Consider the following 57,671-nt stretch of genomic DNA (forward strand, 5'->3'; position numbering starts at 1 on the left):
CAACCACGGCAAGTTCGTCACCGCGTACCCGCACCTGCGCCCGGAACACCTGATCGATCGTCTCGTCGGACCACCACCCTTTCGAGGTGTATTCGTCCACCTTGACGCGAGGATGCAATCCCCTGTGTGCCTTGTTCATTCGCGTACTCGTTTCAGTTCTCGTAACGGCCGGAAATGTCGATCACGTCGCCTTGCTTCTCGAACGCCTGGGTAGCGGCGTTCCACTCGAACGGCTGGAATGCCAGGATTCCCAATGCATGGTCCGCGGTCATCGTGAATTTGATTCCGTCGATGAACATCGGCGGGTGGTAGTCCTGCGTTCGTGCGGCACTCATGATGCTGGCGCGTGAGAGTCCGTCGGATGACTCAGAGGCCCGAGTGAAGTTGTCCACCAACAGGTCACCGATGGCCCAGCCATTCACGGTGTAGCTGTTGGTCGGGGAATCGGCACCGTGAGCAGCCGCACCGGCCAGGTAGTCACGTACCGCCGCGTCGTCCTTGTAGAGGGCGTTGTTGGGATCCTTGAGCCACACCATCACCTGCTGCCCGTCGGCAGCATCACCGGCGGGCGCATACAGCGTCGCACCGTCGACGCAGTTCGACGGTTGAATCACGGTGTCGGGCTTCCATCCGACACGTCCGATCGCCTGGGTGATCGCGAGGCAATCGGTGGTGACACCGGCCACCACCAATACCTCGGCGCCACTGGCTTTGAGGGTCGATGCCGCCGTCTTGGGGTCGGTCAGCGCCTCTTCGGCTGCGATCTCGAAGTTCGTTCCTTCGATCGCGGACTTGAAGCCGTTGGCGATCCCTTGTCCGGACTCGGTCTGGTTCGTGGCCAAGGCAACCTTGGCGCCGCTCGGATACTTCTTCTTCAGGCTTTCGACCACTACCTCCATCTCGACGCCCGGATCCGGTAGATACTCCGTGGTCCACGGAAAGTCTTCGATCACCCGGAACTCGGGCATGCCTGCCTGCGCGAAGAGCAGTGGAACACAGGCAGTGGTCTGGTCGTCCGCGATGGCGTTCAACTGGCCTGCTCCGAACGTGCCCAGAACGTCGACCTTGTCCTTCTGAATGAACTCTCCGACATTGGCTTTGGCGCGCTCCGGGGAGAAGGCATCGTCCTTGACCACGACGTCGAGCTTGACGCCGCCGACGCCGCCGGCCGCGTTCTCGACCTCGAACCGTGCTCGCATTCCTTCGATCACGTTGCCGACCGCGTCGGCGAGCGGGCCGGACGTCGGCCCACTCCACCCCACCGTGAGTTTGTCGGTGATCGGCGCCGCGGCACCACTGGGATCGCTGCAGTCGTCGACCGATACTGCTCCGGCCGAGGTCGACGTGTTGCTCTCTGCGTCGGAGTTACCTCCGCAGGCCGAAAGGAGTAGTGCCGCAGCGGCGATGACTGCGGGAATCGTGGTCTGCCTTTTCATATCGTCCAGTTCCTTGCTGTGAGTTGAGAGAAACGAGAGTGGGCGAGGGAGACGGCGCTCAGGTGCGGGGTTCACCTTCGCGATACTTGGGATGATCTGCGGGAACCACCAGGACAAACCGTCGGAGAACGCTGTTGATCCGGCCGACGATTCCGTCCGGCATCAAGAACACGATCGCGATCAGCACCGCGCCGAACACCACTCCCGACACGGGGCCGTCGGTGACGCTTCCGGTGTAGTACGGCAGGAACACCACTGCCGTAGCCCCGACGATCGGGCCGAATTGCGTTGCGATTCCGCCCAACACCAGTCCGGTGATGAACTCGATCGACTTCATCAACGAAAAGGACTCGGGTGAGAGCGCGCCGATGTACATCGTGAACAGCGAACCTGCCAGACCGGTGATCGTGCCGGAAAGTCCGAAAGCGAGAATCTTGACCCGCGCGACGTTGATGCCGTTTGCACTCGCCGCAATCTCGTTGTCGCGCACCGCAACCATTGCCAGACCGAATCGACTCTTGACGAGATTGCGGATCAGGAGCATGACCACTGCCAGCGTCACTAACGAAACCCAGAAGATCCAGAGATAGGTGTCCGCGCGGGTCAAACCCGTCCATTTCGGCGGGACCAGAAGATTCGCACGAACGACCATGCCGGCCGCGCCACCGGTGAGATCCCCGGTCTTGCGGATCACTTCGGGAAACGCCACAGCGACGGCGAGGGTAACGAGGGCCAGATACAGCCCTTTGATCCGCAAGGAGGGAAGCCCGACGAGAAGTCCTAGTACGAAACACAATACGACTGCCATCGGGATTGTGGTCAACGGCGAGTATCCGCGATCGACGATCAGAACGCCGGTCGTGTACGCGCCGAGGCCGAAGAAGGCAGAATGGCCGATCGACAGAAGTCCGGTGTACCCGCTGACGATATTCAGTCCGGCGATGGCAATCGCGATGATGAAGACACTCGTGAACTGCCCTACGCGAAACGGCGCGCTCTGCGACACGAGGAGCAGGGCACAGACGGCAGCCACCAGCAGAACCAGTTGGAGTATCCGGTACGACGTCGATCCGGCAACCACCACGCGCGGCTGCCTGACTGCCTTTTCGGCGACCGCGGGTTCATTTCTCTCGGCAAGCGTCGTCATACCCGCTCCAGTTTCTTGGTACCGAACAGTCCATTGGGTCTGACGAAGAGGATCACCACGATGATCAGTAGCGCGGATGTCTGCTGCAGCGAACCGCCGATGACCGAAATGTAGCCGCTGAGCATCGATTCCAGAACACCGATCGTCAACCCACCCACAACTGCGCCGACAAGACTGTCCAGACCGCCGAACAGCGCTGCCGCAGATGCTGCGATGAAGATCGGGAACATGGTCGTGAGGCCGAGTTGTTGCGGCGAGAGCGGAGTGACCAGGACACCGGCCAGTGCGCCGATCGCTGCCGCAACACCCCAGCCGATTGCGAGTATCCGGCTGGTCGGAACTCCGGCGAGAGTGGCAGATTCGGCATTGTCCGCGACGGCACGCATGTGCAGACCGACTCTCGTCTTGCGAAAGAGCAAGGACATCAACACAAGTAGGACAACGAGCGCAACCAGTACGCCCAGTGCGTCGCCGTACACGCGCGCGCCGCCCACTGAGATGTAGTCGGTGGGACCGTTGGGAAACGGGCTCGGCATGATCTTCGTTTCGCTCCCCCACAGCATTCCGGCCAACGAGTTGAGCCCGGTGAACAATCCCAGTGCCACTATCAGCACTGCCATGTCACTTCTACGTTGAACCGGCCGGATGAGCAGACGCTCCATCAACGCCCCGAGCAGGAAGCCGAGAGCGAGAGCCGATCCGATCGCGGCCCAGATCGGCCAGGACATCGTTGTGAGCCACCACGCCACGAAGGTTGTGAACAGGGCCAACTCGCCCTGAGCGAAGTTGATCGTGCCGGTGGCACGGAACACCACCACGAGTGCCAGCGCGAGAATTGCGTAGATCGAGCCGTTGGTCAATCCGGAGATGAGTCGTTCGAGAAAGAGTGTCACCGTTTACTCCTGGTACCCGAGATAGGCGCTGCGCACGACGTCGTCCGAACGAAATTCCTCGGGCGTGCCGGCAGCGACGATGGTGCCTACGTCGAGCAGGAAGACCTTCGACGCGAGTTTCATCGCGAGATCGGCATTCTGTTCCACGATCAGCAGTGCAGTTCCGTCGCTCCGGTTGATCGCACCGAGCGTGTCGAACAATTCGGCGATGACGATGGGCGCCAGACCCAGGCTCGGTTCGTCGCACAAAAGCAGGGTGGGACGGCTCATCAATGCCCGCGCGACCGCGAGCATCTGCTGTTCACCGCCTGACAGCGAACCTGCCAACTGTGTGGACCTCCTCGCGAGCACCGGAAATGTCTCACACCACCGCTCGATGTCGGCCTCGATCTCCGCCTTGTCGTTGCGAAGCGCAGCGCCGACGAGCAGGTTGTCACGTACCGACAGTTGACCGAGAGTTCCACGGCCCTGTGGGACAAGGCTGACGCCGGCGGCCACGGCGCGTTCAGGTTTGGATCCGAGCGGCGAACCGTTGAAGGTGATCGTTCCCTGGTGCGGAATCAATCCGGCAAGCGCACGCATCATGGTGGTCTTGCCGGCACCGTTCGCGCCGAGAACGACAGCGACCCCGCCGGGTTCCACGTCGAGCGAAACCCCGTGCAGTACATTGCCTCGCCCGTAACCGGCATGCAGATCATCGACGCTCAGCAGGCTCATGCCGCTCGCCCCAGATAAGCATTGATCACGGCGTCGTTCTGCTGGATCTCCGCCGGAGTACCTTCAGCGATCTTGTGGCCGAAGTTCAGTGCGACAACGTGATCGGAGATACCCAGCACCAATCCCATGTGGTGTTCGACCAGAAGCGCTCCGAAGCCGAAGTCGTCGCGGAGCGAGACGATCAGTTCTCCCAGCTCCTTGACTTCGCTGTGTGTGAGCCCGCCGGCGGGCTCGTCGAGCAGAAGCAGCGAAGGCTCGGACATCAATGCTCGTGCCAGTTCGACGCGCTTGAGTGTTCCGAACGGAAGGCCTGCTGCCGGCGCGTTCGCGACGTCGACGAGTTCGAGGCGTTCGAGCAGGTACCAGGCCTTCTCTCGCAGTTCTCGGACTCGGGCGCGCGCTGGAGGCCAGCCGAGAACCCCGCTCGCCAGTCCGAAGCGGCCCCGAGACGATCCGCCGACCATGGTGTTGTCGAAGACGCTCATGCCGCTGAACAGTGCGAGATTCTGGAAGGTCCGAGCGATCCCTGCAGATGCCAATGCATAGGGCCGCAATCCCAAGAGGTCGGTTCCTTGCCAGGTGATGACACCGCGACTCGGTTCGTAAATCCTTGTGATGCAGTTGAACAGCGTGGTCTTACCAGCGCCGTTCGGCCCGATGAGTCCGCAGATCTGGCCGGCGTGGACGTCGAAGCCGACGTCGTCGAGAGCCGTGACTCCGCCGAATTCGATCGATACATCGGAGAGCGTGAGTACGACCGGGTCATTCGCGGGTTGTGCGGGTGGTGTGTTTCCAAGCATTGGTTTCACCTCCTCGTGACACTTCAATTAACAGTGTGATAGAGATTACTACAGTAAACAGAGGCACTCCGTCAACGTGCGGCCCCCGACCCGGAGCCGAGAAGGGACATCATCGTGAGGTCCAACAACATTCACGCAGTCGACAGCGGCGGGGGCCCAGACGTCAGGGACTACAGCCGGGTCGACGCTCTCGTCGCCAAGCAGGAAATCTACGAGGTTCTGGCTCGTTTCCTCCGAGCCGCCGATCGCGGCGACGTCGAGGACGCCAGGCGGTGTTATCTACCCGGCGCAACCGAAGACCACGGGGGTGTCTTCACCGGCACCGCCGACGACTACATCGACCACATCGCCGGGGCCATCACCCACCCACGGTCACTGACCACCCACGCAATGACCAACGTCTTGGTCGAACTCGACGGGGACACAGCACACGTCGAGTCCTACGTGCTTGCCTTCGCGCGAATCAAGCACTCGGACGGCATAGCCGACACACTCACCTCGGCGCGCCTGATCGACCGCTTCGGCTACGAGGACGGCAGGTGGGGAATCCGCCACCGCGCACTGCGGTGGGACTGGAACCACGACATGGCCACAGCCGAAGGCTGGATCTTCGGGATGCTCGCGCCTGAAACGTCTTTGAAGAAGAGCAAGAAATTTCCCGACGACCTCATCTACACACGGCAGACACAGGAGCACTCATGACAAGGTTTCGCGGAACGCCGATAGAGGGCGCGACTGTCCTCGTCACCGGCGCCAATCGAGGGCTCGGCTTGGCCTTCGTCCAACAGGCGAAGTCGATGGGTGCCGCCAAAATTTATGCAGGGGTGAGAAATCCCGACGAGGCGCCCGCCGAGCTGCGATCCACCGGAGCACACATCGTCGAACTCGACGTGACCGATCCAGGACTCGTCGATGCAGCGGCCCGGGCGTGCGGTGACACCACAGTGGTCGTCAACAATGCCGGACTGTTCACCGGGAATCGGTTGATCGAGGCCGACGACCAAGCGGCTGCGCGAGCCGAGATGGAGGTCAACTACTTCGGGCCTCTGACGATGATCCGCGCCTTCGCGCCGGTACTCGCCGCCCGCGGCGGAGGATCGATAGTCAACGTCCTGTCGGTGGCCGCAATCGCTCCGACCGCCTTCATGGGTGGCTATTCACCGGCCAAGGCGGCTGCTCTGTCGCTCGGCGGCATCGCTCGCGCCGAACTCGAACCGCACGGCATCACCGTCACGTCGTTGATCGTCGGCAGCGTCGACACCCGCATGGCGTCACATGTGCAGGGCCACAAGGAAAACCCTCTCGACATCGCGGCAACCGGACTCGCCGCCATGCAACGCGGCGAGTGGACGTGCGACACCGATTTCATGGCAATCGACGCGCGTGCGCGCCTGGCCCGCGATCCGATTCGGTACGAACGCGGACTGGGCAAGCTCCTCTTCGCCGGCGAACTGACCACCCGATCATGAGCGATCCGATTCGTGTTGCCCAGTGGGCGACCGGCGCCATCGGCAAGACGGCGCTACGCGGAATCATCGATCGTCCCGACCTCGAGTTGGTCGGCCTCTACGTGTACAGCGACGCCAAGGCGGGTCGAGACGCCGGTGACATCGCCAGACGAGCACCGACGGGGGTGATCGCTACACGCGACGTGGACGAGATCATCCGCTCGCGCCCACAGGTTCTCATCCACAGTCCGCGGTTGCAGATTCCGTACGAACGCCACGACGACGATCTGTGCCGTCTGCTTCGCGCCGGGATCAACGTGATCACGACGGCCGGGCAGCACTTCCCCCGCGCACACGGCACCGAACGCGAGCACATGTTCGCCCAAGCATGCAAGGAAGGCGATTCGACGCTCTTCGGGGTCGGCATGAGCCCAGGTGTCATCGGCGAGCGATTGGCGTTGGCGCTGACGGGAACATCGATCGAACTCGACCGAATTACGATCGACGAGGTGCTCGACGCTCGCGGCATGCCTGACCCCGACTTCGCGTTCACCGTCATGGGAATGGGTTCGCCCCCGGAGGAACTGGACGGATCCGGGCCGTTGCCCTCGCTGTACGCGTCGCTGTACCTCGAGACCATCGCGTTCATGTGCGAGCGCCTGGGCGTCACCTACGACGAGGTCGTGTCCGATCACAGGGTCGTTCCGGCACGTACGGATCTCGACGTCGCCGCCGGACGCATCGCCGCGGGAACCGTCGGAACCACCGAATGGCGCTGGCACGCAATGGTCGACGGAAAGCAGTTCCTCACCCTCGCCATCATCTGGACCATGGAACCTGATCGCGACGAATACGCGGGACGGGACCAATGGGAAGTCCACCTCTTCGGCAAACCCGAGATCGTGATGACCGTCAACCTGGTCGAACCACAAGATCCGAACAGTCGCACGACAGCCGGTCAGTTCATCACTGCAGGCCCGGCACTACGCGCCGTCGAGCATGTACTCGCTGCTCCCGCCGGCATTTTCGAACCCCCTGTCTTTGCCCCCTTCAGATTGGAGCATTCAGCATGACAACTCAGCCGACGGCCGTAGGTTCGACTGCCACCCGTGAACCTGCCACCCGTGAACCTGCCGTCCGTGAACCTGCCGTCCGTGAACCTTCCGTGAACGCGCTCCTGCCCGACGGTCGCCCCGTGCAGAATCTGGAAGACTTGCTACGCAGCCGGGCGATTGCCAGTCCGAAGAGCACCGCCGTCATCTCCGATGACGGGCGTACCAGTTTCCGCGAACTCGACATCGAAACAAATCGTGTCGCGAATGCACTTCTGCGCGATGGTGTTCGACCCGGCGACCGGGTGGCGTACATCGGGGCCAATGCACCGTCTTTCCTCTCCGTCCTGTACGGATCTTCGAAGATGGGCTCGATCCTGACGGCCGTCAACAATCGGCTGGCACCGGGCGAGGTCGACTACATCCTGAGCAACAGCGAGCCGACCGTCGTCGTACTCGGAGCAGGCGATGAGGGCCTCTCCGACGTCGCCGCGGCGGTCGGTAGCGTCCGGACCGTCGTCACGGTGGACGGTTCCGGAAACTCGATCTCGTGGAACGACTGGCTTTCCGGTGTCGGCGACGACGATCCGGGGTCGTCGCGCCGCCCCGACGACACAGCGCTGATCTTCTACTCGTCGGGAACCACCGGTCACCCGAAGGGAATCGAACTCACCGGCGCCAACCTCGGCCGTGCCCTCGCCACCATGTATCACCTGCTCGATCTCGACACCGACTCCGTGGCTATGTGCCCGGTTCCGTTCTTCCATGTGGCCGGACTGGGTCTCGCCCTGGTCACGACGCTCGGCGGTGGCGCTCTACTGCTCGAGACCATCGCCGGACCTCTCGAACTCGTCGCGCTGATGCAGGAGTACAAAGTCACGCATGCGGTCGCCGTTCCCGCGGTGATCAGCGTCCTGACCTCCCTTCCGGCTGTGCGCGAGGCAGATTGGAGTGCCCTGCAGTTCCTGGTCTACGGAGCCGCGCCGATGCCACTGCCCCTGTTGCAAGACGCGACCGAGGTCTTCGGGTGTAGTTTCCTGCAGGCATACGGTCTCACCGAGTCGACCGGCGGCGTCACCATGCTGACCCCGGAAGATCATCGGGCGACCGACGAGTCGACCGCGCATCGGTTGAAGTCCGTCGGGCAGCCGATGTTCGGAGTGCCCATCCGCATAGTCGATCCCGTGACGCTCGAAGACGTCCCGGTCGGTACCCGCGGAGAGGTCGTCATCGGCGGCGCTCACGTCATGAAGCGTTACTGGCGTAACGAAGCAGCCACTGCGGCCACCATGTTGGACGGCGACTGGCTTCGCACCGGAGACGGCGGATCGTTCGACGAGGACGGCTATCTCTACCTCCACGACCGCCTCAAGGACATGATCGTCTCCGGCGGTGAGAACGTCTATCCGGCCGAGGTGGAGAGTGTTCTCTCCGGGCACCCCGGCATCCGCGAGGTCGCGGTAGTCGGCGTTCACTCCGATCGGTGGGGTGAGACTCCCCTTGCCGTGGTCGTTCGAGCTGCTGATTCGGATGCAACCGAAGCGGAGATCATCGAGTGGTCACGCGAACGACTGGCTCACTTCAAGTGCCCCAGTGCGGTTCGGTTCATCGAGGAGCTGCCACGCAACGCTAGCGGGAAGCTGCTCAAGACTCGTTTGCGACAGGACTTCGCTTGAGTCCATGACACGAATTCGGGGCCGGTCGCTTCGAGCGATCGGCCCCGATTTCTGTCATTCGATGTGAAGCACGCTCAGCGTGGGTGAATCCGGAATTCCACGCCGCCGACACTCAGCCCGGGCTCGACGGCAGACGCGCCGCTCGACGCCGCCAGATCGATTGCAGTGAGCATCGACCGCTCCCCCGGAACGAACGACACGACGCGTGATCCCAGCCTGATCGAGAGTGGTTGCGCCGAGACCGGTTTCTTTCCGAACACTTCGGCCCACAGCGTCGCCGTCCTGGCCGGATCGGGCGAGGACACGTCGACGCCGAGGATGTCGTCGACCCAGGGATCGAGGGAAACCTCCTTCTCCGTCTCATCCCAGAACCACTCGTCGGCGTCGGGAATCTCGTCGAGTTCTACGAGCAGTCCGAGATCACCGGGATGAAGTTGGACGATCCGGTGACCGTAGGCCTCGAGATCTGCCACCGTCCGAACATCGGCCGCAGCTGCACGTTCCAGATAGGGCTCGATGTTCGAAACCTGGATCGAGAGTGCATAGCCGCCCTCCCCTCCGCCCTTGCGGATCCATCTCGCCAGCGAGACCGTCTCGTCGAGCGGTGCGACGATCTCGAGAAATGCCTGCGGCCCGACGGCCAAGGTCTCGTCGGCCAAACCGATGTCTTCGAGCAGTGGATCCGCGAATCCTGGCGCCAGATTCAACGCTTCACGTAATTGTTGACCGGTCTTGTCCAGGTCTCGTGCACCGATCACCACCTGCCGCAGGATCTCCCACGTGCCCCCGTCGTGCGTGCCCGTCACAGTCCGACCGCTTCGGCTGCGGTGTCGGCACTCTGCCAGCGTCGGAGTTCGGCACCCGGCGCCCACGTCGAGTGGGTGCCACTCGAAATCCGTTCGGGAAGGCGAAGTTTGCACAATGGTCCGTCTCCGACGCGGGCAGCGTCGAAGATCAGGCAGAAGGACGCGTCCTCGTTCATGTCGGTGGTCAACGTGATGAGATAGCCGTCGTCTTCAGCGGTACCACCCACGCGCGGCGCCATCGAGGTCTCGCTTCCATACACGCCGTCACCGAAGGAAAATCGTTCCTCGTTCCCCGTCAGCAGGTCGTGTTTGACCAAGCCGTCGAACAGGAACCACGACGGCTTACCAGAAGCCGCATAGGCGTATCGGTACTTCTCACCCGCGAAATTGCTGTTCATCATGCCGAATTCGGTGATCGAGTCACTGAGTTGCTCTTCACGCGTGGCTCCGGTGACCAGGTTCAAACGCCAGCGGTGAAGCCGGGTCTGCATGCGATCGAGAGCGAGGAAACGGAAGGCGCGCTCCCACTGATTGCCCATACCGTTGTCCGACGGTTCCGGATCGCCCTGGTAGAAACCGTCCAGAACAATCTCGTCGCCCTCTTCGTAGGCGTTCACGAAGTGCAGGACATAGGTCGGATCGGCTTCGAACCACTTGATGTCAGAGGTATTTCCGCGGCGTGGGATGACTCCGAGACGGAGCGGGATATCGGGATGGAAATTCGCGACGTGCGCGCCCTTCTCCAGCAGAACCGGATCCCAGAACAAGGGGCAGTCGTTGAGGATCGCGTAGTTCTCCGTGAAGGCCATGTCGTGCGGCAAGCGTGGACCTGGAAGCGGGACGTCGACGTAGTGGACCAACTCGTTGGCCGAGTCCACGACGCCGTAATGCATGTACGGCGCTTCCTTGCTGTAGTTGAAGAACAGCATTTCTCCGGTCTTGTCGTCCACCTTCGGATGCGCGGACACACCCCATTCGAAGGGGAACTTGCCGTTCCAGCTTTCCTTTCCGAGTGTCTCCGCCGACATCGGATCGAGACGATACAGATCTCCGCACTGGTAGAAGCTGGTGAGAGCAGTCCCCCGGTGAACGACGACGTCGGTGCTGGACGCGTCCTTCATCCGGGTGCGCGCACCCTTGCCGCCCTCGGGGCGACTGAGTTTGGGAGACTCGGCAAGCCCGGCCCACAACGCAGCGCCGGCATCCTGCTCGGCCGCCAAGCCGTCGGTACGTACGAATCGGTTGCGGTAGAACGACTCTCCGTCGCGAAAGCCCACGATGTGAATCATGCCGTCACCGTCGAAGGGGTGATACGCCTTCATCGAGGGATGGAGCGGATTCTCGGTGTTACGCAGGTAGACACCGTCGAGGTCTTTCGGAACCTCACCGAATACGACTTCGAGGTTGTCCGCTTTGAACTCGGTGGTCTGGGGTTGCCACGGGCCGGTGCGATACGGGTGATCGTCATCGGCGGGAAGGGTGGACAACAACTTGCCTACGATTTCGACGTCCATGGAATTCTCTTTTCGACTGATGGGGAAAGGCTGGGCTGCACTTTCAGGAAACTGCGTCGACGACAAAACTGACGGTGGTGGCCGTACTTCCACCGAAGTTGAGCGTCGCAAAGCGGCTCGCACCCTCGACTTGGAAACCGCCGGCCGTTCCCGTCACCTGATGGGCCGCGTCGAGAAGCATTCGAACACCACTGGCACCCACCGGATGACCACCGCCGATCAGACCGCCGCTGGGGTTGATCGGTAGCTTGCCGCCCATGGCGATGTCACCACTCTCGATGGCTTTCCACGACTCGCCGGGCGCGGTCAGACCGATGTGGTCGATCGCGAGATACTCACTCGCCGTGAAACAATCATGTGTTTCGATCCCGTCTATCCCGGCCAGGTCGACTCCGGCCCGGGAGAAGGCACCCATCACCGCATCCCGAACGTGTGGCATCACGTAGGGATTATCGGCATCGCGGGCCAGCTTCTGCTCGAGACCTAAACCAACTGTCCGGTGACCCCAGCCCGCGATCTGGGCCAGCGGAGTCGCCGCGGCATCAGGATGCTCTCGGAGGTATTTGTCCGTCACCAGCACAACCCCTGCGCCACCGTCGGTCACCTGACTGCAATCGAATCGTCGAACACCACCTTCCACAACGGGATTGGTGGTGTCGTCACCACCCGCATTTCCGAGTAGATCGGGCACCGCCCAACCGCGTGTCTGCGCGTTGGGGTTGTTCTTCGCGTTTGCGAAGTTGATCTGCGAGATCGCGCGAAGGTGAGATTCGTCGATCCCGTAACGCCGCCCGTACTCCTTCGACACACGGTCGAACATGTACGGCCACATGAATTTTGCTTCCTGACCTTCGTGTCCGACCCAGGCTGCAGCGCCCAGATGGCCAGCCGCGTCATCACCCGGAACCGTCTTCTCCAGTTCGATACCCATCACCAGAGCCACGTCGTAATTGCCGGCGCGCAGGTCTGCCATCGCTGCAAGTACAGCGATACTGCCCGATGCGCACGCCGCCTCGTGCCGAGACGAGGGCACACCCCACAGGTCTGGATGCACGGTGGCGGGCATCGCGCCCAGCTGACCTTGGCCGGCAAACAATTGCCCGAAGGCATTACCGACGTGGATCACCTCTATGTCGGTGGCAGGAACCTTCGCCGCGTCCAGGGTGTGGTTCACCACCTCTTCGGCAAGGTTCGCGAAATCGAGTTCCTCACGGGTGAAGTTCCGTGCGAAGTCGGATTGGTACCCGCCGAGAATCCAAATGTTCGAAACAGTCATGACCTCTCCCCTTGCCGATCCGGCCTCGGTGACGTCACCGAGATACCCGCGCAACGGCGGTTGTAATTTCACCGCAACCGTACTACAACTAGCAGAGTAACTCTACTAATTGAAGGGTTGAAAATGACTGATGCTTTTGTCCTCGACTACGTGCGAACGCCGCGCGGTCGAGCATCGGCGCGAGGCGCCCTCCACGAACACAGCCCAGTCGATCTTGTCGTCCACCTGGCCAAGGCTTTGCAGGGTCGAACGAACCTCGCCGCAGAACAGATCGACGACGTCGTTCTCGGTTGCGCATCGCAGGTGGACGAGCAGGGCGCGAACATCGCGAGAACTGCCGCACTCCTTGCCGGTTGGGGCGATTCCGTTCCCGGCGCGACCCTCAATCGTTTCTGCGCATCCGGCGTCGACGCAGTCGGCCAGAGCGCGGCCCGCATTCGCGGCGACGACGTGTCCCTCGTCGTGGCCGGTGGCGTCGAAAGTGTCTCCCGGACTCCGATGTTCAGTGATCGAGGACCGCTGTGGACCGACCCGGCAACTATCGCGCAGATCGGTTCCATCCATATGGGTATTGCCGCCGACTTGAATGCCACGATCGAGGGGTACTCCCGCGACGAGTTGGATGCGTACGGCGTCGAAACCCAACACAAGGCTGCCGAGGCCTGGCGCAACGGCGCATTCGAGCGGTCCGTTGTGCCTGTCCCCGGCAGAAACGGAGAAGCGGGAACAGCCCACGACGAACTGGTCAGGGCAGAGACGACGGCAGAGGGACTCGCAGCGCTGCCTGCCGCCTTCGAAGGGCTCGGCGCCGCCGGTCAGGATGCACTCGCGCTCGCCGCCTACCCTGAGGTCGGCAAGATCGAACACCTGCACACCGTCGGATCCTCTCCCGCCATGGCCGACGGCGCAGCGCTCCTACTCCTCGGATCCGAGAAAGCCGCGGCGAGAGCCGGCTTGACCCCTCGCGCACGGATCATCGGATCCGCCTCGACTTCGGTGAATCCGGTCCTCATGCTCACTGCGGGCCAGAGCGCCGTGGAGGCAGTCATCGCGCGAGCCGGGCTTCGTCCACAGGACATCGACGTGTTCGAGTTCGCAGAGGCGTTCTCCGCACTCTGCCTACGGTTCCGCCGCGATCTTGACGCCGGGCCGGACCGCATGAACCCCAACGGAGGCACGATGGCGATGGGCCATGCATTCGGCGCCACCGGAGCAATTCTCGTCGGCGCATGTGTCGACGAACTGGTACGGAGCGACGGACGCTACGGTGTGGCCGCGGTCAGCGGCGCCGCCGGTGTCGGAGTCGCGGTGCTCGTCGAACGGATCGCCTCATGACCGTCAGTTCACTCTCTGGCCGCGTTGCCGTCGTCACGGGAGGGGGTAAGGGCCTCGGCCGTGCCGTCGCACTGCATCTCGCGAGCCGAGGGGTCACGGTGATCGTCAACAATCGAAATCGCACACTCGATTCGAGCGGCCGAGGCCCTGCAGATCAGGTTGTCGACGAAATCCTCGAAGCCGGTGGACAGGCCGTCGCCAACCACGACGACGTCACCGACCCCGAGGTCGGCCGAAAGTTGGTGGACGACGCTCTCACTCGGTTCGGACGACTCGACTTCTGCATCACCAGCGCCGCGGTCAGCGGTCCACAGATGCTTCATCGCACCACCGCCGAGAACCTCAGCACCGTCATCACGACAAACGTCGTCGGAACCGCACTGGTCGCCGCCGAAGCCTCCCGAGTGATGCGCGAAGCCGGATTCGGGCGCATCGTGATGATTGCCTCGACCGCAGGACTGCACGGAGAACCCACCGTGTCCGCCTACGCCGCCAGCAAGGGTGCCGTCATCGCATTGGGACGCACCGCAGCCGGCGAAGGAGCGAGTCGCAATGTGTTCACCAATGTCGTACTGCCCTATGCCACTACGCAGATGACCGAATCCGGAATGGATCCACGATTCATCGACATCATGGGTGCCGACCTGGTAGCCCCGGTGGTCACCGCCCTCGTCGATCCCGAGTCCACGACCAACGGGCAGGTGATCGTCACGGCAGGCAACGGGGTGCGTTCGGCAGACGCCGTCGAGGGCTCGACCGAATTCTTGCCCACCACCACAGAACTCGATGCCAAAGCGCTCGACGCGCTACTCGTGACCAGCCGACTCGGCGCTCCTCACACCTATCCGAGCGCACAGGAAGCCTTCGCGGACTTCGCTTCCGAACTGCTCGACCACCACAATCGGAAAGCGCGCGCATGACCGACATCCCACTGGGCGATCTTGCACTGAACTTCGGTGTGAGCGCACTCGCCGTCCTCGTCTTCATCGCAGTCGTGATGGCCGTCGCCATCCGGATGAACAATCACTCGATCATCGACATCTGCTGGGGGCCTGGCTTCGCCGTCGTCGCCGTCGTCTCGTACCTGACGTCCATCGGGTCGGACGGCAACGATCTGCGTCGCCTCGTCGTGCTGGCTCTGACCGTGGTGTGGGGAATGCGACTCGGCCTCTACATCGGCTTCCGAAACCGTGGGCACGGGCAGGACAAGCGCTACACTGCCCTGCTCAAACATCAACAGGGACCGCTGGTTCCGTTCCTGATTCGCAAAATCTACGGCCTCCAGGGCGTTCTCATTCTCGTGGTGTCGCTGCCCGTCCAGTTCGCGATGTACGAGTTTCGCGCCCTCGGAGTCCTCGGCGCGATCGGCATCGCGGTCTGGACCGTCGGCTTCGTCTTCGAATCGGTTGGAGACTACCAACTTTCCCGCTTCAAAGCTGATCCGGCCAATGCCGGGAAGGTGATGGACCGTGGGCTCTGGGCCTGGACCCGCCATCCCAACTACTTCGGTGATGCATGCGTCTGGGTCGGACTGTTCATCCTCGCGCTTGGTGATCCATTGGCGCTGATCACGATCGTCTCTCCGATCGTCATGATCAAACTGCTGGTGAGCTACAGCGGTAAGGCCCTTCTCGAACGCGGCATGCGCAAGAGCAAGGGGCAGGCCTACGACGACTACGTCGCCCGGACCAGCGGATTCTTACCTCGTCCACCCCGTCCGGCACGAAACCACGCGTCGTGAGCGCCCCCACGAGTGGTCTCGCCGACGTCTTCGATCTGGAATCGACCGGCCCGGACCGGTGGCAAGGGTCGAACGACGGTGTTCGGCTGCCTCAGCTGTTCGGCGGCCAACTGGTAGCCCAGTCGATTCTCGCAGCCGGGCACACGGTTACCGACGGCAAAGCGATCAGTTCCGTCCACACCCACTTCCTTCGCCCGGGGTCGACGAATCGCGCGACCGAGTTCTCGGTAGATCGCCTTCGGGACGGAAAACGCCTGTCCACCAGAGGCGTCGACGTCCACCAGGACGGACGACTCGTCTGCCGTTCGACGGTCTCTGCCTCCTCGATCGACGAGGGCATCACTCACAGTCGCGCAGTACCTACCGCACTCCCGCCCGCTGAGTGCGTGACGTTGCAGGAGTTGGCCGAGGCAGACGGCGGGCTGGGAGAGGTGTGGGAGGAGTTCTCCGCCATCGAGATTCGTGTGTCCCCCATCGATTCGCAGGCCCCCACGACGCATTCGGCGGCGCCTCCGCGCAACATCTGGATGCGTTCGGCTCAGCGGCTGAGCGACGATCCGCTGATTCACGTGGCTGCTCTCGCCTATGCCAGTGATCTGATGCTGATGGCAACCGCGCTGACTCCGCACGGCTACGACATCGGGCAGGAGCACTCGCTCGACACGGACTGGACTGGTGTGTCCCTCGATCACACGATGTGGTTTCAACGCCCTGTGCGGGCGGACGAGTGGCTGCTCTTCGAGCACTCGACCCCCACAGCTCACACCGGCAGAGCAGTAGTGAATGCCGCGGTCTTCGATCAGTCCGGACTCCAGATCTGCCAGATCACTCAGGAAGCGTTACTCATTGCCCGCACCGAGTGATTCCCGACTCTTTCTGCAGACCATTCGGTACGGTCTCGCGGTGCCGCAGGGTGCGCGGCCTATGATTTCGGGGTGGTACGAGTGAATGCAGCCGGATCTTCGACACCCACCGCGTCGGCGGGCGTCACCGAGTTGCCTGCCGGCGGTCCGAACGCACTGGCCGTCACGCTCGGGTTGTTGGGGGACGAGTGGAACCTCTGGATTCTGCGATTCGCCCTGTTGGGGTCGCGGCGATACAACGACTGGCTCGCCCTCGGGGGAATCTCCAACTCCGTATTGTCCTCACGGTTGGCGGTCCTGACGGCCGGCGGAATGCTCGAGCGTCGTGAGTATCAGCAGAACCCGCCCAGGCACGAATACTCGGTCACCCGCAAAGGGCAGTCGATCTGGCCCGTCCTCATCACCATGTGGTCGTGGGAGAAGCAGTGGGCGCCCAATGAAACCCAGCCGCTTCCACCACTGCGGCACAGCACCTGCGGAAACGACTTCACCCCGATCCTGCGCTGCAAGGAGTGCGGCGAGGACGTGGACGTACGATCCCTGGACTCCCAAATGGGTCCGAGTGGGGACTTCTCACGCAGTGTCCCGGAAGCAACATCGCGGCGACGCTCCACCAAGTCCGAACGCCGTCCGGAGATTCTGGCTCACACGATGGAACTTGTCGGCAATCGCTGGTCAGCGGCGATCATCGGTGCAGCTTTCCGAGGCGCTCGCCGCTACGGAGAGTTCGCCGAGATCACCGGTGCACCACCGGCGATAGTCGCGGATCGCTTGAAGCACCTCACCGAGATCGGTGTGATGGAAACGCGTCCGCTTCCGGATCGCCCACAGTGGTCGGAGTATCGACTCACCGCCAAGGGCACGGCGTATTTCCCCGTGGTGATGTGCATGATCTCCTGGGGTCAGCGTTGGTTCAGATCCGCGGACGGCCCGGACATCGTTCTCCATCACAAGGCCTGCGGTAAACGGTTCGAAGCACGCTTGGGTTGCAGTGTGTGCGGTGAAGAGTTGAGGTCTTCGGACATCGAGGCCGTCGACCTCACCACCTCGGTTCACGTACCCGGGTCCGGCTGGTCCTGAGGTCCCCGCTCAGCCGGCAGTGCGGATCCGGTCGAAGCTCCGGCCTCGGTGTTCGAGCGGCAGCCTGTCCCCTCGCCCGAACAGTTTGTTGCGCAGCGTTCCCTCGTCGTAGTCGCTCTGGTAGGCACCTCGTTTGGTCAGCTCCGGAATCACATGCTCCACAATGTCTTCGAAGGTTCCGGGAGTCACCGCGTACGCGAGATTGAAACCGTCGACGTCGGTCTCGGACACCCACTCCTGCAATTCGTCGGCGACCTCCGCGCCGGAACCGACAACGATCGGGCCGAGCCCGCCGATGCCCGCCCACTCCGCGATGTCCCCCACCGTCCATTCGCCACCTTTCTCGTCGGCCTGGCGAAACGATGCGACCGCGGATTGAATGGCATTGCTCTCGACGTTCCCGATCGGTTCGTCCGCTCGGTATCCGGAGAGGTCGATTCCCATCCACCCCGAGGTGAAAACGAGCGCGCCTTCACTACTCGCGTAGCTGCGGTAGTCCTCGAGCTTCGCCTGGGCCAACTCAGGGGTTCGGTCGGTGATGATCGTCAACAGTGTGTAGATGCGGGCCGAGTACGGATCTCGCCCGACCTTCGTCAGTTCGTTTCGGATTCGGGCAACGGTGTCTTTGAGAATCGCCTTTGTCGGTGCACCGACAAAAATTGCTTCGGCATTCTCGGCGGCGAACCGAACCCCGCGAGGCGACGCGCCGGCCTGGAAGATGACCGGCGTCCGCTGCGGAGAAGGTTCGGAGATGTGGATGCCCGGAACGGTGAAGTGCTTGCCTTCGTGCTCGATCGGATGAACCTTGGCGGGGTCTGTGTAGACCCCGGTGGTTCTGTCACGCACCACCGCGTCGTCTTCCCACGACGTTTCCCACAACTTGTAGAGAACTTCGAGGTACTCGTCCGCGTGGTCGTAGCGATCGTCGTGCTGGAGTTGGTCGTCCTCGCCCATGTTCCGTGCGGCCGAGGGGAGGTATCCGGTGACCACGTTCCACCCGATTCGCCCGTTCGTCAGGTGGTCGAGGGTGCTCAAGCGCCGAGCGAACGGGTAGGGATGCTCGAAAGCTGTACCTGCGGTGATCCCGAAGCCCAAGTGCTCGGTCACGGCAGCCATCGCCGACGCCAGCAGTAGCGGGTCCGAGACCGGTACCTGCGCGCCCTGCCGCAGCGCTGCGTCGTGATTGCCGCCGTACACGTCGTACGTTCCCAACACGTCGGCCAGGAACAGCCCGTCGAATCGTCCACGCTCGAGGAGCTTCGCCAATTCCGTCCAGTACCTCAGATCCGTGTACCTGGACGACTGGTCCTCCGGGTGGCGCCACAGACCTGGTGATTGGTGGGCGACGCAGTTCATGGCAAAGGCGTTGAATCGGATTCTGCGGGGCATTCCCGCACGATGCCGTGCCTGCTCCGCGGTGAACACCATTGCGATCAGTGCGATCGGTTCGGCTCCTGCTTGCACCCGGCGATACCGTCGACTTCGCGACCTCGTCGGCGGGCCGCTACACTGACTAGCGCAGCTGTGACGCCCGAGGCTTCGTGCCGACAGGTCGAGCGGACGCAACAGCAGTATCGGGAAGCGAAAACCCCGGCAGCACAGGGTTTTCAGCGCTTGTCGGTACGCTCCCCGCCCTCGTAGCTCAGGGGATAGAGCATTCCTCTCCTAAAGGAAGGGTCGCAGGTTCGAATCCTGCCGAGGGCACCAGGTGGGACTCTCCCCACATCGGCGCGACCAACGTGCCATTCTTGAATTCATGACGACGCCTCACTCCACGGCTACTCCCCCGAAGAACATGTCTTTGATCCCGGGTGGGACGTACTGGATGGGCTCCGAAGATTTCTATCCGGAAGAACGCCCAGTTCACCAGGTCACCGTCGACGGATTCTGGATGGACACGACGGCGGTGACGGTCGCCGAGTTCCGACGCTTCGTGAAGGCAACCGGCCACGTCACCACTGCTGAAATCGCCCCGGATGCCGCCGACTATCCCGACGCCGATCCAGCCCTCCTCGTCCCGGGATCGTTGGTCTTCACTTCGCCACCCGGCCCGGTTTCACTTGACGACTACACCCAGTGGTGGTCGTTCACTCCCGGCGCCGATTGGCGCCATCCCGAGGGCGCCCACAGCAACGTCGGGGGACGTGAACGGCACCCCGTCACCCACGTGTCGTACTTCGACGCCCAGGCCTACGCCGCGTGGGCCGGCAAGGAACTCCCGACCGAGGCCGAGTGGGAGTTTGCCGCCCGCGGTGGACTCGATCGCCAGGCGTACGTGTGGGGCGATCACGACTCTCCGGGCGGGCGGCCCGGTGGCAACGTGTGGCAGGGCCAGTTCCCCTGGGAGAATCTGCTCGAGGACGGTTACGAGCGCACCGCTCCGGTCGGAAAGTTCCGGCCCAACGGCTACGGACTGTTCGACATGGCCGGGAACGTGTGGGAATGGACGGCCGATCACTACACATCGGACCACGCCCGCAGTTCCAAGAACGTCGCGCCGGCCTCGTCGTGCTGCATTCCTCGTAATCCCCGAGCGGAGTTCGCCACGGAGGCGTTGGTGGGCGAACCCTACGCACGACGGGTGATCAAAGGCGGCTCACATCTGTGTGCACCGAACTACTGCTTGCGCTACCGCCCCGCCGCGCGGCAGGGCGAATCCGAGGAGTCCTCAACCTGCCACGTCGGCTTCCGGTGCATCATCCGCATTCCGCAGGAGTAGATCAGAAGGGCACGTCCCCCAGGATGGCCACCCGCTCCATGACGCGGCGATGAGGGAAGTAATCACTCGCTGCGTAGTGCTGGGTAGCCCGGTTGTCCCAGAAGGCAATGGAATTCGGCGCCCACTTGAAGCGGCACTGAAAGTCCGGGACCTTGACCTGCGCGAACAGCAGGTTGAGCAGATCGTTGCCTTCGACAGGATCCATGTCCGGAATGTGGGTGGTGAAAAGGCTGTTGACGAACAGAGTCTTACGCCCGGTCTCCGGATGCTTACGCACCATCGGGTGCAGGACCGGCGGGTACTGCTCCTTCATCTGTTCCAACTTCTCCGGGCTCATGCCGCGTCCGAAGGACGGCACGAAATCGTGGATGGCGTCCTTGCCGTCGATCAAGTCCTTGATCTCGTCGGGGAGGCAGTCGAAGGCGTTACCCATATCAGCCCAGAGCGTGTCACCACCGGCAGGCGGTACGTCGATCGCCCGAAGTACTGAACCGAGCGGCGGCGTCTTCGTCCAGGTGACGTCGACGTGCCAGATGTTCTCGGTTCCTGGACTGTCCTCTCCGCGTTCGAATCTGACGACTGCCGGGACCTCTCCCTGCGGGAGAAGTGGATGAACCTCGAGTTCACCCCAATGGGCCGCGAAGTCACGATGATTCACGCTCGAAATCGGCTGGTCCCGAAAGAACACGACCTTCCATTCGAGGAGGGCCCGACGCACGTCCTCGATCTGCTCCTCCGACGGATCACGCAAGTCGATATCGCTGATCTCGGCACCGATGAACGGTGTGACGGGTGTCAGAGTGAACCGCTCGTACGGCCTCGATTCAACGCCTTCCGGATTGCGCCTCATTCCGCGTGGTCCGAATTCGATTGTGTGATTGCCGATTTGGACTGTTCGTGATGATGTAAGGGTAGCCATCGAATGACTCCGTCCTGTCGTGTCGTGTCGCGGGGTCACACGTCAATCGACGCGTGCACCCGCTTTGCTCGTGTGCGTTTGTGTGCGCTTTGGGGCGCGGTCAGTGCTCCTACCGCGAGATCGACCAGATGATCCACCGTCGTATCGAAATCTGCCTGCACAACGGGGTTTTCGTCTTCGCGGCGCTGCTCGAAGATGGCCAGAGCAGAGACGCTCATGTTGAACGTCAGATCGATCCGTTCAACCGCGACGCGGCGGGGCAGATGCGGCAACGCCCGCGTCAACCTGCCGACTACCTCGTTGATTCCTTCACTGACCTCGCGAAACTCAGCACTCTGTGTATCCACTGACGGTGAAATTCTCGCGATGAACCGCGCATAGTTGGACCCGTCGACCGTCGCCAGAAAATCGGCCAGTGGGTACAGAAAGGCTTCGACCAAAGCACGGACCAAGTCGGTCCGCCCACTGGCGTCGATGTCGTCGAGATACGTCAGTCGCGCTGCGTTGATCTGATCCATCCGATGCCGGAATACGGCCAGCACCAGACCGTCTCGCCCACCGAAGTGATACTGAACTGCAGAGTTGTTGCGCTGCCCGGCCGCAGTCGCCACGTCCCGCATGGACACTTCGTGAATACCTTGCTCGGCGAACATCCGCTCGGCGACGGCGATCATGGCGTTCTTGGCATCCAACGAGGCGGGCATACACCGACCATATAAGTCACTGTCTTAATTCCGCAAGCCCCATCCCCTGTGCGCGGCTAGGGAGTGCAGGGACTCCTTAACCACTCACGGGGGTAGTTGTCCCAGTCAACGAGACATACGCCGCCAACTTAATTCCGCTCGATACGCTCCAGATTAAGACGACCGCTTAATCCGCCCGGTTTTGCACACGCCAAGGAGCCTGCTGGTGAATCGCCATTCCATTCCGATCATTCCCGAGACGCCGAACGTCGCGGCCGCCGTGTACTACCCCGATCAGAATCCCCCGTACACCCGCCCGGAACCGCTTCGCCCGCCGGTCGGGGCCCCGAACGTGCTGCTGATCATGATCGACGACGTCGGATTCGGCGCACCCTCCGCGTTCGGTGGCCCGTGCCGCACCCCCACCGCCGAGCGTTTGGCCGAAACCGGCGTGAAATACAGCCGATTCCACACCACGGCTCTGTGCTCGCCGACGCGTGCCGCCACACTGACCGGGCGCAACCACCACAGTGTCGGTATGGGTGTCATCTCCGAAATGGCCAACGCGGCACCGGGATACAACGGGACCCGCCCCGCCTCTGCCGCCACGGTCGCACGCGTCCTACAGGGAAACGGCTATGCGACAGGTGCTTTCGGCAAGATGCACCAGACCCCGACGTGGGAGACCACCGCTGCCGGGCCGTTCGATCGGTGGCCGGTCCGTGAGGGTTTCGACAAGTTCTACGGTTTCCTCGGTGCCGAGTCCGACCAGTTCACCCCGGTTCTCTACGAGGACTTCACGATGGTCGACTTACCCAAGACACCACAGGAGGGTTACCACCTGTCAGAGGATCTCGTCGACCACGCGATCGAATGGATCGAGGGCGTCAACACGATGGACCCCGACAAGCCGTGGTTCTGCTATCTCCCCTTCGGCGCGTGCCACGCTCCACTCCAGGTTCCGGACCGATACCTGAACAAGTACGTCGGCGAATTCGATCACGGGTGGGATCGCCAACGCGAGATCACCCTCCAAAAGCAGAAGGAACTGGGCGTCGTCGCTCCTGATACCGAATTGGCCCCGTGGGCTCCAGGGCTCCCACACTGGGACGAACTCGACGACGACCAGAAGAAGGTCTCGGCCCGTTTGATGGAGTTGTACGCGGCGTTTCTCGAGCACACCGACGACGAGGTAGGCAGGCTCGTCGACCGGTTGCAGGACATGGATGTACTCGACAACACTCTGGTGCTCTACATGATGGGTGACAACGGCGCTTCCGCGGAAGGCGGAATGGAGGGCTCGTTCAACTACCTCGCCGGCCTCAACGGTTACAAGAGTGCGACATCCGACGTACTGGCGCGCTACGACGAATTGGGGACCGAAACCAGCTACCCGCACTATCCGGCGTCGTGGGCTCTGGCTCTCGACACCCCTTACCAGTGGGCCAAGCAGGTTGCGTCCCATTACGGCGGTACCCGAAACGGTCTGATCACCCACTGGCCCAAGGGGATCGACAAGCCAGGAATCAGGGAGCAGTGGCATCACTGCGTCGACATCACGCCGACAATCCTGGAAGCTGCCGGTATTCCGGCACCGACCAGCGTCGACGGGGTCACCCAGAAACCGATGGAAGGCGTGGCGATGAACTACACCTTCGCCGAGCCCGATGCCGAAGAGCGCCACACCACACAGTATTTCGAGATCTTCGGCAACCGCGGAATTTACGATCACGGTTGGACCGCAGTCACGGCCCACCGCGCACCCTGGCTGATGGCCACTCACGGCCTCGAGCTCACACCGATGAGCGAGGACCGTTGGGAGCTGTACGACACCTCGGTCGACTGGTCGCAGGCCCGCGATCTCGCGGACGAGCATCCCGAGATCCTCGCCCGGCTCAAGGAAAAGTTCCTCGTCGAGGCGGCCAAATATCAGGTGCTGCCGCTGGACGACAGAACGGTCGGTCGCCACGCCACCGCGGAATCACGACCCCCGCATCCGATGATGGGCCGCAAGACCCTCACGCTGTACCCACACATGAACGGTCTGGTCGAGAAAGCCGCGCCGACGTTCTTCAACCGCTCGTACACGCTGACCGCGAGTCTGGGTAGCGTCGCCGACGGCATGCTGGTCAGCCTCGGTGGCCGGTTCGGCGGATTCGCTTTGTACATACTCGATTCCGTCCCCGTCTACTGCTACAACTTCAGCGGCGGTGGTCGGACCTTCGTGCGTGGGCGCAACCCGCTGGCACCCGATGCGCGCGAGGTGTCCGTCCACTTCGAGTACGACGGCGGCGGAATCGGCAAGGGTGGAACCGCCACCCTGAGCGTCGACGACGAGGTGGTCTCCGAGGGCCGGATCGAGAAGACCACTCGGGCGATCTTCAGCATGAACGAGCAGCTCGACGTCGGCATCAACCGGGGAAGCCCGGTCGCGGAAGAGTTCGCGGAGAAGGGCACGTTCCGCTACGGCGGCAAACTCCACAGCGTGACCGTCGACTTACGATCCACCCGAGATGTGGTGTCCGCAGAGGAACGGGAGAAAATCTCACTCGCCGTGCACTGATCGACCAGGCGACGCTCGCCGATTGTGCAGCCGCGCGCGATATCTGCCGTGCGGCTGCACAATCGCCCTGCGTCTATCCGACCGTGTACATCTGCAGGCACGGCCCCACCGGGCGAGCTTCCAGGATGTCGCGGGCCTTCTCACGCGCTGCGTTGAACTCCCAGGGCGCAGTGGTGCCCGGCACTCCGAATCGATATCTGCTCAAGGCACATGAACGCTGCGGTTCCGGTAGACGATCCAAGGCAGGTACCGCGTCGACGGAGAGCCCGCGTAAGTAGGAAACGTCGATGCTCTTGCCGCCCTCGAACCGCTCCACGTTCTTTTGCGCGATGTACGCGTCGGGGTTGAACACCGCGAAGGCCAGCAGCGCGACGGCCGAAGTGGCGAGAACAGCTGTGGGCAGCCACTTCCCGGACATCCGAATACCTGCGACGAGCAACAACACGAACACGAAGCCAAGAAGCAGCTCTGTCGCGAAGACGCTGACCCGGAGCACCGTGAAACCGTACTGATTCTCGTACAACCACATCCGGTGCACAGCGGACGCCACGATCACCAGGCTGAAGACACACAGGGCACCCAGCAGTCCGCGGGCAAGACGCCTCGATCCAGCGTCGCGGCGGTCGATGTACCGCACTGCGACGGCGATGACGAGCAGCGTCAGCACGGTAACCGCCATGAGCTGCCAGAAACCCTCACGCGCATAGTCCGCATAGGTCAGTCCATCGGTCACCTGTACGTGCTCGTCTCCCCCGAACAGCGTCTTCGTCTGTACTGCGACAAAACCGAGGAACAGCACGTTGAGCACTCCGAGCGGGACCGCCCACTCCCACATCGGCAACGGCGTCGCCGGCGCAGGTGCAAACGCGTCCACCGTCGGCGTTCTGCGGCGCAGATACACCGCAACCAGCGTGCCGAACGCCATCACGACGCCGGCAAAGATCCGTGCCCCCGGGTTCGACACCGAGATGGCCGGAGCGAAGCCGCCGAAGATCTTCGCGAACTCCGGATCCGCACTCACGAACAAAGATCCGAAAATCAACAGGAGAAGAATCGACACTGCGCCCACGACGACAACTCGCGCCGCCGGCACCCGCGGAGCAGAGCGGGTAGCGAGCTTTCGACGACGAACGAAGTTGACCGTCCGGTGCGGTGCCCGCCAGGGAGCAAGCGTTCCCAGAAGTATCCCGGTCCACGTCCGCCCGCCGATCAGAGTCCACGTGAACAGAACCCATGCAACCACGACGCAGAGGAACACCAACCACTCCGCACCGCGAACGGCGGCAACACCCAGCAGTGCGAGCATCCCGATGGCGGCGACCCACTGCGTCACGGTCATCCGCGGCGGCGTCAGAATCCCGAAGACGATCACCACACCGGCACCCACGATCAAGTACGCGATACTCGCGAACCCTGGGTCGAGGATCAGGGCCGCAAGCACCCCTACTGCGGCCGCGCCGAGGAGCATCGAGCGGGTGGCCATCGAAGTGCGATCGGGACGCCAGAACCGGCTGGAACGCTTGGGTTTTACGGCCGGCATCGGCGGTTTCGGTGGAATTACTATCGGAGCGCTCATGTGATCTCCTATGTGTCTGGTTCAATTTTTCAGGGTCGGAAGTACAGACGAATGCCGATGAAGACATGCGCCATCGCGAGATCTCTCGATCTCGTCAGGGACTTTGATTCAGTTCTGCGGCAGCACTACTCGAATGCAACAACCCGACGGGGCATCGACGACGGCAATCCTGCCGTCATGTAATTCGACCGCCCACTTCGCGATCGCGAGGCCGAGTCCGGTGCCTCCGTCGGTCGAGCCGCCGCGGATGAAGCGGTCGAACACTCGCTCACGGGCCTGTGGTTCGATGCCGGGGCCGTCGTCGTGGACGTCGAGCACCAACTCCCCCGCGCTGCCGGTACGTACTCGGATGACAACTTTGGTGTCGACGTTCCCGTGCTGAACCGCATTGTCCACCAGGTTGGTCACCACCTGGTGGAGGCGATCCGGATCGGCGACCACGGACAATTGTGGAGGCTTGACGTCTATCTCGATGTCGCCCGCACTCACACTCGACAGCTCGCGTAAGAACGGCTCGACCTCGAAACGGCGGCGTTTCAACGGCATTGCGCCACCCTCGAGTTTCGAGAGATCGAGAAGGTCGGCTACCAGCGCGCCCAGTCGTTCCGTTTGCCGCAGCGCCGATTTCATCATCGCCGGATCCGGTTCTTCGACACCGTCGACGACGTTCTCGAGCATGGCTTGCAAAGCGGTGATGGGCGTGCGCAGTTCGTGGGAGACGTTGCCGATCAACTCGCGGCGGTACCGGTCGTCGGCCCCGAGGTCCTCGGCCATCCGATTGAACGCATGGGCGAGTTCGCCTACTTCGTCTCTGGAAGTCGCTCGTACTCGCCGCGAATAGTCGCCGCGCGCCATCGCCTTCGCCGCGGCCGTCATCTCGCGAAGCGGTGACGTCATCCCGTGTGCGAGCACCTGAGTAACGCCTAGAGCGACAACCAACGCCGTCAGTAGAGCAAAACGAAACGGTTGTTGCGACGTCAGCCAGAAACCACCCGCGGCGAACACCAGTGCTGCGACAACCAGGAGGCCGACCTTCACCTTGAAGGACCGCATCGGGTCCAGCGGCCGCGGCCACCGTGCAAAAAGACGGTCGACGACGCTCATCGCGGCACGTCCCAGGCGTACCCGACCCCGTGAACGGTCCGGATCACGGAAGGTCCGAGCTTGCGTCGCAGCGCCTTGACGTGGCTGTCGACGGTCCGACTGCCCGCTCCCTCACCCCAGCCCCAGATCTCCTCGAGCAGCGACTCCCGCGGGATCGCGGCTCGCGGCCGCTCCGCCAGATAGGCGATGAGATCGAATTCGGTGCGAGTCAGGTGAACTTCTTGCGCATCACGGCGCACTCGACGTTCGGTCAGGTCGATCACGACGTCACCGAACTCGAGGAGGTCGGCCACCGGGCGAGCAGCGTGCTCCGCGCGATCCGCACGCCGAAGCAGAGCCTGCACCCGGGCGACGAGCACACGCATGCTGAACGGCTTGCTCAGATAGTCGTCGGCCCCGACGCCGAGACCGATCAGCATGTCCGTTTCATCGGCGCGAGCGGTCAGCATCAGCACGGGCACCGGGCGCACGGCCTGGATGCGGCGGCAAACTTCGAGGCCGTCGAATCCCGGCATCATCACGTCGAGCACCACTAGGTCGGCATCCATCTGCTCGCAGCGGGTCACAGCGCTGGGGCCGTCGAATGCCAACTCGACGTCGTAGCCCTCGGCACGCAGCCTCGCTGCGATGGACTCGCAGATACTGACCTCGTCGTCGACCACGAGCACTCTTCGCTGACTCATGGAACTGACTGTATTCGGCCCTCGTGGATGAACCTGGGAGGACTTGTGAAGGTTCTGTGCAGGTTCTAGAACCTGCGGATGTTGTTGATCGGCAGATCCGCCAGCGGCGTCAGTCCGGTCGGAACACCAACTCCGTAGGCGTTGAACACCATTCCGAATCCGGCGTAGATGCCGACGTGCGTCGCACCGGGGTAGAAGGTGATGACGTCGCCGGGCGCGAGGGCCCACCGAGGAACCGGCTGTCCGACGTTGGCCTGCTGTTGGCTGGTCCTTGGCAGATTCACTCCGGCCTGCCGAAACGCCCATTGCACCAGCCCGGAGCAGTCCCACGAGTTCGGCCCGACTCCGCCCCATTGGTAGGGCTTTCCGGTCTGAGTGCTCGCTGCTGCCAGCGCGATCAGGCCTGCCGGACTCGGAATGGGGAGTGCGGCTGATCCGCTGCTGATGCTTCCTGCGCTTCCCAGGCTGCCGGAGCTCCCGCTACTGCCGCCGCTGCCGAGGCTCCCCGGGTCGGCCGAGGCGGGGGCAGCGGAGAGCAACAGGACGCTTCCGGTCAGCAGAGCAGCGACCGTTCCCGTGCGGAGTGTCGACTTCTTCATGCATCCGTCCTTCGTGGGAGTCGTTTCGGCGCGCGGCAGCGCACCTCGATAGCCGTGAACTGGTAAGACACGTGAAAACAAACACTTCGTTCGGATGTTAACGGCGTAGACGTGGTGTTCGGACAGGAATCATTGATCCCATTTGTCGGTTTTCGACAAACAGGCCTTACGTCCCGGCCTGGCAAAGATCAGGGAATGATCGGGGATTTCCCGGATCCGTCGGAGCCGGCGGATCCCTAGATTCGAAATCATGCGCTCATACCTCCTTGTCGCCGCGGTCATCATCGGAGCCACCACGGCGCTGATCGGTTGCTCGACGCTCCAGCGCGCAGTGGAGATTCAATCGGATCTCGACGGACTCACCAGGTCGGGTGTCGTCGGGTCGATCGCAACACTCGACGACGGCACCACGACGGCTGTCATGACCAGCGGCGTACCCAATCGGACCAACGGCGATTCGATCGGCAAGAATGATCGGGTCCGGATCGGAAGTGTGACAAAGACATTCACCGCTTCACTCGTCCTGCAGTTGGTGGCCGAAGGCAAGGTCGACCTCGACGCACCGATCGAGCAGTACCTCCCGGGCCTACTGCACGGCAGTGACATGGACGGCAGTGACATGGACGGCAGTGGCACAGACGGTAGCGCAATCACCGTGCGGCAACTGTTGCAACATCGCAGCGGCCTACCCGAGTTCGCCGGAGAACCCGGCGCCGACGAATGGATTGCCGCAAACGAGGACCGAACGCTGACGCCGTCCGCCGCGGTCGCCATCGCCCTCGGCAAACCGGCGCAATTCGTCCCCGGAACGTCGTTCGTCTACACCAACACCAACTACATCGTTCTCGGAATGCTCGTCGAATCGGTGACCGGCCGCAGCTACGCCGACGAACTTCAGTCTCGGATACTCGACCCGCTGGACCTGGAAGACACGTACCTCCCGGCGGCCGGTGAGCGCGATATCAGGGGCGATCACCTGACGGGCTATCAGGATCTCGACGGTGGCCTGACCGACGTTTCCCGCACGGAACCGTCGATCCCCTGGTCTGCCGGAGCGATGGTCTCGACGGGCACAGACCTGAACACCTTCTGGCGTGCACTACTCGACGGGCAGGTGGTGCCGGCCGAGCAGCTTGCCGAGATGACCACCCCTCAGGTCGCCACCACCGAAGCCGAGGGACTCGGGTACGGGATGGGCGTCGGCGCCACCGAACTTCCCTGCGGCGTCACCTATACCGGCCACAGTGGCGGGATCTACGGGTACTACACACTGTCCGGTGCGACGCCGGACCGCGCGTTCACTGTGACGCTGACGTCGACGCCGAAGGACCAGCCGGACACCGTCGCGATACTCTCGCACGCGCTCTGCCCCTGACGCTGTTACCAGTACTGATGACGCTGCCCGTCGGTATCCGCGACGAAGATGACCGCGTCGGCGCCGTCCAACTCCGAAGGTTTCAGCGGCAGGTGGCCGGGCAGGATCGCCTCTCCCGCGGTGACGGACGGGTCAAGTGCTGCGCGAAGTGCGGGCGCCGGAAACAGGGCACGCCGACTGGTCGCATCGGCCAACGCTCCCTGCAGAGTGCCCGGATCACTGTCGGGGTTGGCGTCGGTTGCCACGAATACGTAGCGCTCCCCGAGGACAAGTCCGACAAGTGAGCCGGCGCTCCCCCAGCTGACCACGTCGCCGTTGACGGGCATGTCGGACGGCACTCGCAGGAGATGGGCATTGTGTGCGAAGAGCAGGATCGGCCCGCGTCGCTGCTCCTGGGCGACGACCGCCAACAGGTTCTCGGCCATCATCTCGGCACGCAGACTGAGCAGAGTGCCGATGCGATCAGGAGCGGAACTCGCCATCGCGGAGTGATAGCGCAAGAGCCCCAGAGCGGTGCGTGAATGTGCAAGGGCCAGGTCGTAACCGGCCGGGTCGGCGGGCCGCAGCACAGGTGCGGCGCGCCGCAGGACGCTGGCGAGGTCGTCCGCAATGATGCGCAGGGCACGAGCCTGATCGGAGTTGCCGACGGACGCAGCCGGTTCGAACATCGCCGCCGGGTTGGTCCAGTCGGTGTCCTGCCCGAGCAGAAGGTCGATGCCGTCGAACGAGTGCGGCCGCATCGCAGCGGGCAGGAAGTCACCTGCTGCAGACAGCGCGCCACGTGGGCTCGGTGCACCGCGGAATACTCCACCGGAGCGTCGAAGCCGTAGAAGCGAACTCGGTCGGCCGGAGCGCGGCCGTGGTTGTACTCGCGTAGCCATTCGACGAGTTCGCGGTTGCCCGGTACCGCACCGAATCCGTGGCTGAAGCCTGTGGCGAGCACCTTCTCGATGTCCGCCTCTCCCCCGTTCACGTAGTCGTTCACGAGCAAAGCCGCAAAGACATCTGTTTCGAGCACGATCGACCGATATCCTCGTTCGACCAGTTGGCCGAGAAGTTCGTTGCGCAGCAACGGAAATACCTTGACTCCGTGGGTCGGCTCGCCGAGGGCGAGCAGAGTCGGCACCTCGGTTAGCGTGGCGAGCAGTTCGTCGACCGCACGACCAAGACTTGCCGCGTCTTCGAGTTGGTGGCCGAACTCACTAAGCGATGGGGCAGTGGACATGATCATCCCTTTCGAAGGTGGACTGCCTTCGACAGTATCGTTGAAGATTCGAGTGAAACTTTCACTGGCAATTAGCTGGGGTATACCGTGAAAAGCCTCAATCGGAGGTGATCAGTGCGGCCCATAGACCTTGCCCGTGAACACGGGTTGTCCGCACAGGCGATCCGCAACTACGACGATGCCGGCATCCTCCCTCCGACCGAGCGCAGCACTTACGGCTACCGGCGATACACCCCAGTGCACGCGCAAGCCCTGCGCACTTTCCTCGCATTGCGCGGCGGTCACGGGCACCAGCGGGCCACGGAAATCATGCGGGCGACCAACCAGGGCGACACCGAGTCCGCCTACCGCCTGATCGACAGTGCGCACATGACGCTGCTCGCCGAGCGAAAAACTCGCACCGAGGTAGCCACAGCGCTGGGGACTCTGTCCACCATGGCACCGGCACTGGTGCACGGTCCAGCGCTGACGGTGGGTGAGCTGGCGCGCCGTCTCGGCGTTCACCCGGCGACACTGCGCACATGGGAAGAGCACGGCATCCTGCGCCCCGAGCGCGAACGAGCAACGGGTTATCGCGAATACGGTCCGGAGTGTGTGCGCGACGCCGAGATCGCACGGCAGCTGCGGCGCGGTGGCTATCGGCTGTCGCAAGTCGCTCAGTTTCTCGATTCGCTGCGCGAGGCCGGCGGAGCAGACGCATTGTCAGCGTTCCTCGAATCCTGGCAAGACCGGCTGACCACACGCAGTCGCAACCTTCTCGCCGGCGCAGCTCAGCTCGATGCCTATCTCACGATGCTGGATCAGACCTCGCCTGGTTGCCGATCAGCAAACGGTTGAGGCGTCAGTTCACAAGCCGCGCAAGGCTCCTCACCATCTCACCGACGGTGTCGGTCGACGGCCACGGGAATTCCGGGAGATCGGCCCGCAACATCACCTGTCCGTGCAGCGAAGTCCAGATCGATACCGCATCGACAAAAGTGTCTGTGCTGGCCGACCTCCCAGCGGCGACGCACGCGTCGAGGTTGTTCACCAGTGTGTTGAAGGCGGCCAGTCCTCGCGTATCCGATTGTGGTGACTGACCTTTCGGCCTGGACCACCCGAACAAGACCCGATACCGAGCGGGCTCGGAAATGCCGAACTCGACGTATGCCGAGCACCCGGCATACAGACCCTCGACCGGGTCGGGGTGTGCGGAAACGGCGTCGGCCACGGCGAGATGCAACTGCTCCAGCGATTCGGAGACCACCGCTTCGACAATGGCATCGCGATCGGAAAAGTGTCCGTAGATAGATGGTGCGGATATCCCGACTTCGCGAGCGACCGATCGGAGCGTCACCGCCTGATCCGATCCGGTGCGGGCGATGAGCGTCGCCGCTGCGGCGACGATCTCTCCGCGGAGTCGTGCGCCGCTTCCTCTCGGATTTCGGGCGCGAGTACTCCGAGAACCACTCGTCCCAGTTTCATCGGCATCTTCGGAAACATCACTCACCCGACAAACTTTACACATGTAAGGCGAAGGGGTACGTTCTCATCACTAAACATTCGTAAGGTTACATTCGTAAGGACATGATGAATTCCCTCGAACCCACTGACCGGCGACGATGGGCAGCACTGGGCGCCCTCTGCACATCCCTCGTCGTAGTCACGATCGACAACACCATCCTCAACACCGCTATCCCGACCCTTGCCCGCGAACTGCGGGCGACCACCGTCGACCTGCAATGGATCACCAACGCATACACATTGGCGTTCGCCGCCTTGCTCATCACGGCAGGTGGACTCGGCGCGAGATTCGGTCACCGTCGGATACTTCTGACCGGCCTCACCTTGTTCGCTCTCGGGTCAGCCTTCGCTGCCCTCTCTCACACGTCGTTGCAGCTGATCGGCTGGAGAACAGTGATGGGGGCAGCCGCCGCACTGGTCATGCCGGCGACGCTGTCACTTGTCGTCTCGATGTTCGCCCCGCACGAGAGAGGCCGGGCGATAGGAATCTGGTCTGCAACCGCCGGACTGGGAATCGCGATCGGCCCCGTGGCCGGTGGCGTACTTCTCGAACATTTCAGTTGGGGAAGCGTCTTCTGGATAAACGTCCCACTGGTCGCCGGTGTGATCGCCGCGACGGTTTTTCTTGTGCCCCCGGCAAGAGGGATCACGAAGGGTTCGTTCGACATCCCCGGACTCCTGCTGTCCGCCGGCGGACTGGCTTTGATCGTGGATGCCCTCACCCAGGCAAGCCTTCGCGGATGGTCGTCGCCCGTCACGGTGCTGGAGATCGTCAGCGCAACAGCACTTCTCGCCGGATTCGTCTGGTGGGAGCTGCGGGCCTCGGCGCCGATGACCGACGTGCGCATCTTCACCAGTCGAGTGTTCAGCACCTCCAATGCCATCTTGGCCGTAACATTCTTCGCCCTTTTCGGAGTTCTCTTCACGTACACGCAATACCTCCAATTAGTTCGTGGTTACGGTCCATTGGTCGCCGGCGTCGGTGCAGTTCCGTTTGCGATAGTGATGGCGACTGTCGCCTCCAGCAGCGATCGTATGGTCGGCCGATTCGGCGTGCGCAGTTCGATCGCGACCGGTCTCGCAGTCATGTCCGCGGGACTGTTGGTCCTGTCGATCGCAGCAGATAGGTACGCACCGTTCGGAATCCTGGCTGCGATCATGGCACTGGTCGGCGCGGGGATGGGGTTGGTCATGGCTCCGGCCACAACCACGTCGATGCCTTCGGTTGCGCCCCAGCAGGCTTCGATGGCCAGTTCGATCAACAGCGTCGTGCGAGAGTTGGGTGGAGTTCTGGGCGTCGCCGTCATCGGGACGGTCGTAGCCACCGTTTTCCGGTCCCGCTTCGAACCCGGAGTCGACACTTCCACAGCCGATCCGGCGCAGATCCATGCCGGCGCTCCCCCCGCGAGTGCCTTGACCGACGCAGCGAACCAGGCTTACACCTCGGCGATGAGTACCGGAATCCAAATCTGTGCCGCAGTCGCGTTCGTCGGTGCGTTGGCCGTCATTGCACTGTTTCCCGCACCACGTCGCCCGGTTTCTTGTCCTCCCGCAGACCTCGCCAACTCGGATGACGCAGACGCTCGGTCTTCGTCCAATCCATGAACCGCACCTCACCGACGAGTTCCGGCCTCACCCACACCGCACCCTTGCGGTCATCTGCTGGAAGTTCCTCCCCGAACGGACTTTCCTTCTGACGCAGCGGTTCCAGTGTCGCAAGTAAAGACTCCAAGTCGCGATCACTGAAGCCGGTACCGACGCGCCCAACGTAGGTCAATCCATCCTCACCCGGAATTCCCATGAGCAGCGCCCCGATCCCCTGTGCTCGATTGCCCTGCCCGGTGCGCCACCCTCCGATCACCACCTCTTGAGTGCGCCAGTTCTTCACCTTGATCCAACTCGACCCACGCCGCCCCGGAAGGTAGACCGATGCACGACGTTTGGCGACAATCCCTTCCCATCCGGCATCGGTACTCACCTCCAACGCGTTCTCCGCCGTGCCCTCGATCTGTGGAGGTACCTCGAGCTCACCGACCTTGCCCGCCAACGCATTCAACACGGTGCGCCGGTCCGAGTAGGATTTCCGCAGCAAAGACACTCCGTCGAGGTACAGAAGATCGAAGGCCAGGAACACCGGCTCCCCACCTCGCTGGAGAAGACCGAAATCGGTGACCCCCGCGTCGTTGTACGCCACCACTTCCCCGTCGAGAACCACGTCATGACCGTCCAGCACCTCGGCCAACCCGGCAAGGGCGGGATAGTCCCCGGTCTTGTCGTTACCCGCGCGACTGCGAAGTGACATTGTGCCCGAATGATATTCGAGAATCACTCGGATCCCGTCCCACTTACCTTCGAAAGCCCACTCCTGCGAGTCGAGACCTTCGAGCGTTCCAGCGGTGGCAAGCATCGGCTCGAGATTCTTGGGAAACTCCGTTCCGAAACTCGCGTTCTGATCCTTCATCAGATGCATCAACCACTGGTCACCCTTCGTCCGGATCAGCGCGAAGCGTCCCTGCACCCGTTTCCCACTGAGGCGCACGATCACCTCGTCTTCACGCCACTTCTCGGTCTCGTACGTCCCGGAATCCCAAATCGTCATCGAACCGCCGCCGTACTCCCCCTTCGGAATCGTGCCCGAGAACGTGGCGTACTCGAGCGGGTGATCCTCGGTGTGCACGGCCAACCGATTCTCTCCGGCACTGGTCGGCACGCCCTTCGGAACAGCCCAGGACACGAGCACACCATCCCGCTCCAGGCGAACGTCGTAATGCAATCGTCTGGCGTGATGTTCCTGAATCACAAAGGTATTGCCCGCTGTCTCCTTGGTCACCGCAGCAGGGATCGGCTCCGGCGTCCGGTCGGCCGACCGCTTGTTGCGATAGTGCGTCAACGTGTCGGCTACAGCCGCCGAGACCGGCGGATCCAGATCGCCCAACAGATCACCATCGGATTCGACGCGCTCCAGAACCTCGTCGAACAACAGATGCCGTAGTTTCGGATCGTCGAGTTCGTCCCAACTGCGCGGCGCGGCAACATAGGGTTGATCGCGACCGCGCATCGAGTACGGCGCAATGGTTGTCTTGGCTGCGTTGTTCTGACTCCAGTCCACGAAAATCTTGCCTGCCCGCACATTTCGAGCCATCGTCGCGGTGACGAGATCCGGGTGAAGCTTCTCGAGTCCGGTGGCGATCTGCTTGGCGACAGTCGACGCACCGCTGCCGTCCAAGGCTCGATCCAGTGGAACGTAGAGGTGAATTCCCTTGCTACCACTGGTTACCGGATAGGCAGTCCACCCCAGAGTTGCGACCAGATCTCGAATCGACCTCGCCACCTCGGCGCACTCGGTCAATCCGACGCCTTCGCCCGGGTCGAGATCGAATACCAGTCGTGTCGCCGGACCACGCTCGGAACCGTCGAATCGCCATTGGGGAACGTGTAATTCGAGTGCCGCCTGTTGCCCCAGCCACGCCAGGGATGCAACGGAATCGAAGATCGGGTAAGTGACGACGCGATCAGAATGTTGCAGCGACGCACGCGTGAGCCACTGCGGGGCAGACGACGCCAGGTTCTTCTCGAAGAAGGACTGACCGTCCACACCGTTGGGCCAACGCTTACGAGTGCCCGGTCTACCGACGACATGTGGAAGCATGACTGCGGCGATACGGGTGTAGTAGTCGATGACTTCGGCCTTCGTGGTCCCGCTCTCGGGGTAGAGGATCTTGCCCAGATTGGTCACGGACACGGTTGTGCCGTCGAGAGTGATCTGACCCCGATCCGTCGTTGCCATTTCCTCATTGTGCTGGATAGCACTGTGTCTGGATAGCGCTGCGTCTGGCAGTAGAAATCTGATGGATCGGAAACCTGCCGCTGTGCCAGGCCACGGGCAAGACTGGATTCTCGATGGGAGAGGAGACCACGATGACAGTTCGCAGTTCCGTGGAGCCGTTGGTGGACAACAACTGGCGGATGTTCGCCACCTGTAAAACAGTGGACCCGGCGGTGTTCTATTCGCCGGGTGAAGAGCGCGGACGCAATCGGGCTGCACGGGAGAGTTCCGCGAAGCAGGTGTGCTTCCGCTGCCCGGTCATTCGGGACTGCCTGACCTTTGCACTCGACACCGCTGAACCACACGGAGTATGGGGTGGGACGACACCGTCGGAGCGCCTTGCACTACGACGCTCAGCTGCGTGAACTCCGCTCACACGAGACCCCCGTCACGTCCGTACCGGACAAACAGGCAAGATGGCCTTGTGCCTATGACACGACGCGCTGTTGCCGTGACCGCGATCTTCGCTTGCTCGATCTTGTTGGGCTCGTGTTCGTCGCAGCCGGAGGCACCTGCGGCAGCGGACACCACGACCACGGTTCCCGAGGCATTCACCAAACTGCCCTCGACCACCGCCGTGGACAAGTGCGGACCCCAGAGCGGGACCACCCTCGAAGACGGTGTCTTGACCATCGCCACCGATTCGCCGGCGTACGCGCCGTGGTTCGTCGACAACACTCCGTCCAACGGCAAGGGCTTCGAGGGGGCGGTGGCCCGGGCCGTCGTCGACAGACTCGGGTACAACGCCGATCAGGTTCGCTTCACCACGGTCGCCTTCAACGACGCACTGAAACCAGGCCCCAAGGATTTCGACTTCGACGTCAATCAGTTCACGGTTTCCGGGGATCGCCGCGAGAACGTCGACTTCAGCTCGCCGTATTACGCAGTGGCGCAGTCGGTGATCGCCTCGCGCGGGAGCAAAGCCGCTGAGGCAAAGAATCTTGCGGATCTGGCCGGCTACCGTTTGGGCGCTCAGACCGGTTCCACCAGCCTCGCGGCGATCACCGACACGATTGTTCCGACCACTGCGCCACGCGAGTTCGCGACCACGGACGACGCGAAAGCTGCGCTGGCCGCGGGCGAGATCGACGCATTGGTCGTCGACATCCCGACCGGATTTCACATCACCGAGAACGAACTGCCCGGGTCGGTCATCGTGGGTCAGTTTCCGCGGCCCAACGCGGTCACCGAATTCTTCGGGTTCGTGCTCGAGAAGAACAGTCCTCTGACGGCGTGCGTCTCTGCCGCCGTGGATGCGCTCTACGCCGACGGCACCCTCGAGAGACTCGCAACCGAATGGATCACGGACAGCGCCGACGCGCCAGTCCTCGAGTAGTTCAGCCGGCGCGCCCACTGATCGCGCCGACGAAGACCTTCGGGATGTCTGCCGGTGTCGGAGCGAAGTGGCTGTTGCCGCCGGTGAGAGCCGAAATCTGCTCGAGCACATCGGTATCGGCGTCATCGGTGACACCGATGGTGATGATCGGTACCGGCCGCGTCGGGTCCTGCTCGCGAGTCAGGGTGTCGAGAAGTTCCTGCAGCGAGATACTCGACGGATCATCGTTCGCACCGTCGGTCAGTAGAATCACCGAATTGATCGAGGCCGGATCGTAGGTCTGTTGCATGGACCGATACGCGGCGAGAACGCTGTCGTACAAACCTGTTCCGCCGCCGACGATCGAAGAGAGGCTGTCGATCCGAGACAGCAGTTTGCTCCGATGATCCGTGTCGCCTTCAGTTGCATCCATACGGGCGACAGGTTCGAGTTCGCGGTAGTCCGTGCCCTCGCCGAGGTCTATGGAGAATGCCCAGAGACCCAATTGTGCGTTGGCGGGAAACATTCGGATCGCAATGTCACCGGCCTGTGCAGTCGCGGCCATTCGAGTGACCCCGTCCTGCATGTAGTCCATGGACCCCGAGACGTCGACAACTGCCAGTGCACGGGAAGGCCTGGACAGAATCTCGTACCGCGCAAGCGCTTTGGTGACCACAGTCGGATCGGACGGCACCAGCGAGCCAACCTTTCCCACTCCACCGGCTACCGGTGGGGCCTGATCCGCGCCGCGGAACCCGAGGCCGGCAAGTACGGAGCGCCCGGTGTCCGATGTCAGCGCTGCCGCCAGCAGTTTGCCGGCGTCGACCGCCGCCGAGTCTGCACCCACACCTGCCATCGGGTAGTCCATGAAGACCGAACCGGAAGACGGTACCGACGCGGTGAGTCGACTGTCCGCATGTGCGGCGAGATAAGCCTCGAAGGTCTGCTCGGTCGTCACCGCGGTCCCGCCGTCCGCGTCCACGGTTTGGATGCGTCCGGTCGAACCGGTTTCCTTCAGATTTCCGTACTGCGCTTGCGCCACCGGGACCAGGGCTGCCGAAATGGACGTGAGGTCCCCGCCCCGCGACTGGGCCTCGGCAAAGGCTGCCACGATCGGTGCGCTGGAGACGGCACTGGTGAGGGGATCGCCGATGTGCAGTGCTGGAGCGCCGAGGACATCCGTCCAAGCGGCGGGTGCCTCGCTACCCGGCGCCGAGACAGTGACAACAGGGGTGGACGCGACCGAGTTGCTGATCCGGCGAATCTCCTGCCCGCTAGCCGAAACCTTGTCCAACCATTCGCTCGAATCAGGGACCCACAGTGCGGGTGCCGAACCGTCGGCGATCGCCGCGACGGTGAGCACGGGATCTTGCGGCGTCACACTGAGCGAGCTGCACCCGAGTTCCGTAGCGGGGATGGCAGCGGCGACAGCTTCGAGTCCCGAGGCGATCGACGGATCGGCGGCCACGGTCACGGTTTCCGGGTTCTCACAGCTGGTTGCCGTCGCAGCTGTGACAGCACTCGCACCGAGTTCTCCCTTGTCGCTGACGCTTTTGAACGTCACGGCGAATGCTGCGGTTCCACCGACTGCGACTACTGCCAAGAGTCCGATCAGAACCTGCACGGATCGAGGCATGGACGCAGGTGGTGCGCCGTACCCATGACGAGACGACATTGATCGAATCCTTTCCGGCGGGACCCGCATCAATAACCAACCGATGCCCGGTTTATCCCGCCGAAAAGAATCCTAACTCATGTTAGCGGTGAAGTAGCTCGATGTGGAAATCTCCACAACTTAGGTGTAGATCTGGACAAACTGGGCCAGCGACTTCTCCACATCGCCTTTGAGCGCCCGCGCCACACTCGAACCGATCGGGCCGAACAACGGCGCGCCGCCCAACTCGACTGTCAGCGCGAGTTCCGACCCGTCGCCCTTTGCCTTGACGTCGAGTTCGAGACCGAGCTTGACCCCGCCCTTGCCGTCTCCCTTGAGCGAGATCGCCTTCGGGACGTCGTACTTCTTGATGGTCCACCGAACGCGGTTGCGCAGGCCCTTCACAGTCACGACCGAGCTGATCTCGGTGCCGACACCCAGTTGTTCGGGAAGTTCACTGCGCCATCCGTCGTGAACCACGAGCCAGTTTTCGTATCCACTGAGATCGGACGCCTTGTCCCACACTTCCTGAGGAGGAAGCGGAACGTCGATTTTCACTGTGAGCTTTGCCATGGCAGAACAATAAGCCCCGTGCGCCTTTTCCGTAACCAGAGGTACCAGAAAGACGCACGGGGCTTTGCCCCTCTTAGTGGCTGACAGCCTTTTCGACGCCGACGCCGGTGAGGGAGCGAACTTCCATCTCCGCCTGCTTTGCCGGATCTTCGATCTTGTTACGTCCGATGTACGTACCGACGATGCCGAGGACGAATGCCAGCGGAATCGAGACGATGCCGGGGTTCGAGAGCGGGAACCAGGCGAAGTCGGAGTTCGGGAACATCGACGACGGCTTACCCGACACCGCCGGGGAGAACACGATCAGCGTCAAGCAGCTGATCAAACCGCCGTAGATGCTGAAGAGCGCACCGGTGGTGTTGAACTTCTTCCAGAACAACGAGTAGAGCAGGGTGGGCAGGTTCGCCGAGGCCGCCACTGCGAAGGCGAGAGCCACCAGGAAGGCGATGTTCTGCCCCATCGCCATGATGCCGAGAACGATGGAGACGAGTCCGATGACCACGACGGTGATTCGAGAAACTCGAACCTGCTGCTCCTCGGTTGCGTTGCCGCGCTTGATGACACTGGCGTAGATGTCGTGAGCGAACGACGCCGAAGCAGTGATCGCGAGACCGGCAACGACGGCGAGGATGGTCGCGAACGCCACCGCGGAGATGATGCCGAGGAAGATGGTGCCACCGAGCTCGAAGGCGAGTAGCGGAGCGGCCGCGTTCTCCTTACCAGGCGCTGCCAAGATCTTGTCCGGTCCGACCATGCTGGCCGCGCCGTAGCCGAGAACCAGTGTGAACAGGTAGAAGGCACCGATGAGCGCGATCGCCCAGGTCACCGAGCGGCGAGCTTCCTTGGCAGTGGGCACCGTGTAGAAGCGCATCAGCACGTGCGGCAGGCCCGCGGTGCCGAGCACCAAAGCGATTCCGAGAGAGATGAAGTCGAGCTTCGTCATTCCGGAAAGACCGTACTTGGCACCGGGCCCGAGGATGTCGCGTCCCTGCACACCCTTGGTGGTGGAACTGTTGACCATGTCCTGCGCATTGGCGAGCAACTGAGAGAAGTTGCCGCGCACTGCCCACAGAACGAGTACGAACATGATTCCGGCTCCGGCAACCAGCAGAACTGCCTTGACCATCTGTACGTAGGTGGTGCCCTTCATGCCGCCGACCAAGACGTACACGATCATCAGCACACCCACGATCGCGACGACGATCGACTGTCCCACCTTGCCGTCGATGTTGAGCAGCAGCGCGACAAGTCCACCGGCGCCGGCCATCTGGGCAAGAAGATAGAAGAGGGAAACGGCCAGAGTGGACAGGGCCGCCGCCATGCGCACCGGACGCTGCTTGAGTCGGAAGCTCAGCACGTCGGCCATCGTGAATCTGCCCGTGTTCCTGAGCAATTCGGCGACCAGGAGCAGTGCAACCAACCAGGCGACAAGGAAGCCGATGGAGTACAGGAAGCCGTCGTAGCCGTACACGGCGATCGCACCTGCGATACCGAGGAACGATGCCGCCGAGAGGTAGTCACCGGCGATGGCGAACCCGTTCTGCGGGCCGGTGAACTGCCCACCACCGGTGTAGAAGTCGGACGCCTTCTTGGTGGTCCGGCTGGCGCGGATCACCAGCGTCATGGTCACGACGACAAACGCGAGGAAGATCGCGATGTTGAAGGCTGGGTTTCCTACGTCCGTTCCGGACGCGGCGAGTGTGGTGATCACTGTGCGGGACCTTCCAGTTCTTCACGGATGGCGGCGGAGCGGGGATCGAGCTCACGACCGGCGAACTTCACGTACCACGCGGTGATGGCGAAGGTCGTGACGAATTGCCCGAGGCCGAGGATGATGCCGAGATTGATGTTGCCGAGGACCTTGGTGGCCATGAAGTCGTGGGCATAGGTAGCCAGGACGACGTACACCGCATACCAGAGCAGGAAGAATGCAGTGATGGGGAAAACGAACTTGCGCAGACGCGTTCGGAGTTCCTGGAATTCGGGACTCGCTTGCATGTCTATGAATGCCTGGGCATCCGGGGTGCGTCGCTCTTGCGGCGACCCCTCACTGATTTCTGCTGTGGACACTGCCGGCTCCTCGCCTCGCGTGTGAAGTGAACTACGCACAGACGTTAGTGAGATCGGAGTCACATGAAGACGCTGTGGCGCCAGTCACACGGTGAGCAGTCGCGCGCTGCGCCGAACGGTCAGGCAGGCGCGACCAACGGCAGAGGGTTCGGGCGGTGAAAGTCAGGGTTGGCGGAGATCGTCTTCGCGATCGGAGCCCATTCCGAGACGTTCCGGGGCGTGCATCCGCGTGAAGATTCGCGCAATATCTGCCGGTATCTGCTTCGACGACACCTTGCTCACGACGATCATCGTGAGGAACGCCAGCGGCACGCTCACCGCGGCCGGGAACGCGAAAATGGCTGCCGGCCAGCCACCGAGGACGTCCTCCGACAAACCACCCAGGACGGCGACAGTAGCGGCAGTGCCCGCAACACATCCACCGACAACCATCCCCGCCCCCGCGCCGACGGCAGTCAGACCGCGCCACCAGATACCCAATACGAGCAGTGGGCAGAGCGTCGACGCAGCGACTGCGAACACCAAACCGACGGTTCTCGAGAGGTCGACCGACACCACCGCCAGCGACAGCACGAGAGGAACGACCCCGGCCAGTAGCGCTGCAATACGGAAGTCTCGAACTCGACCACGGAGAACATCGGTACTGACGACGCCGGCGATGCTGACGAGCAATCCGGACGACGTCGACAGGAAAGCGGCGATGGCACCGGACGCCACGAGGGCTGCCAGCAGTTGTCCGCCCCACCCCGAGAACACCGAGCCCGGCAACAGCAGCACCGCCGCGTCAGAGGTGCCGGTGATCAGAAGTTGCGGGACGTACAGTCGAGCGAAAACACCGAGGAGTGTCGGAAACAGGTAGAACACGCTGACCAGACCGACAACGGCGAGCGACGTCAGACGGGCTGCCCGGCCGTCGGGGTTGGTGTAGAACCGGACGAGAACATGAGGAAGGCCGAGCGTTCCGAGGAAGGTCGCGAGCATCAGCGAGTACACCTGGTACATCGGGTGCGGCCCACCGAAACCCCAACCCGGGGTGATCCAGTCAGAGTTCTGCGCGGGCGCTCCGGCGACGACAGGGACAGCGGCTCCCGCGTCGAGGACCATGGACATGCCTTCACCGAGAGTGTGCTCCCCCGGCCCCAGGGTCATCGTGCCTTCGACCGCTCGCCCGTCGACTGTGCCGCCGCTGACCGTCACCGGCTCGGACACCTGGACGACGACGTCGGTGGTGATGTCGACGGTCGTCGCAGTGGTGACCGTCGGCGGCATCGACGCGCCGACGTCGTGGTGATCGCCGAAGAAGTAGAAGGTCAGTGCCACAGCGGGAATCGCGACGGCAGTCAGTTTCAGCCAGTACTGGAAGGCCTGAACGAAGGTGATCGAGCGCATCCCGCCGCCGACGACATTGGCGATGACGATGACCCCGACAGCAACGCCGCCGATCCAACTGGGAACCCCGAGCAAGATATTGAGCGTCAGTCCCGCGCCTTGGAACTGTGGAATCAAATACAGGATGCACACCATCGCGACCACGAGCATCGCGAGCTTGCGCAATCGCGGTGAGCCGAGACGGAATTCGGCGAAATCGGGGACGGTATACGCACCGGAACGCCGAAGCGGTGCTGCGACGAACAGCAGCAGGGCGAGGTATCCGGCGGTGAATCCGATGGGATACCAGAGGGCGTCGGCGCCGTACTTGGCGACCAGCCCCGCAACACCGAGAAACGAAGCAGCAGAGAGGTACTCGCCGGAGATGGCCGTCGCATTCCACCGCGCACTGACGGTTCTGGACGCGACGAGAAAGTCCGAGGTGGTACGAGCGAGCCGAACGCCGTAGATTCCGATAGCCACGGTTGCCACGGCCGCCGCAACGATGCCGAGCACCGTCAACACCGGGATAGGTTGTCCTCCCACAGCGCCGCGCTCAGTCGTCCACGATGTCGTTGAAGTCCTGCTCGTTTCGCTCCGCACGACGCACGAACACCCAGCCTGTGGTCAACAGCAAGGGATACACGGCGCCGCCCATTACGAGCCACGGCAACCGGATGCCAAGGACTGCGACCTCCGACAGCGTCGGGAAGAGATGCGTCAGAAGCGGCACCGCACACAGGAGTCCGGCTGCGACGACGGCAAGGCGAATCGCCAGTCCCAACTGCGCGCGAACGAGACCGCGGATCATGGCGTCGCCGACTTCGGTCTGTTCCTGCACCTCCACCCGCGTTCGCACGATCCGTGCGCCACTACGTTGCGCCAACACAACGCGCTCACGCTGCGGAGGATCGGACTGCGACGTCACCGCGACAACCAACTCTGCTTGGGCGCACGAACCAGTCGATCCTTGAGTTCACGGGTGTGTCTGCGGCTGACCGGAAGCTCGACGGGAGGCTTGTCACCGTGCGGGCGCAGACAGACCACCAATCCACTGCCTACTGTGCGGATGCCGGTGACCAGCGCCAGAGACACCAGGTAGGAGCGGTGCACACGCAAGAAGCCCGCGTCGGCCCAGCGTGATTCGAGCGTCGAGATCGGGATGCGCACCAGGTGCGACTTTCCAGCGGTGTGCAAACGCGCGTAGTCCCCGTCGGCTTCCACCCACTCCACCGAGGAACGCTGAACGAGCGTCGTGACACCGCCCAGTTCCACCGGGATCACCTCGTCCGTGGGCGCAGCTTCGGGTTTGCTCTCACTCTTGGTGCGCCCGGCGAGCCCCACGATCCGCTGAACGGCCTGAGCGAGACGCTCCTCCCGGAGCGGTTTGAGTAGGTAGTCGACGGCGCCGAGATCGAATGCGTCAACCGCTCGATCGTCGTGCGCTGTCACGAACACCACGGGCGGTGGCGTCGCGAAATTGGAGAGGATGCCGGCCAGTTCGAGACCGTCGAGTCCGGGCATGTTGATGTCGAGAAACACCGCGTCGATGCTTCCACCGCGCAGTATCCGCAACGCTGTCGTCGCATCCGATGCCGTGTGAACGTGCGCCACCGAGTCCTCGGCGCGCAGCAAGAAGGCCAGCTCGTCGAGGGCTGGTTTCTCGTCGTCGACGGCAAGGACGGTCAGCTGGGCATCAGTGTCAGTCTCGTTCACAACAGGTCCATGTTCCCACGACGGTTTCAGCCTGATCATCGAAGGCGAGAATCAGACGTGAATACCCTGCTTGAACTTGGGAACACGCATGCTGACCTTCGTACCGGCACCCGGCGCTGTCTCCACCACGAGTCCGTAGTCGTTGCCGAACGCGGCACGAAGTCTGTCGTCGACGTTGGCCAAACCGACGTGAGCAGCTTCTCGTGCGCTGGGTCGCCCCGATCCCGACTCGATGGCGTCGAGCGAACCGGAGCGCAGTAGTTCGGGGTCCATCCCCACACCGTCGTCCTCGACGCTGATGATGCAGTCCGGTCCCTCGTCCGCAGCCACGATGCTCACGGTCCCGCCCTCCGGCTTACTCGAAATGCCGTGACGAACCGCGTTCTCGACCAGCGGCTGGAGGGCAAGGAAAGGAAGAACCACGTTGAGCACTTCGGGTGCTATCTGAAGGCGGACGTTCAGAGCCTCCCCGAATCGCGCGCGTTCGAGGGTCAGGTAACGATCGATGTTGCGCAGCTCGTCGGCAAGCAGGGTGAACTCACCCGCAGATCGGAACGAGTACCGCGTGAAGTCCGCGAACTCGAGGATCAGTTCTCTGGCCCGCGCCGGATCGGTTCGAACAAACGATGCGACCGTGTTGAGCGCGTTGTAGATGAAATGAGGACTGATCTGTGCGCGCAGGGCACGCACTTCGGCTCGATCCAACAGGGCTCTGGACGCGTCGAGGTCGGCGAGTTCGATCTGACTGCAGGCATATCGTGCGACCTCGGTGACCGCTCCGAGCATTCCCGGCCACGGGTCCTCGCTGGTGACGATTCCCAGTACGCCGACCACGCCGATGTCCTCGATCAGCAGGGGCTGAGCGATCAGCGCTCGCACATGGTGATCGCTCGGTCCGCGCACCAGGTCCGAGTGCGTGACGAGTACCCGGCGTTCGCCTTCGATCGCACGAATGGCGGCGTCATGGAATTGTTCGGACAACGCTTCGTGACGGCCGTCCCACGCCAACAGGTTTCCCGACGCGTCTGCCAGGCCCAGACCGGAGCCGCCGGTCAGCTCGCGTAGGTGAGGCGCCGCCTCGGCGGCCGAATTCTCGTCGAGTCCACGCCGAAGTGGCCGCGCGGCAAGCGAAGCCGTATGGAGAGCGGCATGGACTGCACGTTCGGTGGGGGTGGTCACCTCACGTCTGGTGCGCATCCACACAGCCGTCAGCGCCCCGGCCACTGCGAGAATCAGCACGCTGAGAAGCGCGACCACGGCCGGACTCAAGGCGAGTCCTCGTCCAGTTTCCGTATCAGTGTTTTCGGAGCCACCGTGCGGTACGCATCTTCGACGACGTCGGCTACGTCGTTCCAGAATTTCTCGTCCTCGGTCTCGTCGGCACTCGGAACGTCGAGGTACACGCCGATCCATCCCCGGCCACCCACGTACGGAGGGACGAAGAACCTCGACGGGTCACGACTGACCCAATCTGCCTGCGCCCCAGGTGGGGCCGCGGCCCAGATCGCGACGCGATCGTCGTGGTGGTGATCTGCCATGGTGACGAACTGCGGCGCCTTGCGCACGAACCACGACGCTTCACCGTGGCTGACCCGCTCGGTCGCCTCCGGCAATGCCAGTGCAAGAGCGCGGATTCGCTCCAACGGCGTCATCGATTCACGACCCGCAGGTATTCGGTGCCGGAACACCTGCAAATCGATCCTTCACCCACGCGACAGCTCCCGGCACAGCGGCGCCGTCCGCATGACCTTCACCCGGTCGCGCCTGGAATTCGATGACGTCACCGTCGGCGCAGGCGCGTTCGACTGCCGCCTCGGTCCATTCCGGACGGATCAGGTTGTCATTGGTACCGACGACTACGTACATCGGACCGCTCGCGCGTTGACGGGGAAGAGCAACATCGCTGAGCCACGCGTGAATTCGGTCCGCATCCTCGGCGGTAGCCGGCCGCGTGTCGGCGGGCGTCACCTTTCCGACCAGACCCAACTTCTCCGTCGCCCGAGAGGTCAGGCACGAGGTGAGCAGGTCGTAGTTCTGCTCGAATGCGCCGCGCACGTAGTCGGTTCGTTCGAGGTCCGGATGGGTGAGGGACAGCCCTTCGAGTACATAGGGCAGCAGCAGTTGCTGAGGCAGTGACAGATTCACCTCGGAATCACTCGAGATGATCGGCGAGATGTCCGCTGCCGGGGACAGGTTTGCTGCACCGACGAATTCGAGTCCGTCGCCGTAGGTGTCGGCTTCCTCGGCTGCCGCCCAGGATGCCTGCCCGCCTTGGGACAGCCCCAGAGTTGCCCAACGAGTCGAGGTGTCCGGAACGACGTTGCGCGCCGCTCGAACCGCGTCGATGACGTTGAACGCCGCGGTGTCCGGTTGCAGGTAAGGATGCGGGTCCGGAGTGCCGAGGCCCTCGAAGTCGGAGACAGCGACCACGTATCCCGAGTCGAGGAACGGCGCGACCAGGCCGATCGTGCCGAACAGGGTCGGCGAGGCCGACGGCGCGCAGTCGTCCGAAATACCCGTCGTGCCATGGCCGATGGAGACGATCGGCCAACCGCCCTCCGGCGGAGTTCCAGGCGGCGTGAACACCGTTCCCGACACCTGAGTCGCTCGGCCGTCGATACCGGAGGTGGAGCCGTACAGGATTTTCACCGCGCTTGCTCCGGACGCCGCCACTTCGGCTGTGCTGGTGAAGGGTTCACTGTCGAACACGACGCCACGTTGCGCACTGCTCTCGACCGACGGGGTTGTCGTGGTCGAGGTGTCGGTGACGGAGACATCCGGCGAGGCATCCGATCCGCAGCCGACGCTCACGAGAAGTGCGCTCGCCACCACGACTCCCCAGACTGCGCGAACCCTCGAACTCCGAACAGTCATACGCAGTGTTCCCCTCTATTTGCCCGCACCGCTACCTGCTCGGCGACGCCTGACACGTTCCTCTGCTGCGGCCTCTTCGATGTCGAGTCCTTCCAATACGGTACGCAATACCTCGTCGTCGAGATCTCCGTCGTCACGTGCGGCGATCAGCGCAACTCGTTGCGAGCGCAGTGACTGATGCCGGAACTTGTCGAACAGAGCTCCCGCATTCCACAAGGCGGCCTCGCGATCGGCGTCCTCGTCGACCTCCTGGAGTTGAAGCCTCGCCTGCATCGAGCGTCGTACGCGTTCGACGATCGCCTGCAGTTCCTTCCCGTCGATCCCCGGCGGAGGGTGCGCGGCCGCGTCTGCCAACGCCTTCTCTCCCGCCTTGCGAGAAATGTTGCGGGCCAACTCCATCTGTTCCTGCGTGCGCAACTGCTCGTAAGGATCCGCGACGTCGAGGCGACGGATCATGAACGGCAAGGTAGATCCCTGGATGAGCAATGTCCCGACCGCGACGATGAACGCGATCGCCTGGATGACGCCGCGTCCGGGGAACGGCTCGCCGGACGAGAGTGCAAACGGGATACCGCCGGCCGCAGCAAGAGTGACGACGCCGCGCATTCCCGCCCACGAGACCACCAGATTCTGTTTCCACGTCAGTTGATTCTCGCGATCACGGCGCAGGGTTACACCGAATCGCACACGCGAGTAGCTCAGGAACAGCCACACCGGCCGAATCACGATGACAACGGCCAGGACTGCGAGACCGTACGCGAACACGTGAAGCACCGGAAGTCCGTCGGCGACAACATCGTCGATCACAAAGCTCAGCTGGAGCCCCATGTATGCGAAGACGAACATCTCGAGAAGAGTGTCCAGGCTCGACCACACCGAGCGCTCCTGCAATCGCGTCATGATCGACGCGTCCGTCGAATAGTGCCCGATCACCAGACCAGCGACCACAACGGCCAGAACACCGGACGCGTGTAGTTCTTCGGCGGCCAGGTAGGCAGCGAACGGAAGCACCAACCCCAAGCCGGTTTCCAGTGGAGAGTCGTACATGCGGGCACGAACGAACTTGACGACAAACGCGAGCACCAAGCCGACGACAACGCCGCCGATCACTTCGTACGCGAAGAACAACAGGGGCGAATCGGTGGCAATTCGCGTTCCGGTCACTGCTGCGACGGCGACGGTGAAGAGCGTGAGCGCGGTGGCGTCGTTGACGAGCCCCTCGCCCGTCAGGATGGCGATCACCCGTTTCGGGAGCCCGAGCTTCTGACCGACCGCCACCGCGCTGACGGCGTCGGTCGGCGCGATCACGGCCCCGAGCACCAGGGCGGCGCCGATCGTGAACTCGGGCACCATCCATTCGGAGAAGAAGGCAACCACGAACGCCGTCACCAACACCATTCCGACGCCGAGGCGCAAGATCGGGGCCAAGTTGCGTTTGAAGGTCGCCACCGAGAATTTCAGAGCGGCCGAGTAGAGAAGCGGCGGCAGGACCACACCGAGAATGACGTGGGGATCGAGTTCCGGCCGCGGCATACCGGGTATGAAGGATGCGACCGAACCTACCGTCACCAAAACCAGCGGAGCCTGCAGGTTTCGTCGATTGGACAGCCCGGTGACTGCGATGGCGGCAATGACGACCAGCAGAATCCAGGTGAAGTTCACGCGTTCATTCTGCCCGCCGACCCTGGGAGTTCACCCAGCGGACGCACAGAAGCCCGCAACCTTTTCGGTGACGGGCCCCTGAGCAACGGTGCTACCGAAAAACGGTATGCCGAATCCGGTATTACTGCTTTTCGGGAACAGCCTTCTTGGCGGCCTCAGCTGCCTTGTCGATCTGATCGCCGTACTTGTTGCCGGTCTTGTCGTCGGCGATGTCGGCGACCTTGTCGATAGCGTCGTGAACCTTGTCGGAGTTCTCCGCTGCGAGCTCCTGGCCCTTTTCGACCAATCCCTTGACGTTGTCCAAGAAACCCATGTCCGTGTCCTCTCCCGGTGCTGACGCACATCCTTCGGCGGAATCGTTCCTCCGCGCCCTTCGATTCTCACAGGTCGACGGCCTCTGCGCCAGAAAGCAGGTCCGTGCGTTCGAGCCGTGCGCAACTCGAGGTAGCGTTAACCCGCCAATAGCTGATTGACCACCCATCGACATCGACAGGTGCCCGGTTTGAATGCAGGACTGCGCGGGACGGGGAGCGACCCCTACCCCACGCGTGAACTGCTGTCCCGGTGGTGGTCGGATCGCACCGATTACACCTGGCTCCCCCGATTCCTCGACACTCGCGGGCTGACCGTTCCCGGACGCAAATTAGTCGCGGTGTGGTGTTTTCTCTTCGCCCTGATCGCGGCGACCATGCAGTTGAGCCGCTTCGGTTCCGACACCGCCCTGGCGCGGTCGATCTTCGCCCTCGGAACTATCAGTGGCGCCTATGCGGGCTACCGCTGGGCGCGTAATGAATCGTGGCCAACTTGGCGACAATCCGTGGCCTTTGTCGTCTGGGCCGACCTGTGGCTCGCCGTCACTCTCTTCTTCGCCGTGCGCACCGCTTTCGTCGGAACCATCGGCTGCATCTTGTTCATCATGATCGGCTTCTATGCGGCGATAGTTCACAGCCCTCGCGTTGCCATCAGCCACATCGGTTGGGCTCTTGCTGTCTGCACGACGCTCGCTGCCATGGCGATGTCCGAGCCGGTCAACGACGACTGGGTGGTCGTGAATCTCTATCTGATGGTTGCCGGTGTGGTTTTCTCCACCGCATGGATTCTGCAGATCGTCTGGCTGCGCCTGACCGACGACGCACGCAACGCCCACCGGGACTACCTCACCGCGACACTCAATCGCCGCGGACTCCAGGACGAGGCACAGCATCTGCTGCGCAGTGATCGAACGCAGGCTCTGATCGCACTACTCATCGACGTCGACTCGTTCAAAAACCTCAACGACACACACGGCCACGTCGCGGGCGACGACGCGTTGACCGCTGTCGCCGACCGCCTCCTCGCTGCCGCCGGACCCGATGCGGTGGTGGCTCGAATCGGTGGAGACGAGTTCGTCGTCCTGCGCGGAGTCGATCGAGGAGATATCGAGCGGGTCGCCACCGAGATACATTCGGCGGTCTCGTCCGACTCCGATCCCTATCCTGTGTCCGCCAGTACCGGCGTCAGCGTCTATCTGAGCCCCGAGACGGACTTACCGGATCGAGCTGTAAACGAACTGATCGAGCACGCAGACAATGCGATGTACCGAGCCAAGAAGCGCGGCGGCGATCGCATTGCCTGGGTGCAGATGTTCAGGCGCTGAAACTACTCACTCACTGTGGGCATGGTGATGCTCGCCGGGCAGGTCGTCGGGTGTCGCGAACATCTTTCGTTTCTCCCCGTGCAGGCGTGCGCTGATCCACCACGAGAGTTCCACGAGTACAACGCCGATCGCGCCGAGGGTGATCGCGAGCGTCGTCGCAGCGACGTTGCTCGGATCCAGTTTGAAGAACTCGCGGGTGAACGGCAGCGCGAACAGGATGAGGTATCCGGCCACCGACCCGCCGATCAGAACGAGCTTCCACCAGACGTACGGCCGAGCCACGACGGCCAGAACCCACACGGCGATCATGATCAACGTGATGAGCGCACTGGTTCCGGCCTGGATCTTCTGGGTTTCCGTCTGGTCCGGGCCTTGGTAAGCCAATACGTAGGAGATGAACGTGGTGATGCCGATGATCAGGCCCGACGGCAACGCCAGACGCATCACGCGCGAGACGAAACCGGTTCGCGCGCGCTCGTTGTTGGGTGCCAGAGACAAGATGAAGGCCGGGATACCGATCGTGAACCACGCTGCGATCGTGACGTGGCGGGGCAGGAACGGGTACGGCAGCGGTTCGAAGTCGAAGACCTGGGACAGGACGCCGGTGATGCCGATCAGGAACGCAAGCACCACCGAGTAGACGGTCTTGGTCAGGAACAGATTCGACACACGCTCGATGTTGCCGATCACTCGGCGGCCTTCCGCGACGACGTACGGGAGCGTCGCGAACTTGTTGTCCAGCAGCACGATCTGGGCCACGGCTCGGGTAGCCGGGCTGCCCGAACCCATCGAGACTCCGATGTCGGCGTCCTTGAGGGCGAGCACGTCGTTGACGCCGTCACCGGTCATCGCGACGGTATGTCCGCGAGACTGCAAGGCCGCGACCATTTCCCGCTTCTGATCCGGTCGCACTCGACCGAACGTCGTTGCTCCGTCGAGAGTGTCCGCCAGCTTTTCCTGATCGCTCGGCAGCTCTCGCGCGTCGATGGGACGGTCGCCGCCTTCGAGTCCGAGGGATCCGGCAACGGCGCCGACGGAAACCGCGTTGTCGCCGGAAATGACCTTGACCGCGACCTTCTGGCTGGCGAAGTACTCCAACGTCTCCTGGGCGTCCGGGCGCACTTTCTGCTCGAGCACGACCAGAGCTTCGGGGGTGACGGTGCCAGGGGCGTCGGCGTCGTCGACGGGGAGGTCGCTGCTGCCGAGCATGAGGACACGAAGTCCGCTCGAACCCACTTCCTCGGCCTTGCGGGCCATTTCCGAGTCGGGATCGAGCAGCACGTCCGGGGCACCGAGTACCCAGTTGCCGTGACTGCCGTACGACTGGCCGCTCCACTTCTTCGCCGAGGAGAACGGCGCCACCGCTGTCGCTTCGCCCCACCCGGAGTCGTCGGAGAGAGACTCGCGAATCGCCAGGACACTCGCGTTGGGGCGAGGGTCGGACGCGGCCATCGCGCTCAACGCGGACTTGACCGCAGTCTCCCCCGATCCACCCGGTGCGACGTCGACCTCGGACAGCCGCATACCGTTCTCGGTCAGCGTTCCGGTCTTGTCCGCGCACACCACGTCGACACGAGCCAGACCCTCGATCGCCGGCAACTCCTGAACGAGGCACTGGCGCTTGCCCAACCGGATCACACCGACCGCAAATGCAATGGACGTCATGAGCACAAGGCCTTCGGGAACCATCGGAACCAGAGCTGCCACCATGCCGTTGAGTGCCGGTCGGATCGGCAGGCCGATCGTGAAGAGCTGATTGAAGATGATCAGCGCACCCGCCGGAATCATCAGGTAGGTGATGAACTTCAGGATCTTGTCGATGCCGCTGCGCAGTTCGGAATGCACGAGGGTGAACTTGCTCGCCTCTTCGGCCAGCTTGGCCGCGTATGCATCGCCGCCGACCTTGGTGGCGCGGTATGCACCGCTGCCCGCGGCAACAAAACTGCCCGACAACACTTGCTGGCCACTCGCCTTGTGAACCGGATCGGCCTCACCGGTGAGCAGCGATTCGTCGACCTCGAGTGCAGCCGAACTGACCACCTCACCGTCGACGACTATCTGGTCACCGGATCCGAGTTCGATAATATCGTCGAGCACAACATCTTTGGGCGCCATCGCCACGGCGACGCCGTCACGCCTGACCATGGGCTTGGCCTGACTCACGATGGCCAGAGCGTCGAGCGTGCGCTTGGCGCGGATCTCCTGGATGATGCCGATACCGCTGTTCGCGATGATCAGCAGTCCGAACATACCGTCGATGATCGAACCCGTCGCGAGCACGATCACCAACAACACGGTCAGGATCGCGTTGATGCGAGTGAAGACGTTGCCGCGAATGATGTCCTTGACCGAGCGGGACGCCCGGTCCGGTACATCGTTGGTTTGTCCCGACGCGATCCTTGCTGCAACCTGATCGGCGGTCAGACCGCGGGCGACGTCGACGTCGTCCGGCAATCGCTCAGGGGCTACCGCCACTGCTGTCTCTTCTGAACTGGTGTGCTCGTGAGCCATGGTCAAAGATTACGCACCCGGAGCAACTAATCAGGGTGCGACTCGACAGGCAACCACGTCCGCGACACTTCGCCGCTCAGCCCAGCGGTATCCACCACTTCGACGGCGGTGTCGGTGACAACGCGTCGATCCTGCCGCCCGGCATCGGGACCGACACTGTTGTGCCCGCATCTGCAGCCGACTCGTCGAGGCGAATGATCGGCTCCGACCACGAGTGAAACGCGAGGTTGAACGTCGCCCAGTGAATCGGGACGAAGACACCGCGCGACCCGTCGCCCTTGTTGAGGTCGATGTGCGTCTGCACTGCCTCTTCCGGATTCATGTGGATGTCCGGCCAGCGCACGTCGTACGCACCGACGGGGAGAAGCGTCAGATCGAAAGGCCCATAGGTTTCACCCAGCTGTTCGAAACGCGATGTGTATCCGCTGTCACCACCGAAGAAGACCCGGTGCTTCGGCCCGGCGAATACCCACGACGCCCACTGCGTCGTGTTCCGGACGAGGCCACGACCGGAGAAGTGACGAGCCTCCGTGCACGTGAGGACCAGGTCGTCGATTTTTGTCGACTCGTCCCAGTCCAATTCCACGATCCGGTTCTCGGGCACCTTCCAGTGCCGCAGGTGAGCCCCGATACCGATCGGCACGACGAACGGAGCGGTCTGTGTACGAGTCAGGGTCTTGACCGTAGCCATGTCGAGATGGTCGTAGTGATCGTGAGAGATGACTATCGCATCCACTGCAGGCAGTTCGGTCAAAGCCACCGGAGTGGGGTGCATGCGCGCGGGACCTACTGTGGCCGAGGGTGATACGCGTTCACTCCACACCGGATCGGCGAGAACGCGGTAGCCGTCGACCTCGACGAGAACGCTCGAATGGCCGTACCACGTCACCGCCGCGTCGCCGGCTGCCGCCGGTGCCAGCGGAGTGGCCAACGGAATCGGCCGACGCGGCCGACCCGTCGACCCTCGCGTGGCCATCGACTTGAACATTCCGACATCGGTGCCCGGAACCAGTGTGCTGCTGGGCTCCGAGTTGTGGAACTGGCGGTCCCGGTATCGCGGGGACATCGCCGCATACGGTTGCACCGTGTTTCGCGAGGCCCCGATCTGCGTCGGGATGCCCCATGCGGCTCGCGCCACCCACCCCGTCGCCGCGGCAACAGCAGCAACTCCGAGAACCGTCGTCTTCTTCATTCAGACGAGCGTAGCCACTATCTGCCCTGCGTGCCCGGCGCCTGTTTTCCCTGCAACCAGCTTTACTTACCCTTGAATACGGGAGGGCGGTTCTCGATGCGGGCAGCGCGGGCTTCCTGGACGTCCTCGCTGAGCCAGGCGGCGTGAAGCGCGTCGAGCTGCTCGGGAGACTGCTCCTCCATGGTGCCGTCGTCGTTGAGAACCATCTTCATGTGCCGCAACGACAGCGGTGCGAGATTCGCGATGCGGTGTGCCCATTCCTGAGCGTCGTCGAGGGTTCCGATTTTGTTGGCGAGGCCGCGAGTGAAGGCTTCTTCGGCGCCGATCTGTTCGATGCCGAGCAAAATGGTGCGCGCGGGACCGCCGCCGACCAGCGACGCGAGCCGACGCATCGTCCACTTGTCCACCGAGACACCGAGGGTGGCGGCCGGGATTCCGAAGCGAGCGCTCGGCGCCACGACGCGAAGATCCGACGCGATGGCCAGTTGCGTGCCCGCGCCTATAGCCGGACCGTTGACGGCAGCGATGACGGGGATGGGCGCCGTGTCGATAGAGCGAAGCATCTCGAACAGGCGATCGGTGAAGCCCTCCATGTAGACGTCGCCGGAGAGGTCCGCGCCTGCACAGAACGCCGATCCCTCACCGGTGATGACGACGACGTGCGCGTGCTCGGCTACCGCCGCGTTCATCGCGTCCCGTATTGCGATGCAGAGTTCCGCGCTGAGCGCATTACGACGCTCGTGACGCTGCAACTCGATGGTCACGACGTTGCCGTCACGGGAGAACCCGATCATGTCCGCTCACTTTCGTTTCTGGAAGGCTCGACACAGGGATGTTCCGAGGCGCCGATACCGTCCGCATACTTCTCTGCAGCTAAGTTCTGTACATCAGGAGGTTAGATTACCGATGAGTACAGACGACCTTGCCGCACAGCAACCACACCCGGTTGACGTGGTGGTGATCGGCGCCGGACAGGCCGGACTCTCCGCCGCCTACTACCTGCGCAAGTTCGGAATCGAGCCCGAATCGGGGTTCGTGGTGCTCGATCATGCGTCGGGGCCGGGCGGGGCGTGGCAGTTCCGTTGGCCGAGCCTGACACTGAGCACCGTCAACGGCGTCCATGACCTCCCGGGAATGTCCTTCGCGGAAACCACCGGTACAGACGCCGAACAGGTGCCTGCATCGGTGGCGGTCCCCCACTACTTCGAACTGTACGAAAAGCAATTCGAACTTCCCGTCCACCGCCCGGTACACACGCGAGTGGTGTGTCCGAGGGAAGAGCGCCTGCGGATCGAGACCGACCAGGGAGTATTCGCGGCGCGAGGCTTGATCAACGCGACGGGGACCTGGGAGCGGCCCTTCATCCCCCACTATCGCGGGGCCGAGTCGTTCCGTGGCCGACAACTGCACACGAAGGACTATCGAACCGCTGCCGAGTTCGAAGGCAAACATGTCGTCGTGGTCGGCGGCGGGATCTCGGCCGTCCAACTGCTCGACGAGATCTCACGCGTCACGACCACTACCTGGGTGACGCGGCGCGAACCCGAGTTCCGCGACGAGCCGTTCACGCCGGACATCGGCCGCGCTGCGGTTGCCATGGTCGAAGATCGTGTACGACGCGGCCTGCCACCGGGATCCGTTGTCTCGGTGACCGGCCTCCCGGTAACGCCTGCCATCCGGGCAGCGCGAGAGCGTGGTGTGATGAATCGACTGCCGATGTTCTCCGAAATTCTTCCGAACGGCGTGAAGTGGGCCGACGGTACCGTCGCCGACGCCGATGTCATCTTGTGGTGCACCGGTTTTCGTAGCTCACTCGATCACCTGGCGCCGTTGCACCTGCGCGGACCGGGTGGCGGAATCCCGATGACCGGGCGCCTCGCCACGCAGGTCGAAGCCGACCCTCGCGTGCACCTGGTGGGATACGGACCGTCGTCGTCGACGATCGGAGCCAACCGCGCCGGCCAAGCGGCAGCGCGCGAACTGACCGCGTACCTGGGAATCGGCGAATGAACAGAATCCTTGTTCCGGGCGAAACCTGCTGGCGCATCGAACCGGCGGACAATCTTGCCTGCATCGTCGACGCCGCTGACTACTTTCATCATGCGAAGTCCGCAATGCTGCAAGCTGAGAAGCGAATCATGTTGATCGGCTGGGACTTCGACACGCGCATCAAACTCGAACCAGGCAAGCAGACTCTCGACGGCCCCAACCGGTTGGGAATGTTCCTCCGCTGGCTCGTCCGCGAGAAACCCGACCTCGAAATCCTCGTACTCAAATGGAACATCGGCGCGTTCACCGCAATCGGCCGCGGTATGACTCCCGTCTTCGTGTCCAACTGGTTGACCGACGAGCGCCTTCGGTTCGAGATCGACGGCGCCCATCCGGTGGGCGCGGCGCACCATCAGAAGATCATCGTCATCGACGACGCCCTGGCGTTCTGCGGCGGCATCGACATGACTGTGGACCGCTGGGACACCTCGGATCACGTCGACCGAAACGATTACCGAATCACTCCGAGTGGAAGGCGTTACGGCCCTTGGC

General features: G+C 62.9%; 52 protein-coding genes, 1 tRNA gene and 1 pseudogene (2 of these 54 running past the window's edge). 20 read left to right on the plus strand and 34 right to left on the minus strand.

Annotated elements, in window-relative coordinates:
* The 6 genes in view from AC1Q6C_RS02135 to AC1Q6C_RS02160 are tightly spaced (at most 58 nt apart) and all read right to left on the minus strand, a layout consistent with a single transcriptional unit that may run on beyond the window.
* A protein-coding gene (locus tag AC1Q6C_RS02135) for a class I adenylate-forming enzyme family protein (RefSeq protein WP_042921362.1) crosses the window boundary here: on the minus strand, positions 1-139 show its start. The gene continues 1,583 nt to the left of window position 1, outside the view; only the first 139 of its 1,722 coding nucleotides appear in the window; it begins with the start codon at positions 137-139; the stop codon falls past the left edge of the window.
* A 13-nt stretch (positions 140-152) separates the two neighbouring features.
* Positions 153-1,436, minus strand: a complete 1,284-nt coding sequence (locus tag AC1Q6C_RS02140) for an ABC transporter substrate-binding protein (RefSeq protein WP_003939841.1) — start codon at positions 1,434-1,436, stop codon at positions 153-155.
* A 58-nt stretch (positions 1,437-1,494) separates the two neighbouring features.
* Positions 1,495-2,583 carry a branched-chain amino acid ABC transporter permease gene (locus tag AC1Q6C_RS02145; RefSeq protein ID WP_492666353.1) on the minus strand — a complete coding sequence of 363 codons (1,089 nt, stop codon included), beginning with the start codon at positions 2,581-2,583 and terminating at the stop codon, positions 1,495-1,497.
* The gene (locus AC1Q6C_RS02150) at positions 2,580-3,476 is read right to left on the minus strand and encodes a branched-chain amino acid ABC transporter permease (protein ID WP_064111726.1); all 897 of its coding nucleotides are present in this window, start codon (positions 3,474-3,476) and stop codon (positions 2,580-2,582) included. The genes AC1Q6C_RS02145 and AC1Q6C_RS02150 overlap by 4 nt, the downstream gene beginning before the upstream one ends.
* A 3-nt stretch (positions 3,477-3,479) precedes the next feature.
* Entirely contained in the window at positions 3,480-4,193 is a 714-nt protein-coding gene (locus tag AC1Q6C_RS02155; protein WP_003939931.1) for an ABC transporter ATP-binding protein, read from the minus strand.
* Positions 4,190-4,993 (minus strand): ABC transporter ATP-binding protein, encoded by an 804-nt coding sequence (locus AC1Q6C_RS02160; protein ID WP_021345217.1) that lies wholly within the window; start codon positions 4,991-4,993, stop codon positions 4,190-4,192. The genes AC1Q6C_RS02155 and AC1Q6C_RS02160 overlap by 4 nt, the downstream gene beginning before the upstream one ends.
* A 114-nt stretch (positions 4,994-5,107) precedes the next feature.
* Between AC1Q6C_RS02160 and AC1Q6C_RS02165 the strand changes: the two genes are divergently transcribed.
* From AC1Q6C_RS02165 to AC1Q6C_RS02180, 4 genes are read left to right on the plus strand one after another with little or no spacing between them, the layout of a single operon-like run.
* Entirely contained in the window at positions 5,108-5,695 is a 588-nt protein-coding gene (locus AC1Q6C_RS02165) for a nuclear transport factor 2 family protein (protein ID WP_064111724.1), read from the plus strand.
* Complete coding sequence (locus AC1Q6C_RS02170; RefSeq protein WP_003940078.1) at positions 5,692-6,462, plus strand: SDR family oxidoreductase; 771 nt, start codon at positions 5,692-5,694, stop codon at positions 6,460-6,462. Before AC1Q6C_RS02165 ends, AC1Q6C_RS02170 begins: the two co-directional genes overlap by 4 nt.
* Positions 6,459-7,514, plus strand: a complete 1,056-nt coding sequence (locus AC1Q6C_RS02175) for an NAD(P)H-dependent amine dehydrogenase family protein (RefSeq protein WP_492666354.1) — start codon at positions 6,459-6,461, stop codon at positions 7,512-7,514. The genes AC1Q6C_RS02170 and AC1Q6C_RS02175 overlap by 4 nt, the downstream gene beginning before the upstream one ends.
* Positions 7,511-9,169 carry a long-chain-fatty-acid--CoA ligase gene (locus tag AC1Q6C_RS02180; protein ID WP_116058012.1) on the plus strand — a complete coding sequence of 553 codons (1,659 nt, stop codon included), beginning with the start codon at positions 7,511-7,513 and terminating at the stop codon, positions 9,167-9,169. The genes AC1Q6C_RS02175 and AC1Q6C_RS02180 overlap by 4 nt, the downstream gene beginning before the upstream one ends.
* 74 nt (positions 9,170-9,243) lie before the next feature.
* Here the strand turns inward: AC1Q6C_RS02180 and AC1Q6C_RS02185 are convergent, their stop codons facing one another.
* From AC1Q6C_RS02185 to AC1Q6C_RS02195, 3 genes are read right to left on the minus strand one after another with little or no spacing between them, the layout of a single operon-like run.
* Positions 9,244-9,975 carry a VOC family protein gene (locus AC1Q6C_RS02185; RefSeq protein ID WP_064111720.1) on the minus strand — a complete coding sequence of 244 codons (732 nt, stop codon included), beginning with the start codon at positions 9,973-9,975 and terminating at the stop codon, positions 9,244-9,246.
* A complete protein-coding gene (locus AC1Q6C_RS02190; protein ID WP_161120160.1) occupies positions 9,972-11,489 on the minus strand; it encodes a carotenoid oxygenase family protein in 1,518 nt (505 codons plus the stop codon). The genes AC1Q6C_RS02185 and AC1Q6C_RS02190 overlap by 4 nt, the downstream gene beginning before the upstream one ends.
* A 43-nt stretch (positions 11,490-11,532) precedes the next feature.
* Positions 11,533-12,765, minus strand: a complete 1,233-nt coding sequence (locus AC1Q6C_RS02195) for an acetyl-CoA acetyltransferase (protein ID WP_030534916.1) — start codon at positions 12,763-12,765, stop codon at positions 11,533-11,535.
* A gap of 123 nt (positions 12,766-12,888) precedes the next feature.
* On the opposite strand from AC1Q6C_RS02195, the gene AC1Q6C_RS02200 reads away from it, so the two are divergent.
* The 5 genes from AC1Q6C_RS02200 to AC1Q6C_RS02220 all read left to right on the plus strand — a co-directional run bounded on the left by AC1Q6C_RS02200 (position 12,889) and on the right by AC1Q6C_RS02220 (position 17,784).
* The gene (locus AC1Q6C_RS02200) at positions 12,889-14,100 is read left to right on the plus strand and encodes an acetyl-CoA C-acyltransferase (RefSeq protein ID WP_054827293.1); all 1,212 of its coding nucleotides are present in this window, start codon (positions 12,889-12,891) and stop codon (positions 14,098-14,100) included.
* Entirely contained in the window at positions 14,097-15,020 is a 924-nt protein-coding gene (locus tag AC1Q6C_RS02205) for an SDR family NAD(P)-dependent oxidoreductase (protein ID WP_073512707.1), read from the plus strand. The genes AC1Q6C_RS02200 and AC1Q6C_RS02205 overlap by 4 nt, the downstream gene beginning before the upstream one ends.
* The gene (locus tag AC1Q6C_RS02210) at positions 15,017-15,841 is read left to right on the plus strand and encodes a DUF1295 domain-containing protein (RefSeq protein ID WP_042451087.1); all 825 of its coding nucleotides are present in this window, start codon (positions 15,017-15,019) and stop codon (positions 15,839-15,841) included. Before AC1Q6C_RS02205 ends, AC1Q6C_RS02210 begins: the two co-directional genes overlap by 4 nt.
* Complete coding sequence (locus AC1Q6C_RS02215; protein WP_054827295.1) at positions 15,838-16,704, plus strand: acyl-CoA thioesterase; 867 nt, start codon at positions 15,838-15,840, stop codon at positions 16,702-16,704. The genes AC1Q6C_RS02210 and AC1Q6C_RS02215 overlap by 4 nt, the downstream gene beginning before the upstream one ends.
* Before the next feature lie 81 nt (positions 16,705-16,785).
* On the plus strand, positions 16,786-17,784 hold the full coding sequence (locus tag AC1Q6C_RS02220; protein ID WP_003940366.1) for a winged helix-turn-helix transcriptional regulator: 999 nt from the start codon (positions 16,786-16,788) through the stop codon (positions 17,782-17,784).
* Positions 17,785-17,793: 9 nt separating this feature from the next.
* On the opposite strand, the gene AC1Q6C_RS02225 is transcribed toward AC1Q6C_RS02220, so the two are convergent.
* Entirely contained in the window at positions 17,794-19,173 is a 1,380-nt protein-coding gene (locus AC1Q6C_RS02225) for an LLM class flavin-dependent oxidoreductase (RefSeq protein WP_217017718.1), read from the minus strand.
* 242 nt (positions 19,174-19,415) lie between these two features.
* Here AC1Q6C_RS02225 and AC1Q6C_RS02230 point away from each other — a divergent pair.
* Together AC1Q6C_RS02230 and AC1Q6C_RS02235 are read left to right on the plus strand one after the other, a co-directional pair.
* Positions 19,416-19,491: transfer RNA gene (locus tag AC1Q6C_RS02230), tRNA-Arg, on the plus strand.
* Between the two features lie 49 nt (positions 19,492-19,540).
* Entirely contained in the window at positions 19,541-20,503 is a 963-nt protein-coding gene (locus AC1Q6C_RS02235) for a formylglycine-generating enzyme family protein (RefSeq protein WP_050654677.1), read from the plus strand.
* A 1-nt stretch (position 20,504) separates the two neighbouring features.
* Here the strand turns inward: AC1Q6C_RS02235 and AC1Q6C_RS02240 are convergent, their stop codons facing one another.
* The gene (locus AC1Q6C_RS02240) at positions 20,505-21,422 is read right to left on the minus strand and encodes a TauD/TfdA dioxygenase family protein (RefSeq protein WP_050654720.1); all 918 of its coding nucleotides are present in this window, start codon (positions 21,420-21,422) and stop codon (positions 20,505-20,507) included.
* A gap of 35 nt (positions 21,423-21,457) precedes the next feature.
* Complete coding sequence (locus tag AC1Q6C_RS02245) at positions 21,458-22,126, minus strand: TetR family transcriptional regulator (protein ID WP_064111709.1); 669 nt, start codon at positions 22,124-22,126, stop codon at positions 21,458-21,460.
* 205 nt (positions 22,127-22,331) lie between these two features.
* Here AC1Q6C_RS02245 and AC1Q6C_RS02250 point away from each other — a divergent pair, with 205 nt between their 5' ends.
* Positions 22,332-24,668, plus strand: coding sequence for an arylsulfatase (locus tag AC1Q6C_RS02250; protein WP_230358960.1), 2,337 nt, complete (start codon positions 22,332-22,334; stop codon positions 24,666-24,668).
* A 73-nt stretch (positions 24,669-24,741) separates the two neighbouring features.
* On the opposite strand, the gene AC1Q6C_RS02255 is transcribed toward AC1Q6C_RS02250, so the two are convergent.
* The 4 genes from AC1Q6C_RS02255 to AC1Q6C_RS02270 all read right to left on the minus strand — a co-directional run bounded on the left by AC1Q6C_RS02255 (position 24,742) and on the right by AC1Q6C_RS02270 (position 28,630).
* Complete coding sequence (locus AC1Q6C_RS02255; RefSeq protein ID WP_328512023.1) at positions 24,742-26,244, minus strand: DUF4153 domain-containing protein; 1,503 nt, start codon at positions 26,242-26,244, stop codon at positions 24,742-24,744.
* 108 nt (positions 26,245-26,352) lie between these two features.
* Positions 26,353-27,348, minus strand: coding sequence for a HAMP domain-containing sensor histidine kinase (locus AC1Q6C_RS02260; protein WP_007727705.1), 996 nt, complete (start codon positions 27,346-27,348; stop codon positions 26,353-26,355).
* Positions 27,345-28,031 (minus strand): response regulator transcription factor, encoded by a 687-nt coding sequence (locus tag AC1Q6C_RS02265; RefSeq protein ID WP_058037854.1) that lies wholly within the window; start codon positions 28,029-28,031, stop codon positions 27,345-27,347. Before AC1Q6C_RS02265 ends, AC1Q6C_RS02260 begins: the two co-directional genes overlap by 4 nt.
* Positions 28,032-28,096: 65 nt before the next feature.
* Positions 28,097-28,630: an NlpC/P60 family protein gene (locus AC1Q6C_RS02270; protein WP_029255974.1), complete on the minus strand. Its 534-nt coding sequence runs from the start codon at positions 28,628-28,630 to the stop codon at positions 28,097-28,099.
* A 250-nt stretch (positions 28,631-28,880) separates the two neighbouring features.
* Here AC1Q6C_RS02270 and AC1Q6C_RS02275 point away from each other — a divergent pair, with 250 nt between their 5' ends.
* A complete protein-coding gene (locus AC1Q6C_RS02275) occupies positions 28,881-30,005 on the plus strand; it encodes a serine hydrolase domain-containing protein (protein WP_193595048.1) in 1,125 nt (374 codons plus the stop codon).
* 5 nt (positions 30,006-30,010) lie between these two features.
* Here AC1Q6C_RS02275 and AC1Q6C_RS02280 read toward each other — a convergent pair.
* Positions 30,011-31,236 (minus strand): annotated as a pseudogene (locus AC1Q6C_RS02280) (erythromycin esterase family protein).
* 108 nt (positions 31,237-31,344) lie between these two features.
* On the opposite strand from AC1Q6C_RS02280, the gene AC1Q6C_RS02285 reads away from it, so the two are divergent.
* Positions 31,345-32,067, plus strand: coding sequence for a TioE family transcriptional regulator (locus AC1Q6C_RS02285; protein ID WP_192712281.1), 723 nt, complete (start codon positions 31,345-31,347; stop codon positions 32,065-32,067).
* Between the two features lie 4 nt (positions 32,068-32,071).
* On the opposite strand, the gene AC1Q6C_RS02290 is transcribed toward AC1Q6C_RS02285, so the two are convergent.
* A complete protein-coding gene (locus AC1Q6C_RS02290) occupies positions 32,072-32,719 on the minus strand; it encodes a TetR/AcrR family transcriptional regulator (protein WP_193595046.1) in 648 nt (215 codons plus the stop codon).
* Between the two features lie 77 nt (positions 32,720-32,796).
* Here AC1Q6C_RS02290 and AC1Q6C_RS02295 point away from each other — a divergent pair, with 77 nt between their 5' ends.
* Complete coding sequence (locus AC1Q6C_RS02295; RefSeq protein ID WP_492666355.1) at positions 32,797-34,338, plus strand: MFS transporter; 1,542 nt, start codon at positions 32,797-32,799, stop codon at positions 34,336-34,338.
* On the opposite strand, the gene AC1Q6C_RS02300 is transcribed toward AC1Q6C_RS02295, so the two are convergent.
* Positions 34,238-36,520, minus strand: coding sequence for an ATP-dependent DNA ligase (locus AC1Q6C_RS02300; RefSeq protein WP_136470746.1), 2,283 nt, complete (start codon positions 36,518-36,520; stop codon positions 34,238-34,240). The two genes, AC1Q6C_RS02295 and AC1Q6C_RS02300, sit on opposite strands and share 101 nt — an antisense overlap.
* Before the next feature lie 131 nt (positions 36,521-36,651).
* Between AC1Q6C_RS02300 and AC1Q6C_RS02305 the strand changes: the two genes are divergently transcribed.
* Together AC1Q6C_RS02305 and AC1Q6C_RS02310 are read left to right on the plus strand one after the other, a co-directional pair.
* On the plus strand, positions 36,652-36,924 hold the full coding sequence (locus AC1Q6C_RS02305) for a WhiB family transcriptional regulator (RefSeq protein WP_050654722.1): 273 nt from the start codon (positions 36,652-36,654) through the stop codon (positions 36,922-36,924).
* 65 nt (positions 36,925-36,989) lie between these two features.
* Positions 36,990-37,895: an ABC transporter substrate-binding protein gene (locus AC1Q6C_RS02310; protein WP_193595043.1), complete on the plus strand. Its 906-nt coding sequence runs from the start codon at positions 36,990-36,992 to the stop codon at positions 37,893-37,895.
* A 1-nt stretch (position 37,896) separates the two neighbouring features.
* Here the strand turns inward: AC1Q6C_RS02310 and AC1Q6C_RS02315 are convergent, their stop codons facing one another.
* The 12 genes from AC1Q6C_RS02315 to AC1Q6C_RS02370 form a co-directional block, all read right to left on the minus strand.
* A complete protein-coding gene (locus tag AC1Q6C_RS02315; protein ID WP_230358963.1) occupies positions 37,897-39,549 on the minus strand; it encodes a substrate-binding domain-containing protein in 1,653 nt (550 codons plus the stop codon).
* 120 nt (positions 39,550-39,669) lie between these two features.
* Positions 39,670-40,101, minus strand: coding sequence for a type II toxin-antitoxin system Rv0910 family toxin (locus tag AC1Q6C_RS02320; RefSeq protein ID WP_003939735.1), 432 nt, complete (start codon positions 40,099-40,101; stop codon positions 39,670-39,672).
* Between the two features lie 73 nt (positions 40,102-40,174).
* Positions 40,175-41,812, minus strand: a complete 1,638-nt coding sequence (locus tag AC1Q6C_RS02325; RefSeq protein ID WP_007727752.1) for a monocarboxylic acid transporter — start codon at positions 41,810-41,812, stop codon at positions 40,175-40,177.
* Positions 41,809-42,171 (minus strand): DUF485 domain-containing protein, encoded by a 363-nt coding sequence (locus tag AC1Q6C_RS02330; protein WP_003939976.1) that lies wholly within the window; start codon positions 42,169-42,171, stop codon positions 41,809-41,811. The genes AC1Q6C_RS02325 and AC1Q6C_RS02330 overlap by 4 nt, the downstream gene beginning before the upstream one ends.
* Before the next feature lie 162 nt (positions 42,172-42,333).
* Positions 42,334-44,085: a sodium/solute symporter gene (locus tag AC1Q6C_RS02335; protein WP_030534942.1), complete on the minus strand. Its 1,752-nt coding sequence runs from the start codon at positions 44,083-44,085 to the stop codon at positions 42,334-42,336.
* Between the two features lie 10 nt (positions 44,086-44,095).
* Entirely contained in the window at positions 44,096-44,467 is a 372-nt protein-coding gene (locus tag AC1Q6C_RS02340) for a membrane protein (RefSeq protein ID WP_003939880.1), read from the minus strand.
* Positions 44,464-45,255, minus strand: coding sequence for a LytR/AlgR family response regulator transcription factor (locus tag AC1Q6C_RS02345; protein ID WP_003939723.1), 792 nt, complete (start codon positions 45,253-45,255; stop codon positions 44,464-44,466). Before AC1Q6C_RS02345 ends, AC1Q6C_RS02340 begins: the two co-directional genes overlap by 4 nt.
* A 51-nt stretch (positions 45,256-45,306) precedes the next feature.
* On the minus strand, positions 45,307-46,524 hold the full coding sequence (locus tag AC1Q6C_RS02350) for a sensor histidine kinase (protein WP_030534943.1): 1,218 nt from the start codon (positions 46,522-46,524) through the stop codon (positions 45,307-45,309).
* Positions 46,521-46,907: an MmcQ/YjbR family DNA-binding protein gene (locus AC1Q6C_RS02355; protein ID WP_007727762.1), complete on the minus strand. Its 387-nt coding sequence runs from the start codon at positions 46,905-46,907 to the stop codon at positions 46,521-46,523. The genes AC1Q6C_RS02350 and AC1Q6C_RS02355 overlap by 4 nt, the downstream gene beginning before the upstream one ends.
* Before the next feature lie 4 nt (positions 46,908-46,911).
* Positions 46,912-48,129, minus strand: a complete 1,218-nt coding sequence (locus AC1Q6C_RS02360) for a lipase family protein (protein WP_492666356.1) — start codon at positions 48,127-48,129, stop codon at positions 46,912-46,914.
* Between the two features lie 15 nt (positions 48,130-48,144).
* Positions 48,145-49,791, minus strand: a complete 1,647-nt coding sequence (locus tag AC1Q6C_RS02365) for a Na+/H+ antiporter (protein ID WP_042451113.1) — start codon at positions 49,789-49,791, stop codon at positions 48,145-48,147.
* Positions 49,792-49,912: 121 nt separating this feature from the next.
* The gene (locus AC1Q6C_RS02370) at positions 49,913-50,104 is read right to left on the minus strand and encodes an antitoxin (protein WP_003940164.1); all 192 of its coding nucleotides are present in this window, start codon (positions 50,102-50,104) and stop codon (positions 49,913-49,915) included.
* Positions 50,105-50,284: 180 nt separating this feature from the next.
* On the opposite strand from AC1Q6C_RS02370, the gene AC1Q6C_RS02375 reads away from it, so the two are divergent.
* On the plus strand, positions 50,285-51,427 hold the full coding sequence (locus AC1Q6C_RS02375; RefSeq protein WP_042451115.1) for a GGDEF domain-containing protein: 1,143 nt from the start codon (positions 50,285-50,287) through the stop codon (positions 51,425-51,427).
* 6 nt (positions 51,428-51,433) lie between these two features.
* Here the strand turns inward: AC1Q6C_RS02375 and AC1Q6C_RS02380 are convergent, their stop codons facing one another.
* The 3 genes from AC1Q6C_RS02380 to AC1Q6C_RS02390 all read right to left on the minus strand — a co-directional run bounded on the left by AC1Q6C_RS02380 (position 51,434) and on the right by AC1Q6C_RS02390 (position 55,924).
* Positions 51,434-53,938: a cation-translocating P-type ATPase gene (locus AC1Q6C_RS02380; protein ID WP_003940410.1), complete on the minus strand. Its 2,505-nt coding sequence runs from the start codon at positions 53,936-53,938 to the stop codon at positions 51,434-51,436.
* A gap of 76 nt (positions 53,939-54,014) precedes the next feature.
* Positions 54,015-55,130, minus strand: a complete 1,116-nt coding sequence (locus AC1Q6C_RS02385; RefSeq protein ID WP_007727770.1) for an MBL fold metallo-hydrolase — start codon at positions 55,128-55,130, stop codon at positions 54,015-54,017.
* Between the two features lie 62 nt (positions 55,131-55,192).
* Positions 55,193-55,924, minus strand: a complete 732-nt coding sequence (locus AC1Q6C_RS02390) for an enoyl-CoA hydratase (protein WP_003940192.1) — start codon at positions 55,922-55,924, stop codon at positions 55,193-55,195.
* A 112-nt stretch (positions 55,925-56,036) separates the two neighbouring features.
* Between AC1Q6C_RS02390 and AC1Q6C_RS02395 the strand changes: the two genes are divergently transcribed.
* Entirely contained in the window at positions 56,037-57,140 is a 1,104-nt protein-coding gene (locus AC1Q6C_RS02395; protein WP_042451119.1) for an NAD(P)-binding domain-containing protein, read from the plus strand.
* A protein-coding gene (locus AC1Q6C_RS02400; RefSeq protein ID WP_230358964.1) for a phospholipase D-like domain-containing protein crosses the window boundary here: on the plus strand, positions 57,137-57,671 show its start. It continues 908 nt past the right edge of the window; only the first 535 of its 1,443 coding nucleotides appear in the window; its start codon is at positions 57,137-57,139; the stop codon falls past the right edge of the window. Before AC1Q6C_RS02395 ends, AC1Q6C_RS02400 begins: the two co-directional genes overlap by 4 nt.

It is taken from the genome of Rhodococcus sp. MT28, assembly GCF_058792695.1.

What these genes read in the sequence shown, in the direction of transcription:
- AC1Q6C_RS02140 (WP_003939841.1), bottom strand. Translation starts at nt 1,436, where the DNA reads ATGAAAAGGCAGACCACGATTCCCGCAGTCATCGCCGCTGCGGCACTA.
- AC1Q6C_RS02145 (WP_492666353.1), bottom strand. Translation starts at nt 2,583, where the DNA reads ATGACGACGCTTGCCGAGAGAAATGAACCCGCGGTCGCCGAAAAGGCA.
- AC1Q6C_RS02155 (WP_003939931.1), bottom strand. Translation starts at nt 4,193, where the DNA reads ATGAGCCTGCTGAGCGTCGATGATCTGCATGCCGGTTACGGGCGAGGC.
- AC1Q6C_RS02160 (WP_021345217.1), bottom strand. Translation starts at nt 4,993, where the DNA reads ATGCTTGGAAACACACCACCCGCACAACCCGCGAATGACCCGGTCGTA.
- AC1Q6C_RS02170 (WP_003940078.1), top strand. Translation starts at nt 5,692, where the DNA reads ATGACAAGGTTTCGCGGAACGCCGATAGAGGGCGCGACTGTCCTCGTC.
- AC1Q6C_RS02175 (WP_492666354.1), top strand. Translation starts at nt 6,459, where the DNA reads ATGAGCGATCCGATTCGTGTTGCCCAGTGGGCGACCGGCGCCATCGGC.
- AC1Q6C_RS02180 (WP_116058012.1), top strand. Translation starts at nt 7,511, where the DNA reads ATGACAACTCAGCCGACGGCCGTAGGTTCGACTGCCACCCGTGAACCT.
- AC1Q6C_RS02190 (WP_161120160.1), bottom strand. Translation starts at nt 11,489, where the DNA reads ATGGACGTCGAAATCGTAGGCAAGTTGTTGTCCACCCTTCCCGCCGAT.
- AC1Q6C_RS02195 (WP_030534916.1), bottom strand. Translation starts at nt 12,765, where the DNA reads ATGACTGTTTCGAACATTTGGATTCTCGGCGGGTACCAATCCGACTTC.
- AC1Q6C_RS02200 (WP_054827293.1), top strand. Translation starts at nt 12,889, where the DNA reads ATGACTGATGCTTTTGTCCTCGACTACGTGCGAACGCCGCGCGGTCGA.
- AC1Q6C_RS02205 (WP_073512707.1), top strand. Translation starts at nt 14,097, where the DNA reads ATGACCGTCAGTTCACTCTCTGGCCGCGTTGCCGTCGTCACGGGAGGG.
- AC1Q6C_RS02210 (WP_042451087.1), top strand. Translation starts at nt 15,017, where the DNA reads ATGACCGACATCCCACTGGGCGATCTTGCACTGAACTTCGGTGTGAGC.
- AC1Q6C_RS02225 (WP_217017718.1), bottom strand. Translation starts at nt 19,173, where the DNA reads ATGCCCCGCAGAATCCGATTCAACGCCTTTGCCATGAACTGCGTCGCC.
- AC1Q6C_RS02235 (WP_050654677.1), top strand. Translation starts at nt 19,541, where the DNA reads ATGACGACGCCTCACTCCACGGCTACTCCCCCGAAGAACATGTCTTTG.
- AC1Q6C_RS02240 (WP_050654720.1), bottom strand. Translation starts at nt 21,422, where the DNA reads ATGGCTACCCTTACATCATCACGAACAGTCCAAATCGGCAATCACACA.
- AC1Q6C_RS02245 (WP_064111709.1), bottom strand. Translation starts at nt 22,126, where the DNA reads ATGCCCGCCTCGTTGGATGCCAAGAACGCCATGATCGCCGTCGCCGAG.
- AC1Q6C_RS02255 (WP_328512023.1), bottom strand. Translation starts at nt 26,244, where the DNA reads ATGAGCGCTCCGATAGTAATTCCACCGAAACCGCCGATGCCGGCCGTA.
- AC1Q6C_RS02260 (WP_007727705.1), bottom strand. Translation starts at nt 27,348, where the DNA reads ATGAGCGTCGTCGACCGTCTTTTTGCACGGTGGCCGCGGCCGCTGGAC.
- AC1Q6C_RS02265 (WP_058037854.1), bottom strand. Translation starts at nt 28,031, where the DNA reads ATGAGTCAGCGAAGAGTGCTCGTGGTCGACGACGAGGTCAGTATCTGC.
- AC1Q6C_RS02270 (WP_029255974.1), bottom strand. Translation starts at nt 28,630, where the DNA reads ATGAAGAAGTCGACACTCCGCACGGGAACGGTCGCTGCTCTGCTGACC.
- AC1Q6C_RS02275 (WP_193595048.1), top strand. Translation starts at nt 28,881, where the DNA reads ATGCGCTCATACCTCCTTGTCGCCGCGGTCATCATCGGAGCCACCACG.
- AC1Q6C_RS02295 (WP_492666355.1), top strand. Translation starts at nt 32,797, where the DNA reads ATGATGAATTCCCTCGAACCCACTGACCGGCGACGATGGGCAGCACTG.
- AC1Q6C_RS02300 (WP_136470746.1), bottom strand. Translation starts at nt 36,520, where the DNA reads ATGGCAACGACGGATCGGGGTCAGATCACTCTCGACGGCACAACCGTG.
- AC1Q6C_RS02305 (WP_050654722.1), top strand. Translation starts at nt 36,652, where the DNA reads ATGACAGTTCGCAGTTCCGTGGAGCCGTTGGTGGACAACAACTGGCGG.
- AC1Q6C_RS02310 (WP_193595043.1), top strand. Translation starts at nt 36,990, where the DNA reads ATGACACGACGCGCTGTTGCCGTGACCGCGATCTTCGCTTGCTCGATC.
- AC1Q6C_RS02315 (WP_230358963.1), bottom strand. Translation starts at nt 39,549, where the DNA reads ATGTCGTCTCGTCATGGGTACGGCGCACCACCTGCGTCCATGCCTCGA.
- AC1Q6C_RS02320 (WP_003939735.1), bottom strand. Translation starts at nt 40,101, where the DNA reads ATGGCAAAGCTCACAGTGAAAATCGACGTTCCGCTTCCTCCTCAGGAA.
- AC1Q6C_RS02355 (WP_007727762.1), bottom strand. Translation starts at nt 46,907, where the DNA reads ATGACGCCGTTGGAGCGAATCCGCGCTCTTGCACTGGCATTGCCGGAG.
- AC1Q6C_RS02360 (WP_492666356.1), bottom strand. Translation starts at nt 48,129, where the DNA reads ATGACTGTTCGGAGTTCGAGGGTTCGCGCAGTCTGGGGAGTCGTGGTG.
- AC1Q6C_RS02370 (WP_003940164.1), bottom strand. Translation starts at nt 50,104, where the DNA reads ATGGGTTTCTTGGACAACGTCAAGGGATTGGTCGAAAAGGGCCAGGAG.
- AC1Q6C_RS02380 (WP_003940410.1), bottom strand. Translation starts at nt 53,938, where the DNA reads ATGGCTCACGAGCACACCAGTTCAGAAGAGACAGCAGTGGCGGTAGCC.
- AC1Q6C_RS02385 (WP_007727770.1), bottom strand. Translation starts at nt 55,130, where the DNA reads ATGAAGAAGACGACGGTTCTCGGAGTTGCTGCTGTTGCCGCGGCGACG.
- AC1Q6C_RS02390 (WP_003940192.1), bottom strand. Translation starts at nt 55,924, where the DNA reads ATGATCGGGTTCTCCCGTGACGGCAACGTCGTGACCATCGAGTTGCAG.
- AC1Q6C_RS02395 (WP_042451119.1), top strand. Translation starts at nt 56,037, where the DNA reads ATGAGTACAGACGACCTTGCCGCACAGCAACCACACCCGGTTGACGTG.